The 57,671-nt window shown below is 63.9% G+C and carries 46 protein-coding genes and 1 riboswitch (2 of these 47 cut by a window edge); of the genes, 12 read left to right on the top strand and 34 right to left on the bottom strand.

Annotated elements, in window-relative coordinates; translation table 11 throughout:
- Positions 1 to 50, bottom strand: the start of a protein-coding gene (gene hemN / locus ACQ66J_RS09015) for an oxygen-independent coproporphyrinogen III oxidase (RefSeq protein WP_430431356.1). It extends 1,294 nt beyond the left edge of the window; 50 of the gene's 1,344 nt are visible here — the first part of the coding sequence; the start codon lies at positions 48 to 50; its stop codon lies beyond the left edge, outside the window.
- 98 nt (positions 51 to 148) lie between these two features.
- The gene (glpK, locus tag ACQ66J_RS09010) at positions 149 to 1,630 is read right to left on the bottom strand and encodes a glycerol kinase GlpK (RefSeq protein WP_430431355.1); all 1,482 of its coding nucleotides are present in this window, start codon (positions 1,628 to 1,630) and stop codon (positions 149 to 151) included.
- 70 nt (positions 1,631 to 1,700) lie between these two features.
- Between glpK and ACQ66J_RS09005 the strand changes: the two genes are divergently transcribed.
- Positions 1,701 to 2,636 carry an alpha/beta fold hydrolase gene (locus tag ACQ66J_RS09005; RefSeq protein WP_430431354.1) on the top strand — a complete coding sequence of 312 codons (936 nt, stop codon included), beginning with the start codon at positions 1,701 to 1,703 and terminating at the stop codon, positions 2,634 to 2,636.
- Here ACQ66J_RS09005 and ACQ66J_RS09000 read toward each other — a convergent pair.
- On the bottom strand, positions 2,633 to 3,778 hold the full coding sequence (locus tag ACQ66J_RS09000) for a pentapeptide repeat-containing protein (RefSeq protein WP_430431353.1): 1,146 nt from the start codon (positions 3,776 to 3,778) through the stop codon (positions 2,633 to 2,635). The two genes, ACQ66J_RS09005 and ACQ66J_RS09000, sit on opposite strands and share 4 nt — an antisense overlap.
- A 155-nt stretch (positions 3,779 to 3,933) precedes the next feature.
- Between ACQ66J_RS09000 and ACQ66J_RS08995 the strand changes: the two genes are divergently transcribed.
- Entirely contained in the window at positions 3,934 to 4,863 is a 930-nt protein-coding gene (locus ACQ66J_RS08995; protein WP_430431352.1) for an alpha/beta hydrolase, read from the top strand.
- Here ACQ66J_RS08995 and ACQ66J_RS08990 read toward each other — a convergent pair.
- From ACQ66J_RS08990 to ACQ66J_RS08955, 8 genes are read right to left on the bottom strand one after another with little or no spacing between them, the layout of a single operon-like run.
- Positions 4,860 to 6,347, bottom strand: coding sequence for a flavin-containing monooxygenase (locus ACQ66J_RS08990; RefSeq protein WP_430431351.1), 1,488 nt, complete (start codon positions 6,345 to 6,347; stop codon positions 4,860 to 4,862). The genes ACQ66J_RS08995 and ACQ66J_RS08990 overlap by 4 nt on opposite strands.
- On the bottom strand, positions 6,328 to 8,157 hold the full coding sequence (locus ACQ66J_RS08985) for an AMP-dependent synthetase/ligase (protein ID WP_430431350.1): 1,830 nt from the start codon (positions 8,155 to 8,157) through the stop codon (positions 6,328 to 6,330). Before ACQ66J_RS08985 ends, ACQ66J_RS08990 begins: the two co-directional genes overlap by 20 nt.
- A 23-nt stretch (positions 8,158 to 8,180) precedes the next feature.
- On the bottom strand, positions 8,181 to 9,059 hold the full coding sequence (locus ACQ66J_RS08980; protein ID WP_430431349.1) for a 3-keto-5-aminohexanoate cleavage protein: 879 nt from the start codon (positions 9,057 to 9,059) through the stop codon (positions 8,181 to 8,183).
- 4 nt (positions 9,060 to 9,063) lie between these two features.
- Complete coding sequence (locus tag ACQ66J_RS08975; RefSeq protein ID WP_430431348.1) at positions 9,064 to 11,037, bottom strand: biotin carboxylase N-terminal domain-containing protein; 1,974 nt, start codon at positions 11,035 to 11,037, stop codon at positions 9,064 to 9,066.
- Between the two features lie 3 nt (positions 11,038 to 11,040).
- Positions 11,041 to 11,841: an enoyl-CoA hydratase/isomerase family protein gene (locus ACQ66J_RS08970; RefSeq protein WP_430431347.1), complete on the bottom strand. Its 801-nt coding sequence runs from the start codon at positions 11,839 to 11,841 to the stop codon at positions 11,041 to 11,043.
- A 2-nt stretch (positions 11,842 to 11,843) separates the two neighbouring features.
- Positions 11,844 to 13,013, bottom strand: a complete 1,170-nt coding sequence (locus ACQ66J_RS08965) for an acyl-CoA dehydrogenase family protein (protein ID WP_430431346.1) — start codon at positions 13,011 to 13,013, stop codon at positions 11,844 to 11,846.
- Between the two features lie 32 nt (positions 13,014 to 13,045).
- Positions 13,046 to 14,656, bottom strand: a complete 1,611-nt coding sequence (locus ACQ66J_RS08960; RefSeq protein WP_430431345.1) for an acyl-CoA carboxylase subunit beta — start codon at positions 14,654 to 14,656, stop codon at positions 13,046 to 13,048.
- Entirely contained in the window at positions 14,656 to 15,552 is an 897-nt protein-coding gene (locus ACQ66J_RS08955) for an SDR family oxidoreductase (RefSeq protein ID WP_430431344.1), read from the bottom strand. The genes ACQ66J_RS08960 and ACQ66J_RS08955 overlap by 1 nt, the downstream gene beginning before the upstream one ends.
- A gap of 143 nt (positions 15,553 to 15,695) precedes the next feature.
- Here ACQ66J_RS08955 and ACQ66J_RS08950 point away from each other — a divergent pair, with 143 nt between their 5' ends.
- On the top strand, positions 15,696 to 16,115 hold the full coding sequence (locus ACQ66J_RS08950) for a MerR family transcriptional regulator (protein ID WP_430431343.1): 420 nt from the start codon (positions 15,696 to 15,698) through the stop codon (positions 16,113 to 16,115).
- A 5-nt stretch (positions 16,116 to 16,120) separates the two neighbouring features.
- On the opposite strand, the gene ACQ66J_RS08945 is transcribed toward ACQ66J_RS08950, so the two are convergent.
- From ACQ66J_RS08945 to ACQ66J_RS08915, 7 genes are all read right to left on the bottom strand, one after another.
- Positions 16,121 to 16,909, bottom strand: coding sequence for an SDR family NAD(P)-dependent oxidoreductase (locus ACQ66J_RS08945; protein WP_430431342.1), 789 nt, complete (start codon positions 16,907 to 16,909; stop codon positions 16,121 to 16,123).
- Positions 16,906 to 17,970: an SMP-30/gluconolactonase/LRE family protein gene (locus ACQ66J_RS08940; protein WP_430431341.1), complete on the bottom strand. Its 1,065-nt coding sequence runs from the start codon at positions 17,968 to 17,970 to the stop codon at positions 16,906 to 16,908. The genes ACQ66J_RS08945 and ACQ66J_RS08940 overlap by 4 nt, the downstream gene beginning before the upstream one ends.
- 62 nt (positions 17,971 to 18,032) lie before the next feature.
- Positions 18,033 to 19,244 (bottom strand): kynureninase, encoded by a 1,212-nt coding sequence (locus ACQ66J_RS08935; RefSeq protein WP_430431340.1) that lies wholly within the window; start codon positions 19,242 to 19,244, stop codon positions 18,033 to 18,035.
- A gap of 12 nt (positions 19,245 to 19,256) precedes the next feature.
- Positions 19,257 to 20,036, bottom strand: coding sequence for a glucose 1-dehydrogenase (locus ACQ66J_RS08930; RefSeq protein WP_430431339.1), 780 nt, complete (start codon positions 20,034 to 20,036; stop codon positions 19,257 to 19,259).
- 156 nt (positions 20,037 to 20,192) lie between these two features.
- Positions 20,193 to 22,238 (bottom strand): S9 family peptidase, encoded by a 2,046-nt coding sequence (locus tag ACQ66J_RS08925; protein ID WP_430431338.1) that lies wholly within the window; start codon positions 22,236 to 22,238, stop codon positions 20,193 to 20,195.
- 145 nt (positions 22,239 to 22,383) lie between these two features.
- Complete coding sequence (gene rsmI / locus ACQ66J_RS08920; protein ID WP_430431337.1) at positions 22,384 to 23,160, bottom strand: 16S rRNA (cytidine(1402)-2'-O)-methyltransferase; 777 nt, start codon at positions 23,158 to 23,160, stop codon at positions 22,384 to 22,386.
- A gap of 52 nt (positions 23,161 to 23,212) precedes the next feature.
- A complete protein-coding gene (locus ACQ66J_RS08915; protein WP_430431336.1) occupies positions 23,213 to 24,286 on the bottom strand; it encodes a lycopene cyclase family protein in 1,074 nt (357 codons plus the stop codon).
- 157 nt (positions 24,287 to 24,443) lie between these two features.
- On the opposite strand from ACQ66J_RS08915, the gene ACQ66J_RS08910 reads away from it, so the two are divergent.
- Positions 24,444 to 25,121 carry a TetR/AcrR family transcriptional regulator gene (locus ACQ66J_RS08910; RefSeq protein ID WP_430431335.1) on the top strand — a complete coding sequence of 226 codons (678 nt, stop codon included), beginning with the start codon at positions 24,444 to 24,446 and terminating at the stop codon, positions 25,119 to 25,121.
- A gap of 77 nt (positions 25,122 to 25,198) precedes the next feature.
- Here ACQ66J_RS08910 and ACQ66J_RS08905 read toward each other — a convergent pair whose 3' ends face one another.
- Positions 25,199 to 26,539, bottom strand: coding sequence for a DcaP family trimeric outer membrane transporter (locus tag ACQ66J_RS08905; protein ID WP_430431334.1), 1,341 nt, complete (start codon positions 26,537 to 26,539; stop codon positions 25,199 to 25,201).
- Between the two features lie 193 nt (positions 26,540 to 26,732).
- Between ACQ66J_RS08905 and ACQ66J_RS08900 the strand changes: the two genes are divergently transcribed.
- Positions 26,733 to 27,395, top strand: a complete 663-nt coding sequence (locus ACQ66J_RS08900) for a response regulator (protein WP_430431333.1) — start codon at positions 26,733 to 26,735, stop codon at positions 27,393 to 27,395.
- Here ACQ66J_RS08900 and ACQ66J_RS08895 read toward each other — a convergent pair.
- The 9 genes from ACQ66J_RS08895 to ACQ66J_RS08855 all read right to left on the bottom strand — a co-directional run bounded on the left by ACQ66J_RS08895 (position 27,392) and on the right by ACQ66J_RS08855 (position 39,961).
- The gene (locus ACQ66J_RS08895; protein ID WP_430431332.1) at positions 27,392 to 30,805 is read right to left on the bottom strand and encodes an ATP-binding protein; all 3,414 of its coding nucleotides are present in this window, start codon (positions 30,803 to 30,805) and stop codon (positions 27,392 to 27,394) included. The two genes, ACQ66J_RS08900 and ACQ66J_RS08895, sit on opposite strands and share 4 nt — an antisense overlap.
- A 153-nt stretch (positions 30,806 to 30,958) precedes the next feature.
- Complete coding sequence (locus ACQ66J_RS08890) at positions 30,959 to 32,902, bottom strand: sodium:solute symporter family protein (RefSeq protein ID WP_375550118.1); 1,944 nt, start codon at positions 32,900 to 32,902, stop codon at positions 30,959 to 30,961.
- 11 nt (positions 32,903 to 32,913) lie between these two features.
- Positions 32,914 to 33,177, bottom strand: coding sequence for a DUF4212 domain-containing protein (locus tag ACQ66J_RS08885; protein ID WP_375550171.1), 264 nt, complete (start codon positions 33,175 to 33,177; stop codon positions 32,914 to 32,916).
- A 262-nt stretch (positions 33,178 to 33,439) separates the two neighbouring features.
- The gene (locus tag ACQ66J_RS08880; protein ID WP_430431331.1) at positions 33,440 to 34,207 is read right to left on the bottom strand and encodes an ABC transporter ATP-binding protein; all 768 of its coding nucleotides are present in this window, start codon (positions 34,205 to 34,207) and stop codon (positions 33,440 to 33,442) included.
- The gene (locus tag ACQ66J_RS08875; protein WP_430431330.1) at positions 34,204 to 35,193 is read right to left on the bottom strand and encodes a FecCD family ABC transporter permease; all 990 of its coding nucleotides are present in this window, start codon (positions 35,191 to 35,193) and stop codon (positions 34,204 to 34,206) included. The genes ACQ66J_RS08880 and ACQ66J_RS08875 overlap by 4 nt, the downstream gene beginning before the upstream one ends.
- Positions 35,190 to 36,038: an ABC transporter substrate-binding protein gene (locus ACQ66J_RS08870; RefSeq protein ID WP_430431329.1), complete on the bottom strand. Its 849-nt coding sequence runs from the start codon at positions 36,036 to 36,038 to the stop codon at positions 35,190 to 35,192. Before ACQ66J_RS08870 ends, ACQ66J_RS08875 begins: the two co-directional genes overlap by 4 nt.
- Complete coding sequence (locus ACQ66J_RS08865) at positions 36,038 to 37,981, bottom strand: TonB-dependent receptor domain-containing protein (protein WP_430431328.1); 1,944 nt, start codon at positions 37,979 to 37,981, stop codon at positions 36,038 to 36,040. The genes ACQ66J_RS08870 and ACQ66J_RS08865 overlap by 1 nt, the downstream gene beginning before the upstream one ends.
- A gap of 155 nt (positions 37,982 to 38,136) precedes the next feature.
- Positions 38,137 to 38,336: riboswitch (cobalamin riboswitch) on the bottom strand.
- 33 nt (positions 38,337 to 38,369) lie between these two features.
- Positions 38,370 to 38,690, bottom strand: coding sequence for a 2Fe-2S iron-sulfur cluster-binding protein (locus ACQ66J_RS08860; RefSeq protein WP_375550123.1), 321 nt, complete (start codon positions 38,688 to 38,690; stop codon positions 38,370 to 38,372).
- Between the two features lie 53 nt (positions 38,691 to 38,743).
- Complete coding sequence (locus ACQ66J_RS08855; RefSeq protein ID WP_430431327.1) at positions 38,744 to 39,961, bottom strand: NAD(P)/FAD-dependent oxidoreductase; 1,218 nt, start codon at positions 39,959 to 39,961, stop codon at positions 38,744 to 38,746.
- A gap of 140 nt (positions 39,962 to 40,101) precedes the next feature.
- Between ACQ66J_RS08855 and tsaE the strand changes: the two genes are divergently transcribed.
- From tsaE to trxA, 6 genes are all read left to right on the top strand, one after another.
- Positions 40,102 to 40,563 (top strand): tRNA (adenosine(37)-N6)-threonylcarbamoyltransferase complex ATPase subunit type 1 TsaE, encoded by a 462-nt coding sequence (gene tsaE / locus ACQ66J_RS08850; RefSeq protein ID WP_430431326.1) that lies wholly within the window; start codon positions 40,102 to 40,104, stop codon positions 40,561 to 40,563.
- Complete coding sequence (locus ACQ66J_RS08845) at positions 40,544 to 41,650, top strand: aminoglycoside phosphotransferase family protein (RefSeq protein ID WP_430431325.1); 1,107 nt, start codon at positions 40,544 to 40,546, stop codon at positions 41,648 to 41,650. Before tsaE ends, ACQ66J_RS08845 begins: the two co-directional genes overlap by 20 nt.
- On the top strand, positions 41,647 to 42,363 hold the full coding sequence (locus ACQ66J_RS08840) for a nucleotidyltransferase family protein (RefSeq protein ID WP_430431324.1): 717 nt from the start codon (positions 41,647 to 41,649) through the stop codon (positions 42,361 to 42,363). The genes ACQ66J_RS08845 and ACQ66J_RS08840 overlap by 4 nt, the downstream gene beginning before the upstream one ends.
- Positions 42,360 to 45,413, top strand: a complete 3,054-nt coding sequence (gene addB, locus ACQ66J_RS08835; RefSeq protein ID WP_430431323.1) for a double-strand break repair protein AddB — start codon at positions 42,360 to 42,362, stop codon at positions 45,411 to 45,413. The genes ACQ66J_RS08840 and addB overlap by 4 nt, the downstream gene beginning before the upstream one ends.
- Positions 45,410 to 49,069, top strand: coding sequence for a double-strand break repair helicase AddA (gene addA / locus ACQ66J_RS08830; protein ID WP_430431322.1), 3,660 nt, complete (start codon positions 45,410 to 45,412; stop codon positions 49,067 to 49,069). Before addB ends, addA begins: the two co-directional genes overlap by 4 nt.
- 105 nt (positions 49,070 to 49,174) lie before the next feature.
- Complete coding sequence (gene trxA, locus ACQ66J_RS08825; RefSeq protein ID WP_375550130.1) at positions 49,175 to 49,495, top strand: thioredoxin TrxA; 321 nt, start codon at positions 49,175 to 49,177, stop codon at positions 49,493 to 49,495.
- A gap of 60 nt (positions 49,496 to 49,555) precedes the next feature.
- Here the strand turns inward: trxA and pyrF are convergent, their stop codons facing one another.
- The 4 genes from pyrF to ACQ66J_RS08805 all read right to left on the bottom strand — a co-directional run bounded on the left by pyrF (position 49,556) and on the right by ACQ66J_RS08805 (position 53,355).
- The gene (gene pyrF / locus ACQ66J_RS08820; protein WP_375550172.1) at positions 49,556 to 50,245 is read right to left on the bottom strand and encodes an orotidine-5'-phosphate decarboxylase; all 690 of its coding nucleotides are present in this window, start codon (positions 50,243 to 50,245) and stop codon (positions 49,556 to 49,558) included.
- Between the two features lie 59 nt (positions 50,246 to 50,304).
- Entirely contained in the window at positions 50,305 to 51,138 is an 834-nt protein-coding gene (locus tag ACQ66J_RS08815; protein ID WP_430431321.1) for an SDR family NAD(P)-dependent oxidoreductase, read from the bottom strand.
- A gap of 80 nt (positions 51,139 to 51,218) precedes the next feature.
- Positions 51,219 to 52,625 (bottom strand): alpha/beta hydrolase family protein, encoded by a 1,407-nt coding sequence (locus tag ACQ66J_RS08810; RefSeq protein ID WP_430431320.1) that lies wholly within the window; start codon positions 52,623 to 52,625, stop codon positions 51,219 to 51,221.
- A 205-nt stretch (positions 52,626 to 52,830) separates the two neighbouring features.
- Entirely contained in the window at positions 52,831 to 53,355 is a 525-nt protein-coding gene (locus ACQ66J_RS08805) for a GAF domain-containing protein (protein WP_375550133.1), read from the bottom strand.
- Between the two features lie 143 nt (positions 53,356 to 53,498).
- Here ACQ66J_RS08805 and ACQ66J_RS08800 point away from each other — a divergent pair, with 143 nt between their 5' ends.
- Positions 53,499 to 54,725: an argininosuccinate synthase gene (locus tag ACQ66J_RS08800; RefSeq protein WP_430431319.1), complete on the top strand. Its 1,227-nt coding sequence runs from the start codon at positions 53,499 to 53,501 to the stop codon at positions 54,723 to 54,725.
- 108 nt (positions 54,726 to 54,833) lie between these two features.
- Here ACQ66J_RS08800 and ACQ66J_RS08795 read toward each other — a convergent pair whose 3' ends face one another.
- On the bottom strand, positions 54,834 to 56,006 hold the full coding sequence (locus tag ACQ66J_RS08795) for a DUF418 domain-containing protein (RefSeq protein ID WP_430431318.1): 1,173 nt from the start codon (positions 56,004 to 56,006) through the stop codon (positions 54,834 to 54,836).
- A gap of 587 nt (positions 56,007 to 56,593) precedes the next feature.
- On the bottom strand, positions 56,594 to 57,671 hold the 3' portion of the coding sequence (locus ACQ66J_RS08790; RefSeq protein ID WP_430431317.1) for a hypothetical protein. 56 nt of this gene lie beyond the right edge of the window; the window shows 1,078 of its 1,134 coding nt (coding positions 57-1,134); its start codon lies beyond the right edge, outside the window; its stop codon occupies positions 56,594 to 56,596.

The raw sequence follows: 57,671 nt of genomic DNA, 5'->3' as shown, positions 1-57,671 counted from the left end.
GGGCTGCGCTGTTGGCCATAGCGCAGCAAGGTATTGATCCGGGACGCCATGACGGGCTCCAACTCTGTGCAAGATAGCCTCGCTTTAGCGTGCGAAGCCTGGACAGAGCAGAGGACCCGACGTCGCACGCGGCGACCGGTCGCAGGACCTAGCTGAGCGTGCGGCGCACCGCGTCATGCCAGCCCGCCATCTGGCGCTGGCGTACGGCGTCTTCCAGCTGCGGCGCGAACGCTCGCTCGGCCTGCCATAGCGTTGCAGCTTCAGACAGCTCCGAGAACATCCCGATCCCCAGCCCCGCCAGAAACGCCGCGCCCCAGGCGGTGGCCTCAGCGTTGACCGGGCGGACGGTCTCGACCGCGCAAATATCCGCCAGGCGTTGCATCAGCGCGTCATTGACGGCCATGCCGCCATCCACTTTCAAGGTGCGCACATCCACCCCATCACTGGCCACCGCGGTCAGAAGATCCTGGGTCTGGTAGACGGTGGAATCCAGCGCGGCGCGCGCAATCTCCGCCCGACCCGCCCCACGGCTCAGCCCGCATAACAAGCCGCGCGCATCAGGATCCCAATGCGGCGCCCCGAGCCCTGAAAAGGCGGGCACCAGATAGACGCCGCAGTCTGGGTCCGCGCTTTGCGCCAGCGCTTCGATTTCAGAGGATCGCGCGATCATCCCCAACCCGTCTCGCAGCCATTGCACGGTCGCGCCCGCCGACAGGATCGAGCCTTCCAATGCGAAGGCTGATTGGCCATTTAAGCGCCAAGCCGTGGTCGCCAAAAGCCGGTTTTCAGACCGGACCGGCGCATCGCCGGTGTTCACCAGCAAGAACGCGCCCGTGCCATATGTCGACTTCACCTCGCCGGGATGCAGGCAAGCCTGACCCAGCGCCGCCGCCTGCTGATCGCCCGCCGCTGCGCAAATGGGGATCGCCCGGCCCAGAATAGAGCTTTCGGTCTCGCCATACCGGCCCGCACTGTCCACGACGTCTGGCAAGACCGCGCGCGGCACATTGAACAGGCGCAGCAGCTCCTCATCCCAGTCCGCCGCCTCCAGCGCGTAAAGGCTGGTGCGGCTGGCGTTCGTGGCGTCGGTGATGTGAACGCGCCCGCCCGTCAGCCGCCAGATCAGAAAACTATCCACCGTGCCGAATGCCAGCTTGCCCGCTTCGGCCTTCGCCCGCGCGCCAGGAACGCTATCTAGAATATAGGCGAGTTTTGAGGCGGAGAAGTATGGATCGAGCACCAGGCCCGCCCGGTCGCGCACCAGCGCTTCGGCGCCCTCAGCGCGCAAATTGGCGCAGGTCTTCGCCGTGCGCCGATCCTGCCAGACAATGGCGTTATGGATCGGCTGGCCGGTTGTCCGGTCCCAGACCAAAGTCGTCTCGCGCTGGTTGGTGACGCCGATCGCCTGAACCGCCCAGCCTTGCGTCTCCGCGGCGCTCATGGCTTTGCGAGCGGTTGAGAGCACTGTCGCCCAGATCACTTCGGGATCATGCTCCACCCAGCCCGGCTGGGGATAGCCTTGGGCGAACTCTTCCTGGGCTGTGGCGATGACCCGCCCCGTCTCGTCAAAGACCAATGCGCGCGACGACGTCGTGCCCTGATCAAGAGCCAGCAATGCAGGACGGGACATGGTGAAACGCTCCGGGCAGTCTATGGTAGAGGTCAAGCTAAGCTGTTCTGACCGGATGGAGAATGCCCTCATGGCGTTTGTTGCGGAAACTTTTGAGAGCCCCAGCGGCGCGAGCCTGCACCTGCATGTGCAAGAAGCCGAAGCTCAGCCGCTGGGCGTGATCCAGATCCATCATGGCCTGGCCGAACATTCCGCGCGTTACGCCCGCTTCGCCGCCTATCTCGCGGGCCGCGGCTTTCATGTGGCCGCCCATGACCATCGCGGCCACGGGCAAACTACGGCCGAGGACGCGCCGCGCGGCGTGTTCGGCGCGCCCAAGGGCTGGACCAAGGTCATCAAGGACGCGTTGGCGGTGGAAGACCATCTCAAGGCGCGCTTCCCCGGCCAGCCCCATATCGTGTTCGGGCATTCCATGGGCGGCGTCGTCGCGATGAATCACGCCATGGAGCGCAAGGGCGAAATTTCAGGGCTTGCGGTCTGGAATTCCAATCTGGCGATTGGCGGCCGGGCAGGCCTGATGCGCGCCGTGCTCAATATCGAAAGCCTGTTCAAGAAACCCCAATCCGCCTCCACCTGGCTGGAAGGCCTGACCTTCAAGGCCTGGGGCAAGCAGGTCAAAGGGCGCCGCACCGATTTTGACTGGCTGTCGCGCATCCCAGAGGAAGTGGACGCCTATATCAATGATCCCGAGTGCGGCTGGCCGGCCTCGATCTCGCTCTGGCGTGATCTGATCGAGGGGACCGAGCTGGGGGAGAGCGAAAACCGGCTGCGCGCCATGCGCACAGACCTCGCCATCCATCTGGCGGCGGGCGGCGAAGACCCCGCGACCGACAAGGGCCAGGCCGCCAAAGTGCTCGCCTCACGGCTTTACAATGCGCGCTTCTCGGACGTGACCATGCGGCGCGATCCGCAAGCGCGGCACGAGACACTTAATGATCTCGGGTATGAAACGGCGCAATCGGACTTCGCTGACTGGGCGGAGCGCGTGGCTCGCCAGCAAGGCTAGGAGGCTTTGACCTCACCCGGCAGCGGCGCTTCTTCGGGCTTTGACGACGAGACGGAGACAGTGTCTTCGGCAGGCGTCAGTCCGAGCGCTTCGCGATCCATCATGGCGCCTTCAAAGCGCGCTGCATGAGTGGACGCGCCATCAAACGCCGGCAAGAAAGCGCGGCCAGTATTGCCGGTGAAAGCGCGCAAATCGGCAGATTTGAAGATGGCGTGGTTCAGATTGCAGTCCTTGAAATTCACGCCCTTCAGATTGGCGCCGGTGAAATTTGCGCCGCGCAGATCAGAGCCTGTGAAGACAGCGCCAATGAGCGAAGCGCCTGAAAAATCGAGTCCCACGCCGCAAACCCCGCGCAGATTGGCGCCGATCAGCCCTTTTTGGCGCAAAGCCTGACCAAGAACGCGCAGGTCTTCGCCTTCAAAATTGCCGCGCTGGCCCTGTTCGCCGCGTGAGCGTGTGTACAAATCGCTCTGCTCGAGCCTTTGTTGAAGCTCTTCAACCCGGGCCATCGCCTCAGCCGCCGGATCGCGCACGACCCGTTCCATGTTCGCGCCGTCAAGGCGCGTGCCGTTCAGGTCTGCGCCCGTCAGGACTGCGCCTTCGAAATTCGCATCGCGCAGATCGGCCTGATTGAGTTTGGCGCCGTCGAGCATGGCGCCAGAAAAGTCTGCGCCTTTAAGCTTGGCTGCGCTCAGTCGCGCGCCTCTTAGCGTGCAGTCGCGGAAATCCACGGCGCCATCACGGCCATCGCCCTCCGCATCAACAACCCAGTCGTTCTGTTTAAACTCGGCGTCGCGCTCATCCTTGTACAGCACCGCCTTGCGAAAATCCGCGCCGTCCAGATTGGCGCGATACAGATCCGCGCCGCGCAAGATCGCGCCCCGCAGATCCGCGCGAGACAAATCCGCGCCCCGCAGATCGGCGCGCTTCAGGCTTGAGCAGTAAAAGGAGGCCGTCACCAGCGAGGCCAAAGCAAAGTTTGATTCAGAGAGATCGCATCCAATGAACTCGATGCCGTCGAGCTTGCGCTTCATCAAGGACGCGCCCGCAAGATCCTGAAACCGGAAAAAGGCGCGGCAGCCGCCCGCCCGACCTGCGATGAACGACTCATGAGCCGCGATGACCGACAGGTCCAATGGCATTCCAGTCTCTCCCAAGCATTAGCCTTTAGTCTGCGTGGTTGAAATTAATGTTCCGTTCTACGCCTGATTGAGATCCGGGTGATACATCTATGAAGTGCTTGTCATATCGACAAAATACGGGAAGGCTATTTGTCAGGACATGGGAGGAGAGCAGCGTGATCGAACGGGTTTCCAAACAGGGCGCCGTCAGCCTCCGGCGACTTCTGGCGCGGCACATGGCGCGCACCGCCGGCAAGACGGTGATGTCGCCTGAAAACCCCAGGCAGATCGCCCGCAAGCGCATGGACGCGGGTGCGGACCGTTTGCCGACGCCGGATGACGTCAAGATTGAAAGCACGACACTCGCCGGTCTGAACGCGCTGAGCTTCACACCCGACGATCATCGACCCGGATTATTGCTGTTCCTGCATGGTGGCGGATACTGCCTGGGCTCGCCCAAAAGCCACCGCCCGCTGGTGACCCGTCTGGCCAAGGCTCTGAAGATCAAGGCTGTCTCCGTCGATTACCGCTTGGCGCCTGAACATGTGTTTCCCTGTGCTGTGGATGATGGCGCAGCCGCGCTGAACTGGGCGATGACGCATAGCGACGGCCCGGTCCTGATCGCGGGCGACAGTGCCGGCGGCGGTTTGGCGCTGGCCAGCATATTGCGACAGCGCGAGCATGGCCGCCCCCTGCCACAGGGCGTCTATCTGATTTCTCCGTGGACGGACATGACGGCCAGCGGCGAGAGCACGCATACGCGCGCCAAGTCCGATCCGATGCTCAAGCCGGACTGGCTGGCGGCCGGCGCGGCGCTCTATCTCGAAGACACGCCCGCCGACACCCCGGAAGCCTCGCCGCTCTTCGCCGACCTTTCAGGTTTTCCGCCGGTCTTCATTCAGACCGGAGATGCGGAAATCCTGCGCGATGACTCCATTCGATTCGCAGAAAAGCTCGAACAGGCGGGCGTTGCCGTCCAGTGCGAGATCTGGGACGCACTCTGGCATGACTTCCCGTTATTCGCGCCGCTATTGCCGGAAGCGGATATGGCGCTGGATCGCTTGACCCAATGGGCGGAACCGATCCTGACCCCGTCTTCGAACTAGGGCGCTTCGAGCGCAAACGCGTCGGTGTCCCGCCCCGATAAAGCCAGCGCATACCGGCTGGCGGGACCAGCCCAGTTGCTGACGATGATCCCGTCCGGGCTTTTGTACCAGGACGGGCATTCGCCCGCCCAGACGGTCTGGTCGAGACGTTTTTGAAGACGCGCGTTGAACGCCGATTGCGCCTCCGCTTTCACTTCAACGCTGATTGCATCCGCGGTCAGTAGCCGCATGATCTGACGACGGACAAACTCTGTCTGGCGTTCGATCATGAAGATGATCGAATTGTGTCCCAGATTGGTGTTTGGCCCGTACAGGGTGAAGAGGTTGGGGAACCCCGACAGGGCGACGCCTTTATACGCAGTGGGGCTATCGCCCCAGACGTCTTTCAGGCTCTGCCCGTCTCTGCCTATGACATCCAGATTGGGTAGAAACTCTGTCGCCTTGAACCCTGTGGCCAGGATCACAAGATCAGCGTCGATGGCCTCGCCGCTCGCCGTCATCACACCCGTCGGGGTGAAGCGCTGCACCCCATCAGTCACCAGACGCACGTGCGGCTGGTTCAGGGTTTCAAAAAAATCATTGGAGAGCAGGATGCGCTTACACCCCGGCGCATAATCGGGCAGCACTTGGTCAAGCACCGCTTCGTCATCGACCTGGGTTTTGATCCGGCGGGTCAGACGGCGGCGCGTATAGGCGGCCGCCAGACCGCCCGACCGAAAGGCTGGCCAGCGCAGCTCATGCAGCGCGAAACTGCCCATGCGATAGAGCCAATGATATCCGGGCAGATGGCGAAACAGCCATTTCTCCACGCCCGTAAAGGCCCGGTCAGGCTTGGGGATGATCCAGTTCGGCGTGCGCTGGAACACCGCCAGCTCTGACGCCGCCTTCGCCGCGTGCGGCAGGACTTGAATGGCGCTGGCGGCGCTGCCGATCATCACCACGCGCTGGCCCGTCATGTCGACGTCCGGCGTCCACTCAGCCGTGTGCACGATCTGGCCCTTGAACTGATCACGCCCTTCAAACTCTGGCGAAAACGGCTCTGACAATTGCCCTACGGCGCTGATGACAGCGCGCGCGATGAGCGTGCCGCCATCCTCAAACGCGACACGCCAGACGCCTTCAACCCCTTCATAAGTCAGTGCACGGACGCTTTTACCGTAGCGGATGTGCGGCTCCAGTCCGAACGCTGTGCTGGCGCGTTCGAAATAGGCCTTGATCTCGGCCTGCGGCGCGAATTTCCGGCTCCAGTCCGGATTGGGAAAGAACGAGTAGGAATACAAATGGCTCGGCACGTCGCACGCCGCGCCGGGATAGGCGTTGGCGCGCCACACCCCGCCCGGCCCGTCGGCGCGTTCCGCGATAAGGAAGTCTTGGACCCCGGCCCGTTTGAGCTGGCGCCCCATGGCGAGGCCAGACATGCCGGCCCCGATAATGAGAACGTCTGTGCGCTCGAGCGCGCCCGCCTCAGTCATGGGCTTCGGCATACATCGCGTCCACCAAGGCCTGATTGCGAGCGGTCACCACATTACGCCGGACTTTCAAGGTCGGCGTCAGCTCCCCTGTCTCAACGCTCAACGGCGCGTCGAGCACCCGGAATTTTCGGATATTCTCAACCCGGGCATAGCGCTCGTTCATCTCATCGACCGCCGCCTGCAAGTGCGCCTGCAGCGCCTCGCTCTGGCGCGCCTCTTTGACGCTTAAGGCCTGCTTGGAGGCGAAGTCCGCCAAAGCGTCCTCACTCAAGGTCAGCAATGCGCTGAGATAAGGACGCGCATCCCCGACCACGACGGCATGCTCCACCAGCGGCGCATTCATCAGATCGGTTTCAAGGTTGGCGGGCGTGATGTTCTTGCCGCCCGAGGTGATGATGATGTCCTTGATCCGGCCTGTGATGAAGACAAAGCCGTCCTCGTCAATGCGCACCACATCACCGGTCTTCATCCAGCCGTCGCGGGTGAAGGTGTTTTCGGTGGCCTCGTTATTGTTCATGTAGCCGGCGAAGACGTTTGGCCCGCGCACCTGAAGCTCGCCTTCTTCGGAAACTCGCGCGTCCATGCCGTCAATCATCTTGCCGACTGAACCGATCCGGACAGAGCCGGGCATGCTGAACGCCGTGGGGGCGCTGGTTTCTGACTGGCCGTAACCCTCACAGATCAGCAGATCGAGCCCGGTGAAAAAGCGCAGCACTTCGGGACTGATCGGCGCCGCGCCGGATATCAGCAACCGTGAGTCTTCAAGCCCCAGAGCCGCCTGCACCTTCTTGATCACCAACGCATTGGCCAGAGGTTTTTGCAAAGCGATTAAGGGAGAGGGTGAGCGGCCATCCAGCTCGGCGTCATGCCATTGCCGGTTTACGTCCATCGCCCATTTCGCCAGCGACGCCTTGACGCCTGTGGCCTCTGACAGGCGCGCGCGGATGGTTTCAGACATCTTCTCCCAGACCCGCGGCACACCGAAAAACACGTTCGGGCGGCACGCCTTCAGGTCGTCGGCCAAGGTCTCCATGGACTGGGCGAAATGCATAATCGCCCCGCTCATCACATGGTTGTGGACGCTCGATTGCTGCTCGGCCACATGGGCGATCGGCAGATAAGACAGGGTCCGGTCGCCGGGCTGGGCCTTGAACATCTCGCTGAGCTTTGCGGCGCTCCAGGAAATATTGCCATGGCTGAGCATCACCGCCTTGGGCGGTCCTGTGGTGCCGGAGGTATAGATCAGCGAGCCGACCCGGCTTTCGTTGATCGCCGCCATGCGGGCGCTGACCGCATCGTGGTGATCCTCCACGCCCAGCGCCATGAATTGCGCCCAGCTCAGCACATCCGCATGATCACCCGCTGCGCCATCCATGACGATGATGTGCTCAAGCGCCGGGCATTCCGCTTTCAGCTCAAGCGCCTGCTCCACATGCTCGGCGGTCTCAACCAGCAGCACGGGCGCCTGGGAGTGTTGCAGGATATAGGCGATTTCGGGCGGAGCGCTGGTCCAATACACCCCCGCCGGCCGACCGCCCGCCATCATCGCGGCGATGGCCATGATCGTCCATTCGGGGCGGTTATAGCCCAGAATGGCGACGGTCTCGTCTTCGCCCAGCCCCAACGCGACAAGCGCACGGGCGGCGGCCTGGACCTCACGGGCATAGTCCGACCACGTCGTATAGGCCCAGCCCTCGCCCTGCCGCACGGCATAGGCGGGGTCTGAGCCTCGCGTTTCAGCTTTTTCCAGCAATCGGGCCGGGGTGGACGGATACCAGTTGTCTGCCCCTATACGGGGCAAATCACTCGCGCGCGCCTCCATGCGTCTCCTCCCTAAAGAACATGTCAGGCATGAGCGGTCTCCGCCGCGTTCAGGCCCATAATTTCGCGCGCCTCAGCAGGCGACGCGACCTCACGCCCGGCGTTCCGGGCGCACTGCGCCAAAGCCTCGATCAAGGCTCCGTTGCCCGTGGCGCGTTCGCCATCAGGCAGATAGAAGGTATCCTCAAGTCCGGTGCGAAGCATACCGCCAAGATCGGCGGTCGCCTGGTGAACGGGCCAGATTTCCTGGCGTCCGATCAAGGTGGTCTGCCATGGATCGCCCTCGCGCTTGTAGTCGAGCAGCAATTTGAGAAGCCGCGCATCCACCGGCATGCCCGAGGCGACGCCCATCACGAAATTATAATGGGCGGACGGCGCCATGCCGTTCTCGATATACATGTTCACACAGCGCACGATGCCCACGTCAAAGCACTCAAACTCAGGGTGCGCGCCGACATCCGCCATGGCGTCGAGCATGGCCTGAACCTTCTCGACCGGATTGTCGAACATCATCGGCGGCCAGGCCCAGGACCCGTCGCGCTTGAGCTTGAGATAGTTGAGCGATCCGGCGTTGCACGCCGCGATTTCAGGTTTTACGCGCTTCACACAAGCGGCAGGACCGGACACGTCGGGGCCGACAATGCCGGTGGTGGAGTTGATGATCACGCCGGGACATGCGGCGCGGATCGCATCCACCATGCTGGCGGCCACGTCTGGATCCCAGCTGGGGAAATGGCCATGATCTTCGTCCTGCATGCGGTAATGGACATGCATGACACTAGCGCCGGCGTCATACGCTTCGCGCGCGCTGGCGGCCATCTGATCAGGGGTGACCGGAACGGGATGGGTCTTCGGGTTTGTCAGCACGCCGTTGAGCGCGCAGGTCAGCACGGCCTTATCCATCGGTCTACTCCTGCGTTTCTATATCAAGTTCAATTAAAACAGCGCCGTTCGCGGCCTGCCCGCCCTGTTGGGCGTTGACGGCGGCGACTTCGCCATCCGCTTGCGCGGTCAGGCGCATCTCCATCTTCATGGCTTCCATCACCATCAGAACGTCGCCCACCTTCACCTGGTCGCCGGGTTTGACGTTCACCGCCACCACGGCGCCGGAGACAGGGGCTGTGATCCTGGACGGGTCAGACGCCGCGTCCGCGCCCCAGGGCGAAGCCTCTTCCAGCACAAGGATCTGCGCACCCAAGGCGATATGAAGCGCGCCGTCACCTGAGCGCGCCACCTGGGCGCGGGCGTCCACGCCGTCCAGACGGAACGCGATCTCGCCGGGCGTGTCTTCGCCCAACAGCGTCACCAGGCTGGCGACATCCTCGCCCTCGAACCCGACATTGACCGCATCCGGGCCGGTCTGCTCGAGCCGCACGGTGATCAGCTCGCCATTGACCGTCAAAGGCAGATCAAACCGGCTGACGGAACCTGACCGGAGCACGCCCTGAGGGGCCGCGCCGAAGAGCGCCGCGCCGAGCGCAATAGCGCGGCGATCCGGGGCTGGCTTGGCGAAGGGACCAGCGCCCTCTTCCGCCCAAAGATCGAGATCAGCGGTGCAGATCTCACCCTGACGGAAAGGTTCGCCGTCCAGCAGAGCCAGCAGGAAATCACGATTGGTGGTCACACCAAGAAGCGGGTCATCCATCAAGGCCGCGCGCAAGGACGCGATGGCTTCCTTACGGCTGGCGCCCGTGCCGATGACTTTGGAGACCATCGGGTCGTAGTCGGTCCCGATCCGTCCGCCGGTTTCAACGCCCGCATCCACACGCCCGCCAGCGCTGGAGACATCCCCGTCATAAGACAGGATCAAGCCCGATTGCGGGGCAAAACCGTTATAGGGGTCTTCTGCGTAAAGCCGGGCTTCGATGGCCCAGCCGTCCAGCGAAACCTCATCCTGGCTCAGCGGCACCGGCGCGCCGGAGGCCACTTCAAACTGCCATTGAACGAGGTTGGTTCCGGTGACTTCCTCCGTGACCGGATGTTCCACCTGAAGCCGGGTGTTCATTTCGAGGAAATAATACCCGCCGCCCTCTTCCAGCAGGAACTCGACCGTGCCCGCGCCCACATATCCCACGGCTTTCGCCGCCGCGACGGCGTCCGCGCCCATCTGTGCGCGCAGATCCGGATCGACCGCCGGGGACGGCGCTTCCTCGATCACTTTCTGACGGCGCCGCTGGGCCGAGCAATCGCGCTCGCCCAGATGGATGGTGTTTCCAGCCTGATCCGCGAAGACCTGGATCTCCACATGGCGGCCACGCTCGACGAATTTCTCGATCAGGACGGCGTCATCGCCAAAGGCGGATTTCGCTTCGCGACGGGCAGACGTCAGAGCTTCATCAAACTCGGACGCTTTACGGACGATGCGCATGCCGCGACCGCCGCCACCCGCGACCGCCTTGATCAGGAGCGGATAGCCGATCCGGTCCGCCTCAGCCTTCAGATTGGCGTCCGATTGATCCGCGCCCTGCCAGCCCGGCAGGGTCGGCACGCCCGCCTTGATCATCAGCTCCTTGGCGCGCGCCTTGTCGCCCATGGCGTCAATCGCTTCGGGCGGCGGGCCGATCCAGACCAGCCCCGCCTCGATCACTGCGCGGGCGAAAGCGGCGTTTTCTGACAAGAACCCATAGCCAGGATGAATCGCCTCGGCGCCGGTTTTTCGGGCCGCATCCAGCACGACTTCGATATTGAGATAACTTTCGCTGGCAAGGGCCGGGCCGATGCAGACCGCCAGGTCCGCTTCGCGCACATGCAAGGCGCCAGCGTCCGCTTCGGAATAGACGGCGATGGCCGTTCGGCCACTATCGCGCGCTTCGTTCAGCACACGGACAGCAATCTCGCCACGATTAGCGACCAGCACGCTGTTGAAGGGCGTTTCAGCCATGATCTATCCCTCTTGAGCCCAGCGGGCGGGACGTTTTTCCAGAAAAGCGGTCATGCCTTCAGCGCCTTCGTCAGACCGCGCTGCCTTGGCGAACGCCGCGGCCGCGTCCTGAACCAGGCTGGCGGGCGCTTCCAGACGCGCGCGGCGCATCAACGCCTTGGTCGCGGCAATGGCGTTCGGCGCGCCCTTCCGGATTTGCGCAAGTTCGGCCTCCAAAGCCGCATCCAGATCGGCTGTGGGATGCACGGCGTGCACAAGCCCGACGTCCAGCGCTTTTGAAGCGTCGAGCTTGCCGCCCGTCACCGCCAGGCGCCGCGCTTCTGAATAGCCAAGGCGTTCCACCAGGAAGGGCGCGATCTGGGCCGGCACGATCCCGAGCCCTGTTTCAGGCAAGCGGAACAGGGCCGTTTCAGACGCCAGAACCACATCAGCCACGCAGGCGAGCCCGAAGCCGCCGCCCATCACCGCGCCTTCAACCACCGCCATGACCGGCAGGCCGGTGCTGGCGTAGGCCACACACAACTCGCCAAACCGGGCGTTGACGTTCGCGATGGGGTCGACGCCGTCAGAGACAGGCTGGCCTTGCGCCGCGCCCATATCCTTGATGTCGCCGCCCGAGCAGAAATGCCCCTCGGCGCCGCGCAGGACGATGGCGCGATCGCCAGCCTGTTCAGCATCGGCGAGCGCGTTGATGAGCTCGTCCACCATCTCAAGCGACATGGCGTTGCGCAGGGCGGGCCGGTTCAGCGTCACATGCAGAACCCGGGCGCGGCGTTCGACCAGAAGGGTGCGCGGCGCGGACATGGCTAGGTGTTGCCTTCAGGCTTGCGGCGCTTGGGCAGCGTGCCTTCGAGCTTGGCGATGATGCCGAGCATGATCTCGTCGGCGCCCCCGCCAATGGAGATCAGGCGGCCATCGCGGAAGGAGCGGCTGACAAGATTGTCCGCCGTGTAGCCCATGCCGCCCCAGAATTGCAGGCAGCTGTCAGAGACTTCACGCGCCAGACGGCCGCATTTGAGCTTGGCCATCGAGGCGAGCTTGGTGATGTCCTTGCCTTCGTTGAAATCATCCACGCAACGATATGTCAGGGAGCGGAGCATCTCGACTTCGGTGCGCAACTCGGCGAGACGGAAATGGATCGCCTGATTGTCCAGAAGCGGCTGGCCAAACGCGTGCCGGTCGCGCGTATACTCGATGGTCAGGTCGATCTGCTTGTCGAGATTTTTCAGAGACGACGCCGCGCCATAAATGCGCTCTTCCTGGAACTGCAGCATCTGGTAGATGAAGCCCGCGCCCTCATCGCCGATGCGATAGCGCTTGGGCACCCGCACATCATCAAAGAACAATTGCGCGGTGTCAGAGCTGTGCATGCCGATCTTGTGGATCTTCTGCTTTTCAATGCCCGGCAGATCCATCGGAACCATGATCAGCGACTTGCTTTCATGGGGCTTGCCGTCAGACGTATTCGCCAGCAGGCAACACCAGTCGGCCTTCAGGCCGTTGGTGATCCACATCTTGGTGCCGTTGATGATGTAGTCATCGCCGTCAGACTTCGCATTGGTTTTCACCGCCGCCACGTCAGAGCCGCCACCCGGCTCGGACACGCCCAGGCAGCCCACCATGTCGCCCGCAATCGCCGGGGCCAGGAATTGCTTGCGCAGATCATCCGAGCCGAAACGCGCCAGCGCCGGGGTGCACATATCGGTCTGCACGCCGATCGCCATCGGCACGCCGCCGCAATCAATCATCCCCAGCTCTTCGGCCAGGACGAGCGAATAGGTCATGTCGAGGCCGGCGCCGCCAAACTCCTCGGGATAGCGCAGGCCCAGAAGGCCCAGATCGCCCATCTTCTTGAAGACCTCATGAGAGGGAAACTGGTCAGCCGCCTCCCATTCATCCACATACGGATTGATCTCGTTGGCGACGAACTTGGCGACGGTGTCGCGAAGCTGTTCGTGTTGCTCGTTGAACTGCATGGCGTGTCCTCCCGGTGGTGGGCCGCGTCTTGTTAGAACCGCGCGACTCCGAACGTGTTGGGGTTCAGCTGACGGCGATCCGCTTCAGCACAAATATTCAGGCATTCGATCAGCACCGCGCGGGTGTCGCGCGGATCAATGATCCCGTCATCCCAGAGCCGGGCTGTGGCGAAGAGCGCCTGGCTCTGCTCATCAAGGCTCTGGGTGATCATGGCGCTCATCTGGGCGAGCGCCTCTTCATCGGTCTCCACGCCCGCGCGAGCGTTCTTGCCGCGGGTGACGATCTCCATCACTTTGGCCGCCTGTGCGCCGCCCATCACAGCGGTGCGGGCGGTGGGCCAGGCGAAGATGAAGCGCGGATCAAACCCGCGCCCGCACATGCCGTAATTGCCCGCGCCGAAACTGCCGCCCAGCACGATGGTGATCTTGGGCACGCGGGCATTGGCCACGGCCTGGATCATTTTCGAGCCATGCTTGACCGCGCCAGCGCGTTCCGCCGCCGACCCGACCATGTAGCCGGTGGTGTTTTGCAAGAACAGGATCGGGGTTTGCGACTGGTCGCACAGCTGAATGAACTGGCCCGCCTTGGTGGAGCCTTCCGGCTGGATCGGGCCGTTATTGCCGATAATTCCGACCGCCTGGCCACCAATGCGGGCATGCCCGCACACGGTTTCAGAGCCGTACCGCGCCTTGAACTCCAGAAAGTCCGAACCGTCCACGACGCGGGCGATCACATCGCGCACATCATAGGGCGTGCGGTCATCGCTCGGCACGATCCCCATCAGCTCTTCCGCGTCATAAAGCGGCGCATCACCGCCGCCCGGCGGGGTCGCTTCACTCCAGTTGAGCTTGTCCATAATGTCGCGCGCATAGGCGAGCGCCTGGGCGTCATCTTCAGCGACGTATTCGCCGAGCCCCGTCACTTCGCCATGAAGATCCGCGCCGCCCAGAGACTCATCATCGGCGTCTTCGCCGATCGCGGCTTTGACCAGCGGCGGCCCGGCGAGGAAGATTTTCGACTTCTCGCGCACCAGCACCACATAATCGCTCATCCCTGGCAGATAGGCGCCGCCAGCGGTGGAGCTGCCATGGACCACGGCGATCTGGGGAATGCCGGCTGCGCTCAGACGCGCCTGATTGGCGAAGCTGCGCCCGCCATCCACAAAAATTTCAGCCTGATAGAGAAGATTGGCGCCGCCGGACTCCACCAGATGGATCATCGGCAGCTTGTTTTGCAACGCGATCTCTTGCGCCCGCAGGGATTTGCGCAAACCCATGGGCGCGACCGTGCCGCCCTTGATGGCGCTGTCGGACGCCGCGATGACGCAGCGTTTGCCCGAGACGACGCCGATGCCGACCACGGCCCCGCCGCCAGACGCGCCGCGCCCGCCGTCATCATCATGCATTTTGAGACCGGCCAGCGGCGCGATTTCGAGAAAGGACGCATCGCGATCCACCAGCCGCGCCACGCGCTCGCGCGGCAGGAGCTGGCCGCGCTCGTCAAAGCGGGACTTCTTGGCGGCGGAGTTGGCGCGCACCTGCTCTTCCGCGCCGCGCGCTTCATCGAGCTTTTCAGCCATGTTCGCGCGCGCTGCGGCGAAGTCGTCAGAGCCCGGATTGATCCGGCTGTGCAGCACCGCCATTACTCTGCTCCCTCACCGCGCAACACCGCCGGATCCACCGCCCGGTGAAAGCCGTTAAAGACCTCGGATTTATCATGCGCAGTCAGCGGATAGTGCCGCTCGCCCAAGGGCGCGCCGCCATCCACCTGAAGCTGGACGCCGGTGATGAAAGCCGCGCCGGGCGACAACAGATAGGTCACCGCCGCTGACACTTCGGCCTCCGATCCCATGCGTTGCGCAGGCAAATTCTGCTTCAAGAGCGGGATCATGGCGCGGAAAGCGCCGCCATAGGTGTCCATGCCGGAGCTGGCGATCCAGCCCGGCGCCACGGCGTTCACTCGCACGCCCTTGGGCGCCCATTCAAACGCCAGGGTCTTGGTCAGATTTTCCATCCCCGCCCGCGCAGCGCCTGAATGCGCCATGCCCGGCATGCCGTGATGCATGTCGGCGGTGATGTTGACGATGGCGCCGCCCTGCTCAGCCATTGAGGCTTTGAACACTTCGCGGCTCATCAGGAAGCCGCCGGTCAGATTGGTCGCGATCACCGCGTCCCAACCCTTTTTGGAGATGTCTTCAGCATTGGCGGGAAACTGCCCGCCCGCATTGTTCACAAGGCCATGAATGCGGCCATGACGCGCGGCCATTTCGGCTATAGCAGCGGCCACCGCCTCTTCATCGCGAATGTCGAATGATGCGGTTTCGCACGCGCCGCCGTCATCGGCGATCTCTTGCGCGACGGCGTCGAGCTTGTCTTGCTTGCGCCCCACCAAAATGGCGTACGCGCCGAGCGCCGTCAGCTCATGGGCGATGCAGCGCCCGATCCCCGATCCGCCCCCGGTGACGATGATCACCTGCCCTTGAAACAGGTCAGGCCGAAATACGCTGTCATAGCGGGCGTGTGCGGCGTTATCGCTCATTGTGCGCCCGTCTCCTCCCTGACTGGTCCGGTCTGTGATCGCCGGTGTTGAGGAGAGCTTCGCAGGGCTTAACGTATACGTCAAGCACATCTTGTTTGCGGCAAGACTTCATCGTATGAAGGAGTTCGACAAGGACAGGCACCATGACTCACGCGCCCGATACGAAGACCCACGACACCCTGTTCGGCATCGCCGAGCTGGCCGATGCGTTTGGCATCACCACGCGGACCATCCGGTTTTATGAGGACAAGGGTTTGCTCAAACCTCAGCGCGTGGGCGGGCAACGGGTCTACACCGACGCCGACAAGAAACGCCTCGCCCTGATCCTGCGCGCCAAGACCATCGGCACCAAGCTGAGCGACATCAAAACCTTCCTCGAACTCTATGGCCAGGAAGGCGAAGGGCGCGTGCGGCAGCTGGAATTCGTGATCGAGATGACCGCCAAGGAAATCGAACGCCTTGAAGAGAAGAAAGCCGAGATCGAGACGACGCTGAATGAATTGCGCGTCATCCACAATGGCTCAAAAGCGCGCCTGGCCCAGCGTAAGGACACCACGGCATAGGGGCTTCAGATTCGCTGCGTTTCTCTCTGCGTCAGCCAGCGCACCAGAGGGGCGGGCGAGAACCGCATCAGCCACATCGCCCGGCGCATGGCCGCGCCGGTGATCACTTCGGACGCGCCGCGATCATAGCCTTTGAGAATATCAGACGCCACTTCGCCCGCCGTGGTGGCGCTGAAGCTTGAAAAGGTGCGCACATTATTGGCCGCCGCCCGCTCCTTGAAGGGCGTGTCCGACACGGCGGATGGACACACCGTCATGATGCGGACCGAACTGCCGCTCTGTTCCAGTTCTTGAGACAGCGCGTTTGAATAGTGCCGCACGAATGCCTTTGTCGCGGCATAGACCGCCAGCCCCGGCGTCGGCACGAAAGCGGAGTTGGACGCGATATTGATGATCGTTCCGCCGCCTGCCGCCTCCATCAGTGGCAGAAAGGCCCGCGTCATCGCGTGCAGGGCGCGCGCGTTTACGTCGATCATGGCCTGCTCAGCCTCGACCGCCAGCGAAACGGACGGGCCATAGACGCCAAAACCGGCATTATTGACCAGAAGGTCGAGCCCGCCCTCGCCCTGCGCCCATTGCACCAGCCGCGCAATTGATTGTGGATCGGCGAGGTCCATGGCTCGCCCCTCGATCGCGGCCCTAGGATGACGCTCCAAAAGCGATTGGCGCGCGCGGGCGATTTCATCCGCGTCCAGCGACACCCAGAGCAAGCGAAAGCCACGCTGAAGCAGGCGATCGGACAGAGCGAGGCCTATCCCGCTGGATCCGCCCGAGATCAAGGCTGTCTGTGTCACTGGATCGCCTCGGGCACGGCGTAGGCGTCCACCCCGTCTCGCTCCAGCCCCGCCACCCAGATCTGACCGCGCCACGGGGTCACCGTGGTGACGCCGAACGGGGCATCGTCCGGCCCGTAAAGCGCATGAACCGGCTCGCCTTCGGCGTTGAGCGCCATGCCCATCACCGGGCGTGGAGGAAAGGGCGGCAGTCCAGCGATCTGAATCCACCGCCAGGCCAGACGCTTCAAAAACGGATTAGGATGCAGACTCTCGATCTGGGGCGAGCGTTGCGAGGGCAAGGCGATCCAGATCAGACCTGTCTCCTCGTCAAAGGCGAGATTGTCTGGATAGCCCGGCAATCCATCGATCAGCACGGCGTAATCGCCAGTTCCAGGATCAAGACTGATCACCCGCCCCGCCCAGGTCTCGTTGACAAACACCCGGCCGGTGCTGGGATCATGATCGACGCCGTTGATGAAACCAAAGCCGTCTGCCAGCACTTCGTACTGGTCCGGGCCCGTCACCTTGTAGATGACCCCCGTCTGCTCGCCTTCCAGCAAAGAGGTCATGTACTCGCCATAACCATAGCGGCGCGAGGCGTCAGTGAGGATGACCGCGCCATCGCTCAAGACCGTCAAATCGTCGGTGAAGACCAGCGGCCCGCCTTCGCTCTCATCAGCCAGCCAGACGTCAAACGCGCCATCGTCCTCCAGCCGCAGCAAGCCTTTCAGCGCATCGGCGACAAACAAGGCGCCATCCGGCGCAAAGGCCAGGCCCAGCGGGCGTCCATTGGTGTTCGCAAACTCAGACCAGCCGCCGTCAATCTCCCGCGCCATGATGCGGCCATCGGCCAGGCTGGCGTAAAGCCGGCCATCCGGTCCGGGTTCGAGGTCTTCAGCCCCGTGCAGGTTTGGCACTTCACGAAGCACAGGCTCAGCAACCGTCTCATAAAGCGCCATTAGCGCTGGATCCGGTGCTGTGGGTTCAAATTTATAGGCTCTAAGCGCCCCAGGACCGTGCGCGGCGATCAGTATAATCACGACAAGAGCGGCGAGGCCGCCCAAAATCCAGCGCAGCATCGCGCCCTCCCCTTTTGTTTTTCATTTACTCTGGGGGAGAAGCGCGAAACGGGCAAGCGTGATCAGGTCACCGCTTTTTGGGCGAGGAATTTAGGATCATCCCAGGCGCGGCTCTGGACCACGTCCGCCAGCGCCTGCGCCGCATCAAAGACTTCTACGTAGGAATTATAGAGCGGGTTGAAGCCGAACCGCATCAGGTCCGGCGCGCGGAAATCGCCAATAATCCCGCGGTCGATCAGGGCCTGAACAATGGCGTATCCGTGCTCATGACGCAGCACCACATGACCGCCGCGCCGCTCGCCCGGACCAGGGCAGGCATGATCAAGGCCCAGCGCTTCAGCCTGCTGCAGCATGATATCGCCCAGCGCAATCGCCTTGGCCTCTACCTGCGCCATGTCCACGCCGTCATAAACACTGACCGCGCCGTCCAGCGCTGACAGAGCGAGGATGGAGGGCGAGCTGGTGCGCCAGCGCACGATGGTGTCATCGGGCTCATAGGCGTCTTCAAACCCGAAGGGGCGTTTATGACCCAGCCAGCCCGAAACCGGGTGCTCCAGCGTCTGGATCTGATCTTCGGCGCAATAGAGGAAGGCCGGCGCGCCGGGGCCGCCGGAGAGGAATTTATAGCCGCAGCCCACGGCGTATTTCGCGCCCCATTGCGCAAGCTTGAGATCAACCAGACCCGTGGCATGGCTCAAGTCCCAGATGATGCTCAGCCCGCGCGCCGCCGCTTCGCGCTCATAGCCATCAAAGTCAGCGATCTGAGCGGATTTATAATGCACCGCCGATTTGATCAGCACGGTCACGCCGTCTGGCAGGTCTTTCGGACGCGTATTGGGCGCGACCCGGTGCATCGGCGCGCCAGTGATGCGGGAGATCCCCTCCATCACATGGTTGTCGGTGGGGAACTCGCCCGCTTCCGCCGCAATGCCGCCGCCATCGCGCTCCAGCAGTGCGGTCGCCAGCTTAAACAAATTGATGGTGACGGTGTCGACCGCGATCACTTCGGAGGCTTTGACGCCCATCAGCCGGGCGAGTTTGGCCCCAAGCGTCAGCGGCAAGTCCATCCAGCCCGCGTCGTTCCACGAGCGGATCAGGCCCACCGCCCATTCGTTTTCAGCCGCTTCACGCAAACGCGCGAGCGCCGCCTTGGGCGGCACGCCCAGCGAATTGCCGTCCAGATAGATCACGCCCTCAGGCAGAGCGAACAGGTCGCGTGCGTCTTTCAGCGGGTCTTTCTGGTCCAGCGCCTCGCAGGCCTCGCGCGTCAGCATGAAGTTTTCCCCTTACAGCGGACCACGCTGGGTGATGCCGCCATCCACAACAAATTCCTGGCCCGTCATATAGCTTGATGCGTCACTGGCGAGGAAGTGGATTGCAGCGGCCATGTCTTCAGGCTGGCCGACGCGCTTGATGGAGAAATTGCGGTTCATCATGTCTTCAAGGTTCGGATCTGAGGTCAAAGCCGAAGCAAGCTTGGTTTCCGTCAGGCCCGGGCACAGCGCATTCACCCGCACGCCCAGATGACCGCATTCCTGGGCCAGAACCTGGGTGAGAGAGATGACGGCGGCTTTCGAGATCGAATACACGCCCTGGAAATAGCCCGGACGAATGCCGTTGATCGAGGCGACATTGATGATCGAGCCCTTGCCCTGATCCTTCATGAAGGTGTTGATCGCCAGGCTCGACAGGAAGAACGGGCCTTTGACGTTCACTTCAAACGTCTTGTCCCAGGCGTCTTCGGGCGTGTCCTTGGCTTCGCCGAAATAGGGGCTGGTCGCGCCATTATTGACCAGCACGTCGAGACGGCCTTCGGTCTCCTTGATGTTGGCGATCGCGGCTTCGCGATGATCGGCTTCGCCCAGGTGCAGCACGATGGCGCGCGCCTTGCCGCCCTCGGCCTTGATCTCTTCGGCGACACGTTCGCAATCAGCGATCTTGCGGCTGGAGCAGATCACCATGGCGCCATTGCGCGCCATGCGCTTGGCGGCGGCTTCGCCAATACCGCGGCTTGCGCCAGCGACCAGAACCACACGGCCGTCCAGCGACAGATCTTTCTCGGACATGATTTTCCTCCCGTTCACGTCACTTAATGCATTAAGCGCCACGTTAGCGGCGGAATGGAGCCATGGCGAGGGGGCGCGCTTGCGGATTTCACATCTCGCCGTACCAGTCGTCCGAAAAGACAAAGGGAGGCGTTTCCGCCTCCCTTTTCCAGCGCCTTATTCGGCGTCTTCAAGCCCCAACCGCTCGGCCAGGTCCAGCTCCGGCGCGGGCGGCTCGCCGCCTTCGCCCTGCAAATAGTGCTGCATCCAGCGCAGGACCCGCAGACCGTAATCATACTGGGCGGCGGCGCGGCGATTGCCATGGCCTTCGCCCGGATAGGTGACAAGCCGCACCGGCGCGTCAGAGGTCTGCTTCAAGATACGATAGAGGATGAAGGACTGACTGGTGTCCACCCGCGTATCCGCTTCGCCATGCAGGATCAGCGTCGGCGTGGTCGAGCCCGGCGCATGATAGGTCGGGCTGTGCTCCAGATAGCTCATCCAGTCTTCCCAGGGCGGCTGCATGAAGTGCACATCCACCATCTCGATCGGGATTTCAGTGGTGCCGTAAAAGCTGATCAGATCGGTCAGCGCCACGAACGGCGCGGACGCGGCGAAATGCTCGCTGGCGATGGTCGCACCCCAGGACGAGGCGAACCCGCCATAAGACCCGCCAGTGATGCCCACGCGTTCAGCGTCAACAATGCCGGCGTCAGACAGGGCGCCGATGGCGTCCACCAGATCCCAGAATTCCTCGCCCGGCGCATCCAGATGGTCGAGCTTGGCGAAGCGTTCACCGCGGCCCGTCGAGCCGCGATAATTGGGATAGAACACCGCAAACCCCTCGCCTGCGCCGATATGGCCCAGATTGGAGTAGCCGTTCAGCCAGCCATTGCTGTCATGGGCTTCCGGGCCGCCATGCACGGTCATGATCATCGGCCAGCCGCCCTCGGGCGCGTCGCCCTGCGGAGTGACGAGAACGCCCTCGATCCGTTCACCGTCTCGCGCTTCGAACTCAAACACCCGCTGCTCGCCCCAGGCGATGCTCTCAAGCTGGGGGTTGTGATCGGTCCACTGGCGCAGATTGCGGCGGTCGCCCACAAACAGCTCACGCGGATGGGTCGCCGCATGCAGTGTCGCCGCCAGAACCCGGTCATCGCGATCATAATCCATGGACGAGATCACGCCTGCCTCGGTCGGCGTGCGACGCTCTTCACGGCCATTGATGTTGTATTCCACAAGCGCCGTGCCCGTCCCCACGCTGGCCAGAGCCAACACGGAATTGCGGTCGATCCAGGCGAGCTGGTTCACATGCTGCTCGGCGTCGCGGGCGATGGCCATGTATTCGCCTGTCTGCGCATCCGCGATGTGCAGCGTGCCGGCGGTGGGGTCGGCGCGATCCGCGCCCGCGATGAAGGCGAGGCGGGAAGCGTCGGGTGAAAACGCCGCCATGCCGATCTTGCCGGGCGTCTCAACCGTCGAGATCAACGCGCCGTCTGTAGCATTCACCACATGCCACTGACGCTCCATCAGCGAGTCGTCCACCAAAGTGGTCGGCGCCAGCGCCACGGCGAGGCGGGAGCCGTCTTCGCTCATGCTCAGAGACGACGCATGACCCGGCAGGTCAAACCGCACCGGCTCCGCGTCGGGATCGGTCAGATCGGCGCGCCAGACATAGGAAAAGATATCGCTCTCTTCATAGACATTGGCCCTGAACCCGCGATCGCGCAGCGTCTGCTGCATCGGGTCGGCCTTCTCACGCGCAATATAATAAAGGCTCTCGCCATCGGGCGCGATCACATAGGACTGGATCGAGGTGTCATGGCTGTAGATCCGCTGAGCCTCACCGCCATCCGCTGCAATCTCATACAGCGCTGATCCGCTGTCGCCGTCACGGCGAGCGAGGAACGTCAGAGCGTCGCCATCCGGCGTCCATTCCACACCGCCGGCGCCGCCCTCGGTGATGAAGGGGCGCGCAGCATCCGGGCCGGATGCGATGAACAGCGCCGATTGCGGCGTGCCGTCGTCTTCGCCCGCGACAACATTGCGCGGCGTGGACACGGTGAAGGCGACATGATCGCCATTTGGCGAGATGTCGATCCCGGACACCTGGCGGATTTCGAACAGGTCTTCGAGCGTCAAAGGTTCTTGCGCCTGCGCCTGCGCGCCTAGCGCACACGCTGCAGCAAAACCCAGAACGCCGGTGAACAGTGGACGGTTCATGGCGATAACTCCTTGGTCAACAGAAGGCGCAACCTAGCGAAGGCGAGGTCAGCGCGTCGAGGCCCGGCGCCCATCACGCAGATGCAAACGCCGATCGCAATGCTGCAGGGTGTAGATCCCACATATTGCAAATCCTAATGAAATCTTAATCGCGTTTGGGGGCTTTGGAAAATGCGGCGTATTTGTTCTTTTTCTCGCGCACCTCGTCAGCGCCCGCGATCACGATCACCGCTTCGCCCTTGGGCGGGTCGGCGAGCCGGGCTTCGAGTTCTGACAAGGTTCCGCGCCAGACCCGCTCGAACCGCTTGGTCAGCTCCAGGCTCAGCGCGGCGCGGCGATCGCCCAGCACCGCGCGGGCGTCCGCCAGGCATTCCGCCAGGCGCTGCGGGCTCTCCATCACAACCAGGCTGGCAGGCAGCTCGCCATACAGTTCAAACAACGCCTGGCGCTTGCCCGATTTGCGCGGCGGGAAGCCCAGAAAGCTGAAGCGATCCGTCGGCAGGCCCGAGATCGACAGCGCCATGATCACCGAAGACACCCCCGGCGCCGCGCTGACGGTCAATCCCGCCTTAAGCGCCGCCTGAACCACGCGATAGCCCGGGTCAGAGATCGCCGGCGTGCCCGCATCGCTGACCAGAGCCACCGTCGCGCCGTCCTCGATCAGCTTGACGATGCCGGCCGCGCTCGCCGTCTCGTTATGGTCGTGGCAGGCGATCAGGCGCTTGTCGGTGACGCCGCCCTGTTCGAGCAAGCGGCGCGTCGTGCGCGTGTCTTCACAGGCGATGGCGTCCGCTTCGCGCAGCACTTCCCAGGCGCGCGGCGTCATATCGCCCAGATTGCCGATCGGCGTGGTCACCAGCACCAGGCGCGGCCCGCTTTCAGGCGGTGCGTCGAGATCGGCGGAGATCGCGGAATCACTCATGTCTGCACCCTAATCGAGACGAGCCCCGAATGCAGCGCCAGCGGCTGCGCCTCTACCATGCCCCCGACCGCCAGGCGCGAGCGAGATCATCCCAGCGGGCGGCGCCGGACAAGGTGCGCATCACGCCATCAGCCGGCGCTTCATAGAGCAAGGCCCGCAAGCCCGCCGCCGCCTGGCGCGGGTCGCGCCGGATCATCATCTCGATGCGCGCTGTCGACAGCCGTGTCGACACGGGCGGCGGCGGCGGAGCGCACAGGCTGAGCCCATAATTCAACCGCCGCGCCTGTGCTTGCGCCCAATCATGCAAGCGCAGCGCCGCCATGCCTGGGGCGAAGCGCAAGCCATAGGCGTCCGCCGGCGCCAGGACCACGCGCCCGCCCTGACGGTTCAAGGCGCGATAGCTTAAAGGCCAGACGCCCTGAGAATGACGCACGGCGTCGAGGCGCCCGCCCCATTGCAGCACTGTGTCTGCGTGTGGTTGCGGCGGTAGGTCTGGCGGAGGCGCCAGCACAAAGCGCGCCTGCTCATGCACCACACGGTCACGACCAAGGCTTAATTGCTCAAGGCCTGGAGCCTCAGACCCCATGAGCTTGAGACAGAGCCGTTCTTCATGCCCGCCTTCACTGGGAGCGGTCATCAGGCGAGACAGCTGCACCACCCGGCCCGCCGGCATGCCCACATCCTCAAGCGGCCGTGTGTCGACCAGCCAGCTGGCTCGAACCTGGCCCTCGCTTGTCTCCAGCGCCACGTGAGCGCGACCGGCCTGGACCTGATCGACGTTCGCCCCCTCCTCCAGCACCATACGCGGTTCGGCGGCGACAGCGTCCAGCGCCGCATCCTGCACCGCCTGTGCGCAAACCCGCGCCAGGATCATCCGGTTCAAAGGTCGATGCAGCACGGCGCCGGTCGGGCTCTCCACTTCGAACCCGGTCAAGCGGCCGCTCTCGTATCGACGCAGACCATGCTCGGGCGCGGCTGGAAACATCCAGTGCCGCGGGTTCGGCGCAAGACGTCTGGGCTCGATGATCAAAGTTCGCAGGCGTCGGCCGCTCCGGGCCACAGCGCCCGCCAACGCCAGCCCGGACAGCCCGGCTCCCAGTATGACAAGGTCAAAGCGTTCAGACATGACGTCCTTGATAGACAAGCCGGTGCGCGTCACAGGCGAGCGCAAAAGGCTATTCCACAACATGTGCTTGGCGCGATCACATTAACAGGCTTTAATGTAAGAACGCATATCCAGAGACGACATCCCCATCAGACCGGGACGGAAGACAGGCGAACGAATGAACCTGCCAACGACAAAACGTGCGCGCCAGAAAGCAGCGACCCGAATCGCGGTCTTGCGTGCAGCGCGGGAGGAGTTTCACCGGCAAGGCTATGATCGCGCGAAAATCGTCGACATCGCCTGCGCCGCCAACGTCTCTCCGGGAACCGTGCTCAATGCGGCGCCCACCAAGATCGCCCTGTTGTGTGAAGTGATGGTGGATGATTTCGAACGCTTGCGTGTTGAAAGCGCTGAACTGGCGAGGCGCTGTGACGGCGATGTGGTCACCTGCGTCACAGCCGTGCTGGACTATCATCTGGATCGCCATGTCAACGACCTGGAGCTTTTCCGCGCCGCGATCGGACATAACTGGCTGACCAATGAAGCCGATTTCAAAGCCCTTCATATCGGCCTGGAATCCGCCTGGTCGCCCGTTCGAGACGTATTGACCCGCGCCGCTGAAGACCCTTCAGTCGACCTGCATGAATGCCCGGACCTGCTGACGGAAAGTCTGCTTGATCTTTATCTGGGCGTTCTGCGGCGCTGCGTGATCTACAAGTTGAGCCCGCAAGAGGCCCGCAGTCAGATGCATCGCCGGTTGAGCGTCGTCTTCCACTCCGACACCATGTCCAGGCGTGCGCCAAAAAAATACGGCCGACACGAGGGGGCGTCGGCCGTACAAGGACGCGCTGGTTAATGTCTGACGCCAGCGCAGGGGAGCCCTTCCGAACGGGCAACGCCCGACCTGTCAGCTGACAGGTCAGGCTAGCCGCATCAGAAAGGGTATTTCGTTGAGAGCGTGGCGCGCGTGATCGTCCCGCTCTGGCCGTTTTCCAGTTCGCGTTCGCCGAACAGGATTTCCGCCCCCAGGGTCACAGGACCCACGGGGAAGAAGTATGCGCCAAACGCCGACCAGGTGCTCTTGGTCACGCCCGTTCCGGTCAGCGTGATGTCATTATCCGCTTCCAGCATGGAATAGCCGACCGACAGCCGGCGGCCCTGACCCAATTGCTGACGCCAGGCCACGAGCCCGCCATAGACCGGAATCGCTTCCAGATCGCCCGACGCCGTCACCACCGCGCCATTCACGGCGTTCAGGCCGATATAGCGGCCGATGCCTTCACCGCCGGTCAGCGAGAAGCGCAGGTCCGAGCCCTCGCCCACAGTCACGCGGCCCGACCAGTTGACGCCCCAGCCGAACGCTTCGCCGTCCACGCCGCCGCCTTCATAAGCGAGGTTGCGGCCCAGCGCCGAGACGGTCATGGCGCCAAAATCACCGCTCCAGTTATAGCGAGCCACCACGTCTGGAAGCGCGCCGTCGCCACTATCGATCCGGCCGCCGCCGCCAAACGGGGTGACCGTCGTATCGGGGTTCTCGAGCGCGAACTGGAACCCGCCATTGGTGTAGCGAATTTGGGCCTGGCGTCCGAACAGCATGCCGTCAGAGCCCACAAGGAAGCTGGCGCTTTCAGGGATCACGGCGGTGTTGGTGAAGGTCGACCAGTCCTGACCCACGCGCCAATTGCCGATCTGGGCCCAAGCGACGCGCATGCGCGGATTGTAGGAGTTTGATACGCGCTCATTGCCGCCCGGCGACCCCAGAAAGTCAAATTCGATCCGACCGGTCACGGCGCCGATATCGGATTCGGTTGAGGTGGCGAAGAAGAAGCGGCTCGCCTTGGCGGTGAAATCAAAATCGGTTTCACCGTCGCCCGCGCCGCCGACCGGCGTCGCGCCGGAGATATAGAAATCACGCGCAATCGAGGTCGCTCCGATATCACCGTCGCTGAGGTCTGTGACATGGGCGTCCAGATCCACGAACCCGCCATAGGTCACTTGGGTATTGCCCATGGTGAAGCCGTGATCAGAAGACGCGGCGGCGGCCGGAGCCGCCGGCGCCGACGCAGTGCGCTGTTCGATTTCAATCACCCGGTCAGTCGCAGCATCCGCTTGGGCGCGCGCGTCCTCCAGCTCATTGCGCAAATCCGCCACCATGGCTTCCAACGCCGCGAGTCGGTCTTCAAGGGCGGTGACGTCCTGCGCCTCTGACGCCGCCGTTAGAACAAGCGCTGAGGCGGTCGCCGCCAGAACGCTTCGAATACCTAGCCTAGTCATAGAGATGTCCCTCCCAAGGGTAGCCATGAGGCCCGTGCCGATTTTTCGGCTTATTCTGAAAGTATCGTTGTACAGAGGGCCCGGCGGTATGGGACGTTCGTCGAAATTTAGGACTTCACATGTGCTACTTTTTGCTCAGACGACGACCCTGGACGAAGCCCTTTAGACTACACCTTCAGATGAGGAGGCGTGTGTGACCCCAGACTCTGCGCAAAGCCGGGTCATTCTGGCCGATGACCATCCGCTGTTCCGGGGCGCGCTCTGCGCTGCGGTGAGCAAAGCTGCGCCAGGACGCACCCTTGTGGAGACCAGTACGCTGGCTGAAACCCTAAGCGCTCTGAAAGACGGTCAGACGGATCTGGTGTGCCTGGATCTGCACATGGCCGACAGCTCCGGCTTCATTGGCCTCGCGGAGCTGCGCAAAAGTCACCCCAGCGCGCCAGTGGTGGTCATCTCCGCCAGCCAGTCGCCTGGCGTGGCGGCGCGGGCGCTGGAGTTTGGCGCATCAGGCTTCATCCCCAAGACCGCCAGCATGGCTCAGCTGGTGGAGGCCCTGACGGCGGTTTTGAACGGGGATGTCTGGGCGCCCGATGAAAGCGGCGACCCTCAGGCGCAGGAAGCGGCGGAAGCGGCGGCGAAACTCGCCCAGCTCACCCCGGCGCAAATGCGTGTGCTGCATGGCCTCGCCGCCGGACGCCTGAACAAGCAGATCGCCTATGATATGGGGATTTCAGAAGCGACCGTGAAAGCGCATGTGACGGCGATCTTCAGAAAGCTCGACGTGATCAACCGCACCCAGGCGGTGCTGGTGGCTCAGGCGCTCAACGTCGAACCGCCCGCCGAGCAGTCTGTCTAACCCGCCTCTATTTTTCGTTTGAGCGAAGCGAGACTGGCGCGCAAAACGGCCGGCGACGCGGGCTTTCGCACCAGATCCAGCCCGGCCGCCCGCGCCTCATCCCCGGCGGCGTCGCTGCGTTCTGCGGTGACCAGAAGCCCCGGCGGACGTCGCCCCCAATGCGCACACAGCGACTCATAGAGCTCTGGCCCGGTCATCTCTTCATTCAGCTGATAGTCAAAAATCACCAGGTCTGGCGCTTGGTCTGAGACAGCGGCGATCGCCGAGGCGGCGTCCCGGGCGCCCCGGACATCACATCCCCAACGCTCCAGCAGCGTGCTCAACGCCCGCAACACGCCCGGATCATCATCCACGCACAGAACGGTCAGTCCCGCCAAATCACCCGGGCGACGCCGCGCCTGAACCACGGTCTGGCGGTCCCGCGAGGCGGCGCGCGGCAGGATGACTTCAAAGGTCGCGCCCTCTTCCAAATCGCTTTTCAGGACCAGCTTGTGGCCCAGAGACGCGCATATCCGGTCCACCACCGCCAGGCCCAGCCCCAGGCCCTGATCTTCCCCGGCGTCCACCACGCCGCGATGAAACTCCCGGAAGATCGCCTGCTGGCGATCCGGCTCGATGCCCGGCCCGGTGTCGATCACCTGCAGGCGCACCTGATCGCCCTGACGCCTTACCCCCACCAGCACCTTGCCGCTGGGCGTGTAGCGGACGGCGTTGGAAATCAGGTTTTGCACCACGCTGGTCATCAGGCCCCGATCTGACAAAACCGCCAGTCGGCTGGGGACCACCCGCAGCTTCAAGCCCTTGGCCAGAGCGCGCGACTGGAACTGGGCGGCGGTCTCTTCGATCAGCTCGTCGATGGCGAACACGCTGGGACGCGGCGCCACGCCGCCCGCATCCAGACGTGAAATATCCAGAAGCGCGCGCAACAACCGGTCCGCATGATCGATGGCGCGTTCGATCTGATGAGCGAGATTGCGATTGCCTTCAGACCCGCTTTCGCCCAGCGCCCCTTCCAGAGCGCCAGCATAGAGCCGGGCGGCGGACAAGGGCTGCAGCAAATCATGACTGGCGGCGGCCAGAAAGCGGGTCTTGGACTGGGTGGCGGCCTCCGCTTCGCGCCGGGCCGCTTCTAGGTCCTGAGCCAGCTGCAGCCGCGCCTCGCTTTCCGCCTTCAGCGCCGCGGTGCGTTCCTCCACCCGCGATTCCAGCATGTCGTAAGCGCGCTTGAGCCCTTCTTCAGCTTCACGCCGAGCCGTGTTGTCCTGATAGACGCCGAAATAGCCCACCACTTCACCGTTCTCGGTGCGGGGCTGGTAGACCACCTGCCAGGAGCGGGCGCGCCCGCCGCCCTTGCGGCGGGAAATGTCAAACACCTGGCGCTCGCCATTGAGCGCCGCCTCCATATAAGGCCGCCGCAAGGCGTATTCGTCCTCGCTCATAAGCTCGGCCAGCGGCCGGCCAATCACGGACGCATCCAGATCAAAGAAATCCAGATAGCCCTTATTGGCGAAGCGCAGACAATAGTCGCGGTCGGCGTAGCTGAGCAGGACCGGCAGATTGTCGGTGTAAAACCGGATCGAGCGTTCGCTTTCCTTCAGCCGGTCTTCGGAGGAGCGCAATTGCTCGGCGGTTTCGTCAATCAGCTTGACCACGTCGCCGGGACTGACGCGAGCGCCGCGCAAGACGCGCGTCATCAGGATCCGGGCGGAGGCCGCGCCCACAGCCCGCGCCAGACGCGCTTCGGCCAAGCCGGCCACCGCAGAGGTCAGAACATCCCCTGACCGCAAGGGTCTGGCGACCGCCCGAGACAGGTCTGATAACGCCATCTCCGCCTGATCGGCGCCCAGAACCCGCTCCAGCACGATTTCAAGATCTGAAATGCGCGAGCCCATGGCGGGCGCGGTCTCCAGCGGACGCACGCCTGTAAAGGCGTCCGCCTGCAACTCATCCACCAGCCCCGAAGACGAAAACGCCACTGCGACGATGAAGGCGATGATGTTCGCGGCGAGGCAGATGAGGGCCGCGAAGGCGAAGGGGTCCACGCCCTCAGGCGCGGGCGGCGGCGCCCCGGCATAGCTGGGGATCAAGACCAACGCGACCCAGAGCCCGATGCCGGCGCCCATGCCCGCCAGCGCGCCGGCGCGGTTCGCCTTGCGCCAGTAAAGCCCGAACAACAAGGCCGGCGCGAGCTGGGCGACCCCGGCGAACGCCACCAGGCCGATCCCGGCCAGCGCCGCCTGTTGATCCAGCCCCAGATGAAACAAATAGGCGAGCCCGACCAGTCCCAGCACCATGGCGCGCCGCCAGTTCAGGAACCGTTTGGCCAGCCCGCCGCGCTGCGCCTCGGCCAGAAACAACGGTCCCACCAGATTGTTCACCAGCATGGTGGACATGGCGAGCGCCGTCACGGTCACCATGCCGGCGGCGGCGGAAAATCCGCCCAAAAACACCAATACCGCCAAGCCCTGCGCATCGAGCTCCAGCGGCAAGGCCAGCACATAAGCGTCGGGATTGGGCCCGTTCAGCAGCGTGCCGCCCGCCCAGGCGATCGGCGGAACCAATATGGCGACCAGAGCCAGATAGGCCGGGAAGGCCCAGCGCGACAGGTTGGCGTCGCCGGGTTTGGAGGCCTCCACCACCATCATGTGAAACTGACGCGGCAGGCACAGCGCCGCGAACGCGCCCAGAACGGTCAACACGACAAACCGGAAGTCCACGCCTGGCGTCGTCAGAGGCGATTGCGCCAGCGCGTCCAGACGCATTTGCGGCGAGGCGTTCACCCACACCTCGACCGCGAGCCAGCCCACCGCCAGCATCGCCGCGAGTTTCACGAGGGATTCAAACCCGACCGCCAGCACCAGACCCCGGTGACTGGCGGCGGTGTCGGTGTGACGCTGCCCGAACACCATGGCGAAGGCCGCCAGGCTGACCGCGACCGGCAAGCCCCAGCCGCGCCCCAGCGGATCGCCGGTCAGAAGATCAAGCGAGGCGGCCGCACTTTTGAGCTGAAGCGCGATATAGGGAATGAGCGCCAGCAGCAGCGCCAGGGTCGCCAGCGCGCCCACCGCCGCAGATTTGCCATAGCGTAGGGACAAGAAGTCTGCGATCGAGCTGGTGTCGTGTTCCCGCCCCAGCGCCACAAGGCGGCGGATGATCGGAAAGCCCAGCAAGAACACCAGCGCCGGCCCCAGATAGATGGGCAGATAATCCCAGCCGGCGCGGGCGGCTTCGCCCACCGCGCCATAGAACGTCCAGCTGGTGCAATACACAGCCAGCGCCAGCGTATACAGGATGGCTCGGCGCCTGGCGGAGCGGTCAAAGCGCGCCGCATGCGCGTCTCCCCAGGCGGCCAGCACAAACAGCAAGGCCACATAGGCGCCAAGCACCACTAGCGCGAGACTGAGCGGCAAAAGCTCTCCTCCCTGCCCGTCTGGAAACCCTGAGCGTTCAGACGGTTTGAACGTTAGCCGGTTTTATAAAGCACTGACCAGCCAGCACACAGATTGAACGCAAACGCGGCGGCTCACAGAGCCGCCGCGTCCAATTTCAGGCGATAGCGCGGCCTATTCAGCCGGGCCCGCCGCCTTGGTGTGGGTGACATGGGTCACGGAAGACGGCATGCGAATATCCTCCACCAGGTTCTGGATCTCCGCTGGCGGCGCCTTGGTCGCCAGAGCCACGACAGTCGCCGTGATAAAGGAGATCACCATGCCGACCGAGCCGAACCCTTCCGGCGAGACGCCCAGGAACCATTGATCGGTGGTCCCTTGGGGAATGTTTGGCAAGATGCCGAACAGGCCGCCCAGGAAGATCAATCCGAACACGATCGAGCCGATCAGCATGGGCCGGGTGTCCCCTTCTTCCTTGAGACCAAAGTACATGATCAACAAGATGGCGCTGATGATCAGGGCCACCACGCCGAGCACGATCGGGCTGAAGCCGATCTTGAAGTGCACGATATAAGCCGCCGTGATCGACAGACCGACCACCATGCCGGCGATGGCGCCTTCCTTATTCATGCGCTTCCAGAAAATCCCCAGGAAGATCACCGGGAAGAAGCTCGCGGCGCCCAGGCCGAAGGCGAAAGCCACGACCGCAGCGACGAAGCCGGGCGGATTGATGCCCGCATAGATCGCTATAACCACCGCACCCACAGCCGCAATCCGGGCGACCAGAAGTTCCTGGGTGTCAGACATGTTCTTGATCAGCACCTTGCGGCACAGATCGTGTGACACCGCCGAACTGATCACCATCAGCAAGCCTGCCGCGGTCGACAGCGCCGCCGCGAGGCCGCCGGAGACCACCAGACCGATCACCCATCCGGGCAGGCCGCCGATCTCGGGATTGGCCAGAACGAAGATGTCACGGTCGAGGGTGGTCACCTCGTTCACTTCCGGGTCGGCGCGATACTGGATCTGGCCGTCGCCATTTTTGTCGGTGAAACCCAGAAGACCGGTGCGCTCCCAGTTATAGAACCATTGCGGCGTTGCGCCCTCGCCCATATCAGACGCACGCGCCTGCTGTGTCGCGACCTCAGTGGAGTAGGTGCTCTCATTGATCGTTTCGATGAAGTTCGTCCGGGCGAACACCGCCACGGCCGGCGCCGTGGTGTAGAGCGCGGCGATGAAGATCAGCGCCCAGCCGGCAGATTTGCGAGCATCAGACGCGCGCGGCACGGTGAAAAAGCGGATGATCACGTGCGGCAGACCCGCCGTTCCCACCATGAGGGCCGCAGTGATGGCCACCACGTCGATCATGGCCTTCTCACCTTGCAAATACGAGGTGAAACCCAGATCGGTCAGCGTCCGGTCCAGACTCAGCAGCAAGGGCGTCCCGTCCGCCGTATTCCCGATGAAGCCCAGCTGGGGGATCGGCGTGCCGGTGATCTGCAAGCTCAGGAACACCGCCGGAACGGTGAAGGCGAAAATCAGCACGCAATACTGCGCCACCTGCGTATAGGTGACGCCCTTCATGCCGCCGAGCCCTGCATAGAACAGCACGATGATCGCGCCGATGATGACGCCCATCTCGATCGGCACGCCCAGGAAGTTGGAGAAGGCGATGCCGGTGCCGCGCATCTGGCCGGCGATATAGGTGAAGGAGATGAACAAGGCGCAGATCACCGCCATAATGCGGGCGGCCTGGCTGTAATACCGGTCGCCGACAAAGTCGGGCACGGTGAATTTGCCGAACTTGCGCAGATAGGGCGCCAAGAGCAGCGCCAGCAGCACATACCCGCCGGTCCATCCCATCAAGAAGACCGAGCCGTCATAGCCCATGAAGGCGATCAGCCCCGCCATGGACAGGAATGAGGCGGCGCTCATCCAGTCAGCGGCGGTGGCCATGCCGTTGAAGATCGGATGCACGTCATGACCGGCCACATAAAAGTCTTCCGTGGTCGAGGCGCGCGCCCAGATGGCGATGCCGATATAGAGGCCGAAGGTTCCGATCACGAAAAACGCGGTCCAGAACAAGGTGGTGTCGAGACCCAGAATGGTCGATTCCATATCCGCCTCCCTTACCCGTGCTCATTGTCGACGTCATACTTGCGCTCGATGCGATGCATCAAAGCGGAGTAGACGAAGATCAGAATGACGAAGACATAGATCGCGCCCTGCTGCGCGAACCAGAATCCCAAGGGCGCGCCGCCGATGGAGAAATTGTCCAGAACGTCACGGAACAAGATCCCGAAGCCGTAGGACACGGTGAACCAGATCGCGAGCAGGATCCCCATCAGGTTGAGGTTTTCCTGCCAGTAGCGCCGATACTTGTCCTCGGAAATGTTGTGATCGCCGGGCGCCCGCTGTGGCGGCTCGCCCGTGGTCGGATGGTCTGAGTCGGCCATCATGCTCCTCCCTATTCATCGGGGTTTTCCCCGTATGACCGGAAGGGTGTCAGTCCTGACGAAGGCCGGGCAGCCCGACATTGGTCGAAGCTGGATTGATCAACAGTGGGAGGCTAAAGGCGCTCAAACATCGAGCCCGGATTTGACCAAGATAAAAGTATTATTGATTTCAGGTTGTTATGTAGAAGCAGCCGAGGGCCTATAGCATTTCAAAGCCTTCGGACCGGGTCCGCCGCACGCCAAACACGTCAGCCAGAATCTGGTCATTGAGCGCCTGATCGGGGGCGGCGGCGATGCGCAGGCGCCCGCGATCAAGAACGGCGATCTGATCGGCGTGGCGGCGGGCGAGCTCGAGATCATGCAGCGCACAGATCACCGTCGCACCCTGATCCGCCTGGCGGCGCAGCACCGCCATGGCCTCCAGCTGATGGCGCGGATCTAGCGCCGAAATGGGCTCGTCCGCCAACAGGACCGGGGCATTGGACGCCAGAGCGCGCGCCAGATGAAGGCGCGCCTGTTCACCCCCTGACAGATCATGGACCAGCCGGTTCTTGAGATGGCTGGCGCTGGCGTGTTCAAGCGCTATGTCGACCTGTCTGCGGTCAGCCGGAGGCAGGCGATCATAGGCGGCGGCGCCCCAGGCGAAGCGCCCCAATGCCGCGAGATCGCCTCCGGTCATGGACCAGGCGAGGCTTCGATCTTGCGGCAGATAGGCCATGGCGCGGGCGCGCGCCTTCGGCGACAGCATCTGAACGGGCGCGCCATCCACCCATACCGCGCCGCTCTCAGCTTTCAGCAATCCCAGAACCGTCTTGATCAAAGAGGACTTGCCGGCTCCGTTGGGTCCGACCAGGGCGGTCAACTGCCCGCGCGTCGCAACAAGGCTGACATCATCAAGCACGCAAGCGCCGCCACGTGACACGCGGACATGGTCCAGAACGATCCGGGTGGTTCCAGTCTGGCTCATCGTCCCATCCCCCGGCTGCGCGCGGCGATCAGGATGAAGACCGGCGCGCCGATCAAGGACACCACGACGCCCAGGCGCAATTCCTGATCCAGCGGAGCCAGTCGCAACACCAGATCCGCCAAGGTGATCAGGACCCCGCCCAGAAGCGCGCTGGGCCAGATCAGATCAGACGGGTCATGACGCACAAAGGGGCGCACGATATGCGGCGCGACAATGCCGACAAAGCCGATCACCCCTGAAATCGCGACTGCGGCGCCGGTCAACAACGCTGCGGCGCCGATCACCCCTGTCCGGGTGCGGCCCAGATCAACGCCCAGGGTCTGCGCCGTCTCTTCGCCCAGCGCCAGAGCGCGCAAATGCGGCGCTGTGAGCACGGCGAGTATGGCGCCCCCCCCCCAGAACGGAGCAATCACAATCAGATCATCCATTGAGCGGTTTGTGACCGAACCCAACATCCAGGTCACCATGTCCGCCAGTGCGAACCGGTTTGGCGCCAGGTTCATCGCCAAAGCGCCCAGCGCGCCGGCGAAACTCGACAAGCCGACCCCCGCCAGAATCAACTGCACAGCGCTGATCCGCACGCTGGCCAGAAGGCTCAAAACCCCCGTCGCCGCCAAGGCGCCCAAAATTGCGAAAGCCGGCACGGTGAAAGCGCCCAGCGCGCTGATCCCGAAATAGAGCGCGATGATCGCGCCTAGCGAAGCGGACGCCGACACGCCCAGAACCCCCGGCTCCGCCAGCGGATTGCGCAATAAACCCTGCATCAGCGCCCCCGACGCCCCCAGCGCCATGCCGACGCCCAAAGCCGCCAGCGCCCGCGGCAGACGGATCTCCCAGACGATGATGCGGGCGGTTTCATCGCCGCCGCCCCAAAGCGCCGCAAACGCCTGCGGCCAGGACAGCTCTGAACTCCCCAACAGCGCCGAAGCGAGAAGCACCACAAGAGCCAACGCCCCCAAGGCGGCGGACAGGGTCAGTCGCGTCATGTTTCAGCCCCGCCCAGATCCAGAACCAGCGCATTGGCGGCCTGCCGCGCCCGAAGCGCCTCATCCGCCATGAACCAGGCCCCACACGACAACGCCGCGGCATCCAGTTCAATAACGGGTGTGGTCTGCATCATTCTCCGGAACACCGAGTGCCGGCTGGCCGACCAGCTGTCGATGGGCGCGGTCTCGCCGTCAAAGAACGCGGCGAGAATGACGTCCGGCGCCTGCATATGCAGCTGTTCGAGCGGCACGCTCACCCAGCCGGTCATGCCTTGCTCGGCGATGACATTGTCAAAGCCCGCCGCCGTCATAAAGGCGTGCATCAAGGTGCCCGACCCGGTGGTGAGGCCCGAAGGCGTCATGTAGAGCGCCCGCAGTCTCGGCCCGTCGGCCGCGCGCGCCAGCTGGCTGCGCATGTGAGCGATGCGCGCCTCGCCGCGTTCGCCCTGGCCGAGGGCCAGGGCGGTGCGACGGATCATGGCTTCCACGTCGTCAAAATCAGACGCAAAGCCCAGCTCAAAAGTCTCAAGGCCCAAACGCTGGTAATAGACGCTGGCGCGACCCCCGGCGTCATAGCCGCGTACGATCAGATCGGGCGCCAGCGCCAGAACGTCTTCGGCGTCGTCTCTGAGCTGGGGCAGCCCCTGCGCCTGAGCGCGCAGATAGGAATGACGGTCATCGGCATGGGTGGACACCGCCGCGATCGCCTCCCGGTCCGCCAGTCCCAGCACATACTGATCCGCGCAATAGTCCAGCGAGACCACGCGCGGGGAGAGCGCCGCCGCCGAACCGGCGACGGCGCCCCCAACCATCAGGGCGACGACAAAGACCGCCGCCTGGACCATTACGGACGCACCCGCAGGCCAAGCGTCACCGCACGCGGCGCGCCGGCGAATCCGGCGACGGGCTCATAGGTCTCATCAAAAAGATTGCGGACGCCCAGAACCAGCTGCAGCCTGTCACGCACATCCAGAACGCCGGTCAGGTCAACCGTTTCAAAGGACGGCACGGCGCCGGACCCTCTGACATAGAAGCCCGCATCATCATAAGTGACGTCCGTGCGCGCGCCGACTGAGCGCCAGGTCGCGCTCAGCGAGGCGATTTCGATGGGCCGCCAGGTCCCGGTCACCGCCCAGCTGTCTTCAGGACGACGCAGCAATGGCGCGCCTGTGCTGGCGTTGGTCGCATCGGTGTGGGTGTAGTCCACCCGCAGGGAGGCCTGGTCGATCGGGGTCCATTCGGCGAAGGCTTCATAACCTTGAAGGTCCGCTTCGCCCACATTGCGATTCTGACCGATAAACAGCGCGCCGTCATAGACATACTCGATCAGATCCTCGATCGCGCTGTCATACCAGACCGCGCCAAAGCGCAAGGCGTCTTCACGGCCTGCCCAATCAAGGGCGCTGTCAAAGCCGATCTCGAACGTCTCACCCTCTTCCGGCTGAAGATCGGGATTGGCGGCGACGAAGGCGGAACTGGAAAACCGTTCAGACAAGCTGGGCGCCTTGAACGACGTGCCATAGCTGGCGCGCAGGCGGGTGTTCAGCGCGTCCAGACGATAGACCGCACCCAGATTGTAGGTGGTCTGGTCGCCAAACGCTTCATAATCGTCCAGACGGATCGAGCCGGTGACGTCAAAGCGCGCGGTCAAGCCCGCCTGTACGGCTGCGTAGGCGGACCAGAGATCCTCGCTGACCGACAAAGGCGCGTTGAACGCGGTGTCTGATTGCGCCTCTTCATCCTGAAAATCGACGCCAAAGCTGATGACGGGGTCGATCAGGGCGGGCCGGCTGTCCGGCGTCCAGACATTGGACCATTGGACGAAATCGCGCGCGCCGTCATAGGCATCCGTCGCTGCGCCGTCATTGAAGCTGTCGAGCGACATCTCCACGCGTCCTGCGCGCAGGCGGCTCTCAAAGTTCTGGGCCGGGCGGGCATAGACCAGCCCGAGGCTCCACAGCGTCTGGGAGTCTTCACTGCGCAAATCCGGGTCGTCGGCGCGCTGGAACCCTGTGGGGCCGCCCGAGAAGGTGTCGAAATCCACCTCGGACTCACGATGCCGGATCAGAGCTTCAAGACTGAGCACGTCATTGAAAGCAAACCCGCCATTGGCCGAAAGCACCGTGAATTGCGACGGATCCGGATCGCCCGTTCGGGTCGAGATCCGGTCCGGCGTCACGTCATAGCCGTCGCTTTCCTGATATTCCGCGGTGGCGGCAAGGTTGAACCGCCCCTTGCGCACGCCGCCGCCGATCAGGGCGCGATAGGTGTTGAAGGCGCCCACGGACGCTTCGCCGTGAAACTCGGAACCAGTCTCCGGCGCCCGGCGCGGCAGGATGTTGATCACCCCGCCCACCGCGTCCGAGCCATAAAGCGAAGACAGCGGACCGCGCACCAGCTCGATGCGTCCTGCGTCGCCCACAAGATCAGAGCCGAAATTGAACGCGCCGTTGGAGGCCGACACGTCATTGAGACGGATGCCGTCATAAAGCGCGAGGATATGTTTGGAGTTCGACCCGCGCACAAAAACGCTGGCGGTTGATCCCGCCGGGCCGGACTGAACCACGGCGAGCCCGGGCGTCGCCGAGAGTGCTTCAACGAGGGTGTTGTGGTTTTTCAGATCGAGCGCGGCGCGATCAATGACGTCCAGCGTGGCGGGCAAGCGCTCCAACAGGCTGGGCGCGCGCACGCCGGTGACGATGACGGTGTCCTCGGACTGATCCTCAGCGAAAGAGGGGGCGGCGGACAGTGCGACGGCGAGCGCCGCGAGAGAGATTTGGGCTTTCATGATGAAGCCTCCGTTGGCGCCGGGAGCGTGAGCGGCTCTCGACGGACAGCGATGCAACGGCGCTTCGTCCCGACATTGTCAGGACGACGCTCGACGCGCCGGTCGTCGCTGCAAACGGAAGGCGTCCGCGTTCTCCTGGTGTGTTCCCGCACCCAGAACGAGCGACCGCGATGGCAGGTCTCCTGGCTTGCGGGTCAATGCGATGCGCCGCCTTCCCAGATCTGACGATCCAGTGGCATGAGGCGCATCCCTCGCCGCTCACAGTTGCGGGTACAGCCCCGGACCAGACGCTTGCGCGTCGCACCGGTGTTCCCTCTTCGCTCCCTCGCGGGAGAACCGTCGCGTAGTCAGGCTGTTTAAGCGGGCCGCAGCCCCGCGGTCAAGCGCGCTAGCCCTGCTCTTCGGGCAGACGCACGATCAGGCCGTCGAGCGCCGCGCCCACCTTAATCTGACAGGACAGGCGTGAGGTCTCTTGAACGTCGCTGGCGAAATCAAGCATGGAGTCTTCCATGGAGGACCGCTCGCCCGTCTTGTCCGTCCAGGCCGGGTCCACATAGACGTGGCAGGTGGCGCAAGCGCAGGCGCCGCCGCAATCGGCGTCGATGCCGGGGACCATATTGCGGATCGCGCCTTCCATCACGGTCAGCCCGTCCTGAACCTCGACCTGATGCTCGGTTCCGTCATGCTCGATATAGGTGATCTTGGCCATGTAGAGGTCTTCCAGACTGTGTGAGGCAGGCGCAGCCCGCATTTGGTCGCTATTTAGGACAGGAAGTCGCGCATCGCCACTCCGGGATCGCGCAAGCGGTCCGGATCAGGCGTGGCGTTCGCAGCGATCATGCGCTGAGCGGCCATGTATTCCGGCGCGCAATTGACCGCCTCGCAGGCGATCAGACGCCCGCCCATCAAATGAAACAGCGCGAACTTGCCCTCTTCGGGATCGCCGCGACGGATCATCTGGTCCGCGCCTTCGATCAGGCCCGCGATCTGCAGCTTCATGTCGTACTGGTCTGACCAGAACCAGGGCACGGGATCGTAATCGACCTCCATGCCGCATATCGCCTGAGCCGCCGCCTTGCCCTGATCAATGGCGTTCTGAACCGATTCCAGCCGGATCGAGCGCCCATAACGTTTGGAGTGAAAACGCGCGACATCGCCAATGGCGTAAATCCGGTCATCGCCGGTGCGGGCGGTCTCATCCACTAAGATGCCGTTCTCGCACTCAAGCCCGGCGGCGCGCGCCAGCGGGTCGTTCACCGTCAGCCCTGCGGCCACCAGAACCGTATCGGCGTTCACAATCTCGCCATCGGTCAGTTCAACGCCTGTGACCTTGCCGCCCTCGCCCGCGATCGCCTTGACCGGCGCATGAACGCGCAGATCAACGCCATAGCCGCGATGAATCGCGCCGAACCAGCCGCCCAGAAGCGCGCTCGCCGTGCGCGCCATGGGGCGCTCAGCTGCTTCGAGCACTGTCACGTCCAGTCCGCGCTTGCGGGCGGACGCGGCGACCTCCAGCCCGATATAGCCCGCGCCGATAATGGCGATGGAGCGCGCATCCTGAAAAGAGGCGGCGAGGTCTTCGGTTTCTGACAGCGTGCGCAGCACATGGACGCCATCCAGGTCTGCGCCCGGAATTGGCAGGCGCCGCGCCTCTCCGCCTGTGGCCAGGATCAAGCGGTCATAGGCGATGCGGTCGCCGGTATCGGTGATGACGTCGCAGGCGCTGCGGTCGATGGCGGTGACGTGCACGCCGGTCCGCAGATCAATTTCCGCCTTGTCATACCATTCAGCGGGTTTGAGCCAGAGCCGATCCACCGGCAGCTCGCCCGCCAGATACGCCTTGGACAGAGGCGGACGCTGATAGGGCGCGGCGGCTTCGCCCGCCAGAATGAGGATCGGCTGATCATATTTGCGCTTGCGCAATTCAGCCGCTGCGGACAGGGCGGCCTGGCCGCCTCCGATAATGACCGTTCCGGACACTGCGATCCGCGCTCCCTGTCTGTCTCGTTTCTTATGGGTCCATGGCGCCGCGCCACAAGGCCCAAGTCAAGCGCCGCGCTGCGCAAACGAGGCTGCGCCAAGTCTTGCCGCCATGCGCGAGCCGTCCTATCAGCCTCTTCATGACCGTGCTGACCCTGACCCTGCCAGACCCTGAAGCCAATGCACGATTGGGCGCGCGCCTGGCGCGTCTGCTCCAGCCCGGCGACGCCGTCTTGCTCGAAGGCGGGCTCGGTGCGGGTAAAACCACGCTGGCGCGCGGCGTCATTGAAGCGCTGACTGGCGAAAAAGATGCGCCCAGCCCCACTTACACGCTCGTTCAGCCCTATGAGACCGATCAGGGGCTCGGGCTGCTGCACGCCGACCTTTACCGGCTTGAAGATCCCGAGGAGCTTGATGAGCTGGGGTTGGACGAGGCGCTGGATCATGGCGCGGCCCTGATCGAATGGCCCGACCGCATGGGACGCTGGCGTCCGGCGGACCGGCTTGAGATAGTCTTGAATGAAACCGAGGCCGGCGGGCGCACCGCGCGCCTTGAAGCTTTTGGAAGCTGGGAGACTCGCCTTGGCGGACTTGCAGACTGATCCGCGCGCTGAGGCGCGCGCCGCGTTCATCAAAGCGGTGGGCTGGGGCGATGCAGATGTGCGCGCCTTCCCCGGCGACGCCTCCAGCCGTTCGTATTTCAGACTGAATCGCGGCGATGACACCGCCATACTGATGGACGCGCCTGGCGGCTCCGAAGCTCCCGCCTGTCCTGTAGACGCCAGCGAAGAAGACCGGCAAGCGCTGGGCTATAACGCCGTCGCACGTTTGGCCGGCAACAACACCGCCGCCTTCGCCGCCATCGGTAGCGCCCTGACAGCGCGCGGGTTTTCCGCGCCGCGCATTTCTGAAGCGGACATTGATCAGGGTTTCCTGATTATCGAGGATCTGACTGACGCCCTGTTCGCGCGCCTTATTCCAAGCGTCGCGCATGAAGGCGCGCTATACGCCACCGCGGTCGAGGCGCTGGCGGCGATCTATCGGTCTTCGTTTGAACGCCATCCGACCGCCTTTGGTCATAGCTGGACCCTTCAGGACTATGACACGCTGGCGCTGAGCGCGGAGACCGAGCTGTTCACCGACTGGTACGCCCCCCATAAGGGCCAGACCCCGACCGACGCCGACACAGCCGACTGGCGCAAAGCCTGGGCGGACGTTCTGCCCGCCCTCAATGCGCATGCGCCGGGCCTGGTGCTGCGCGATTACCATGCCGAGAACCTGATCTGGCTGCCTCAGCGAGAGCATGAGGCCAAGGTTGGACTTTTGGACTTCCAGGACGCCCTGTTCGGTCATCCCGCCTATGATCTGGTCTCCTTGATCGAGGACGCCCGACGCGATGTGGCGCCCGATCTGGCGACGCCCTTGACGGACCGCTTCTTCAACGCGGCGGGCCTCAGCGATCGCGACGCGTTCGACGCCGCCGCCGCGGTTCTGGCCGCCCAACGCAACGCCAAGATCCTGGGCATTTTCGTGCGCCTCGCCCAGCGCGACGGCAAGCCGCGCTATCTCGATCTTCTGCCGCGGGTGGAGCGCCACTTCGTGCGTGACCTCGCCCATCCAGCGCTCGCCCCGGTCCGCGCGGTCGCCAAAGCCCTGACCCCGGCCCTGTTTAAGGACGCCGGGTCATGACGCCGACCACAGCCATGGTCATGGCCGCAGGCCTGGGCACCCGCATGCGCCCACTGACGAATGATCGCTGCAAGGCTCTGGTGGAGCTCCATGGCAAACCACTGATCGATTGGACGCTCGACAAGCTCGCTCAGGCCGGCGTTGAAACCGCTGTGGTCAATGTCCATCATTTCGCCGACCGGCTGGAGGCGCACCTCGCCGTCCGCACCTCGCCCAGGATCCTCATTTCTGACGAGCGCGAGCAATTGCTGGAAACGGGCGGCGGCCTCGCCAAGGCGGCGCCCCTTCTGGGCGAAGCGCCGATCTTTGTGGCCAATATCGATTCCGTCTGGGTTGAGGACGACGCGGAGAGCGAACTGCGCAAACTCGCAGCCGCCTTTGATCCAGATCGCATGGACGCCCTGCTCTTGATCACACCGACCGAGAACACGCTGGGTTTTGACGGTCCGGGGGATTTCTTCATGGACGAGGACGGGCGGCTGACTCGCCGCGGCGAACGAGCGAGCGCCCCTTACGCCTATACCGGCGTTCAGATTTTGCACCCGCGGGTGCTCAAGGGCCTGCCCGTCGAGCCCTTCTCGACCAACCTCATCTGGAACGCCGCGCTCAAGGCCGGGCGCGTCTATGGCTGCGTCATGGATGCGTTCTGGATGCATGTGGGCGATCCTGAAGCGCGTGAAGCGGCCGAGAATCGGCTACGCTCACTCGCATGAGCGCTGATCATCTGTTTTCATACCCTTCGCCGCGGGTTTTCACCCTGCCGCCCGCCGCACCGTTCCTGACAGAACTGGCGCGCGGACTGCAACAGGCCTTCCCGGACCCGGACGCGCTCAGCCGGGTGACGGTGCTGATCCCCACCCGCCGGGCCGGGCGCGAACTGGCCGAAGCCTTCACCCGATTGTCGCCGGGCGCGGCGCTGTTGCCGATGATCCGTCCCATCGGGGATGTGGACGCGGACGAGCCGCCCTTTGAACCCGGCGAGCTGGCCGACATCGCCCCCGAAGCCGTCTCGCCCGCCCGCCGCCGGTTCGAGCTCGCCAGCCTGATCTTGCAAAAGGAGCAGGCCGTAGGGCGGTCCATGGGCGCGGGCGGCGCGCTGGCGCTGGCGGATGATCTGGCGCGCCTTCTGGATGATCTCGCCACCGAGGATGTGGATGATCTGGGCGCGCTGACCGAAGAGATTCGCGCCAACCTGCCTGCGCACATGCAGGAAGCGGCGCTGTTCCTCGACATCGTGCTGGAGGCCTGGCCCGCGCGTCTGAAAGAAATGCAGCGCGTGGACCCGGCCCGGCGGCGCTCGCTGCTACTCAAGGCGCTGGCGGCGCGCTGGCGTGACAATCCGCCCGCCGATCCTGTGATCGCGGCGGGGTCGACCGGCTCCATCCCCGCCGCAGCCGAGCTGTTGAGCGCGGTCGCGAGCCTGCCGCAGGGCTGTGTGGTGCTGCCGGGGTTCGCGCGCGATATGGATGAGGACGCCTGGGCGGCCATTGATGACGGCCATCCCCAGCGCGCCATGAAAACCCTGATCGAGCTGATCGGCCTTGATCGCGATCAGGTCTGCTTCTGGCCGGGCGCCGAAGAAGGCCGCCAGGACGCCCCCCGCGCGCGCGTGATCGCTGAAGCCCTGCGCCCTGCTGAAGCCACGGCTGACTGGCTGCGCCGGGTGGAGGATTTGAAAGAAGCCTGGGGCGAGGACGTGTTCGAGGCCGCGCTGGACGGGCTGAGCGTGATTGATGCGCCTGCGCCCGCAGAGGAAGCGCGCGCCATCGCGCTGATGCTGCGTGAAACGCTGGAGACGCCGGGCGCACGCGGCATTCTCGTAACGCCTGACCGGAACCTCTCGCGCCGGGTGATTACCGAAATGGCGCGCTTTGGGGTCACGGTGGACGATTCCGCTGGTCAGCCTTTGTCAGACACCCCGTCCGGGGCCTTCCTGATCCGTGTCTTGCAAGCTGCGCTCGATCCTGGGTCTGCGCTCGCCTTCTCCGCGCTTGCGACATCACCGCTGTTTGCACTCGGCGAAGAGCGCGCACCTCTACGTGCTGTTCTGGGGGCTATGGAGCGCCGCGCCCTGCGCGGTCGCCGTCCTGGCTATAGCTGGATGGCGCTGGCCGGGCATGTGCGCGACGCCGCCGGTGATGACGAAGACCGGCGCGACCGCTGGGGCGGGATCATCGATACGCTGGCACAGGCGCTATCGCCGCTGAGCGCGCTTGAGGGCGCCCACACCATGCGCGCCTGGACAAAAGCGCTGGTTGAAAGCGCCGAAGCGCTGGCGCGCACGGATGAAATGGCGGGCGCAGACCGCCTCTGGGCGACCGATGCCGGTGAGAACGCCGCGCTTTTGATGCGTGAGTTCATGGAAGAGGCCGAGGCGCTGCCCCCGCTGAGCCTTCATGACTTCGCCCGCGCTGTACTGGAAACAGCCCGCGCCCGTCTGGTCCGGCCCCGCTATGGCGCGCACCCGCGCCTGCAGATTCTCGGCCCGCTCGAAGCGCGTCTGGCGGAAGCGGATAAAGTCATTCTGGCCGGTCTCAATGAAGGCGTCTGGCCCGCCGCGCCCAAATCCGATCCCTTCCTCAGCCGCGGCATGCGGATGGCGGCGGGACTGTCCGCGCCCGAAGAACGCTTTGGCCTCGCCGCCCATGACTTTGCTCAACTCGCCTGCGCCCGCGATGTCACCCTGACCCGGTCCGCCAAGCTGGATGGCGCGCCCACCGTCGCCTCGCGCTGGCTGTGGCGCTTGAAAACCCTGGCGCGCGGCGCATTGGGTGAGGCTTCAGAGCAGGCGATGGCGCCGCAATATGATTACCTGGCGGTGGCTGACGCGCTGGACGCTACGACGGCTCACACATTCATCAAACCACCCGAACCCGCCCCGCCGGTCGAGGCGCGCCCCCGAAAATTGAGCGTCACCCAGATCGAGACCTGGGTGCGCGATCCCTATTCGATCTTTGCGCGCAAAATCCTGCGGCTCGACAAGCTTGATCCGCTGGACCGCCCCCCCGGACCGCCCGAACGCGGCACGGCCTATCACGCCGCACTGGAAAGCTGGGTGCGCAGCCTGGGCGACGCCGACACAATGCCGCGCGATGCGCTGGAGCGATTGCTGAAAGACGGCGAAAGCGCGCTGATCCAGGCCGGGTTCAGCGACAATGCGCTGGGCGTCGAGATGAAGCGCTTTGAGCGGGTGGCGCAATACATGATCGTGTTTGAAGAAGAGCGGCGCGATTACGGCTTCCTGCCGACCGCCCTGGAAGCGCTGGGCGATATCACGTTCGAGGCGCCCGGCGGGCTGTTCACCCTGACCGCACGCGCCGACCGGATTGACCTTCGCCCCTCGGGCGCGCTCGATATCATCGACTATAAGACCGGGCAGCCGCCTTCAGCCAAGGAAGTCGCCGCTGGCTTCGCCCCGCAATTGTCGCTGGAGGCTGCGATGGCCGCGCGCGGCGCCTTTGAAGATGCGCCCAGCCATGAGCCGGGCGACCTCATTTATGTACGTCTGTCCGGCGGACGCGTGCCGGGCGAGCCTAAATCCATGGTGAGAAATCCCGATGGCGACGATGCCGGCATTCTGGCCGAGCAGGCTTTGGAACGGCTGGTGAAATGGGTGGCGAATTTTGACGATCCACGGCGCACCTATCCCAGTCAGCCGCGGGTGAAATTCGTCAACAAATGGGGCGATTACGACCATCTGGCCCGCCGGAAGGAATGGGCGAGCGCGCCCGGCGACGAGAACGGAGAGGGAGGCGCATCATGAGCCAGCCCGGATTTGATCCCGCCATCGTCTCTAGCGCCAGCTCGGCGCAATCGCTCGCAGCGGACCCGTCCGCCAGCGTCTTTGTGGAAGCCAATGCCGGCTCGGGCAAGACCCGCGTTCTGGTGGATCGGGTGGCGCGCCTGCTGCTCGCGGGCGCCAAACCCGACCGCATCTTGTGCGTGACCTTCACCAAGGCCGCGGCAGGCGAAATGCAGACGCGCCTGTTTCGCAAGCTGGGCGATTGGTCGACCCTGCCCGATGATGCGCTGACCGCGGAACTGGACGCGCTGGTCACTGAAGGCCAGCGCCCCGAGCTGGCTGAAGCGCGGCGTTTGTTCGCCCGCGCGCTTGAAACCCCCGGCGGATTGAAGATCCAGACCCTGCACGCGTTTTGCGAACGCCTGTTGCGGCGCTTTCCGCTGGAAGCGGGCCTGCCGCCCGGTTTTGACGTGCAGGATGATGCATCAGGTCAGGCGCTGCAGGCCGAGGCGCTGGATGCATTGTCGGGACTGGCGCACCAAGACCCTGAAGGTGAAATCGCCCAGGCGATCGCCGCGCTGATTGACAATGCCGGGGCGGACGCCCTGCCCAGGCTCGCCAGCTTCGCCATGTCCAAACGCCATGAAATCAATCAGGCGCTGGCGCAGGCCGGATCGCTGGACGCTTTGCTGGAACAGGCGAGCGCGCTCCTGGGCGTGGACCCCGAGCTTGATGTGGATCAGGTGCTGGCCGAAGCCTGGGCGGATACCGATGTGGGCGCGCTGGAAGCGGCCTTGAGCGGGCTGCAGACCGGTGGGACGAAAACCGATCAGGCGAGCGCGCAAGCGTTGCTGGAAGTGCTCGACGTGGCGGAGGAAGACGCCGCCGAGGCCTTTGATTATTACATCGAGTTTCTGACCACCAAGACCGGCGCGCTGAAAAAGCCCAAATCCATCTTCTCCAAGAAGACCGGCGAAAATTACCGCATCCTGGTGACCCTGTTTGGCGATGAAGGCGCGGAAATCCACCGGGTGGGCGATGAAATCCTGCCCAAGCTGGCCGCCGCCGCCGCCAACCGGATGACCCGCGCCGCCTTGCGTCTGGCTGAGCGCTTGCTGAGCGATTACCAGGCCCGCCTCAATCGTCTGCGCCGGGTGGATTTCTCTGACCTTGTGGAACGCGCGCGCCTGCTGCTGACCGATTCTGAAGCGCGCGGCTGGGCGCTCTACAAGCTCGACCAGGGCCTGGATCATGTACTGGTGGACGAAGCCCAGGACACAGCGCCTGAACAATGGTCAGTGATCAATGCGCTGACCGAAGAATTCTTCGCCGGTGAAAGCGCCCATGCCGATCAGCATCCCGGCGCGCTTCAGCGCACGGTGTTCTGCGTCGGCGACGAGAAACAATCGATCTATTCGTTCCAGAACGCCGATCCGCGCGAGTTTCTGGCCCAACGCCAACGCCTTCAAACCGAAGCCCGGCTGGCGCGCCTGCGGTTTGAGAGTCCGCCGCTCAATGTCTCCTTCCGCTCCAGCCCCGAAGTGCTGGCGGCGGTCGACGCCTGTTTCGCCGCTGAAGCGGCCGCCCTCAGCCCTGAGCGCAAGGATGTGGTGGAAGGCCTCGAAACCAAGCTGTTGATGAGCGATCCCGAAACGCTGGAGCGGCGTGATCCGCTGGCGTTTCATCGCTATGACGGCCACCTCGCCGCCCGCGCCCATGCGCCGGGCTGTGTGGAGATCTGGCCGGCGGTCCCCAAGCCCGAAGGCGGGCAGGAAGACGAACTAGACCTCAGACCCGTGGACGCCGAGCGCAAGGATTCCGCGCGCAATCAGCTGGCGGAAGCCGTGGCCGCTGAGATCGCCGACATTCTCAAACGCGGCGATGGCGTGTGGGAAGAGGGCAAGCCCTGGCGGCTGCGCCCGGCCCATGCCGGCGACATCATCGTGCTGGTGCGCCGCCGCGGCGGCCTGTTTGAAGAAATCATCCGGCGGCTGAAGCTGAAAAACGTGGCTGTAGCGGGCGCGGACAGGATGACCCTGCCCGACCAATTGGTGGTGGAGGATTTACTCTCCCTCGCCCGCTTCGCGCTGCTGCCCGAAGACGATCTGTCGCTGGCCGAAGTGCTCAAAAGCCCGTTCTTCCATCCCGTGGACACGCCCGCCCCGCCCATTGACGACGACGCCTTGTTTGACCTCAGCCGCCAGCCTGGCGCGCGTCTTTGGGACAAGCTGCGCCACAGTGACGATCCGCGCTTCGCCGAAGCTCGGGCCGTGCTCGACAGAGCCCGAGCGCGGGTGGAGACCGACGCCCCCTACGCCTTCTTCGCGCGCTTTCTGACCGAAGCCAGCCCCAGCGGCGAAAGCCGTCTGGCGCGGCTTTATGCGCGGCTGGGCGAAGAAGCGCGCGACCCGGCGGAAGAGTTCCTCAACCGTGCGCTCGCCCATGAAGTGGAAGGCGCGCCGTCACTGTCGCGTTTTGTCGCCGAGCTGCAGGCCGATAACGCCCAGATCAAACGCGAGATGGAAGCGGGTCGCGGCGAGGTGCGGGTGATGACCGTTCACGGCGCGAAAGGCCTTGAAGCGCCGATCGTCTTCTTGCCCGACACCACCCAAATGCCCAAGGACCGCTCGGGCGGTCTGTTCGCCCATGAAGAGGCGGGGCTGCTCTGGGCGCCGGACATGAAAACGCCGCCGCCGTTGATGGCGTCCATGGCCGAGCGCAAGGAGCTGGACGCCGATGGCGAATATCAGCGCCTTTTGTATGTGGCGATGACCCGCGCCCGCGATCGCCTGATCGTCTGCGGGCATACCCATGGCGTTGCGGGCAAAGTGGATGCGGGCAGCTGGTATGACCGCTGTCAGCGCAGCTGGACGGGCGAAGACTGGCGCCCGGTGCGCACGACGCTGGACGCCGTGGCCGAAGAAAACGGCTGGACCGCCAGCGAGGGCTTGCGCTTCGGCATGGACCCCAAACCGCTGGTGGCCAGCTCGGCGCCGCCGCCCGCCCCTGTGACCCTGCCCGATTGGGCGACGCTGCCGCCGCCGGTGGATCCGGCGCCGGTGCGCTCCGTTGCGCCCTCCCACCTTCTGGGCGAGGAAGAGGACGGGTTTGAGCCCGCCTCCCTGTCTCCTCTGGCCGCGGGCGGGCAATCGCGCTTCCGCCGCGGCGAGCTGATCCACAAGCTGCTTCAGACCCTGCCTGATATCGAGCTTGAGCGCCGCGAAGCGTCCGCCTTGCGATACCTGGAAAACCAGACTGATCTCAGCGAGACCCAGCGCCGGGAGATCGCGTTGGAAACCCTGCGGGTGATTTCAGACCCGGCCTTCTCGGCCCTCTTCCAGCCCGGCTCGCGCGCCGAGGCGGCGGTGGCGGGCCAGGCGGCGGGTCTGCCGGGCGGCATGGTGATCAATGGCCAGATCGACCGGCTTGTGGTCACCGATCACGAAGTCCTGATCGTCGATTACAAGACCAATCGTCCGCCGCCTTTGACGGTGGAAGACACACCCCGCGCCTATCTGGCGCAAATGGCGGCCTATCGCGCGCTATTGCAGGGACTTCACCCCGACAAACCGGTGCGTTGCGCCCTACTTTGGACAGATGCGCCGCGTTTGATGGAACTGCCCGGAGACCGGCTGGATGCGGTGCTCAGCCGCGCCGGGCGCCCAGCGGATGCTTGACCGATGCGCTGGGGCTTCCTAGGTCTCCGGTCAACTTCAAACCCGCAGCCGCGCCGATTCCGGGCGGAGACGGACATTTTGGATTTTTGTTAAGGAGCAAGGCTCATGGCGACCCAAGCGGTGACCGACGACACGTTTGAATCTGATGTTCTGAAAGCCGACGGCCCGGTGCTGGTCGATTTCTGGGCGGAATGGTGCGGCCCCTGCAAGCAGATCGGCCCGGCGCTCGAAGAGATCGCCGCCGACAAGGCGGGCGCGCTGACCATCGCCAAGGTCAATATCGACGAAAATCCGATGGCCCCCAGCAAGTACGGCGTGCGCGGCATCCCGACCCTGCTGATCTTCAAGAACGGCGAAGAAGTCAGCCGCAAGGTCGGCGCCATGGCCAAGTCCAAGATCGAGGAATGGATCAACGAAGCCGTCTAGGCTCTGAGCCATCTTCAAGAACAGAAAACCCCGGAAGCGTGCTTCCGGGGTTTTTCTTGTTCAGGCTTTCGCCATTTCATCGGCGATCGCTTGCGCCGCCGCAAACGGATCATCGGCCTGGCTGATGGGGCGTCCGATCACCAGATGCGAGGCGCCGGCTTTCAAAGCGGCCTCAGGCGTCGCCACGCGCACCTGATCGCCCAGCGCTGCGCCCGCCGGTCGCACGCCCGGCGTGACGATCAGGAAATCTTCGGGCACGCGGGCGCGAATGGCCTCAGCCTCCTGCGGCGAGGCGACGACCCCATCCAGTCCGCAATCAAGCGCCTGGTCTACCCGGCGCATCACCAGATCACGCGCGCCATAGGCATAGCCCATCTGGGTCAGCATCGGATCGTCATAGGCCGTCAGGACCGTCACGCCGAGGATTTTGAGATCAGAGCCCTCACGCCCCTCCACCGCCGCGCGCATGACCGGCGGTTCGGCATGCACCGTCAGAAGATCCGCGCCCGCTTGCGTGATCGAGCGCGTGGCTTTTTCGACGGTGGCGGGGATGTCATGGAGTTTGAAATCCAGAAACACATCATGACCGCGCGCCTTCAGGGATCGCGCCAGATCCATGCCCCCAATCGGCAGAAGCTGGAGCCCGATCTTGTAGTGCGCGCAGGCTTCGCCCAGCGTCTCCACCAGCGCCTCGGCGTCTGAAATGGCTGGCAGGTCGAGCGCAGTGATCAGGCGGCGGTCGGTCATTATCATCCCCGATTAGTAAAAGCAGCCAGCGACCTAGACCGCTGCGCGACCGTGATCAAGCGTCAGGATGCGGCGTTGGCCTGGGCCTTCGCAACCATGCGCTTTTCCTGCAAGCGCATGATCGCCTGCCCCACCGGATCAGGCAGCACGCGCGACACCGCGACGAGGAATTTGTACCAGGCGCCGGGCACGCGCAGGGGCACGCCGCGCTCCACCGCGTCATAACCCGACACGGCCACCTCTTCCGCCGTCAGCATCCAGAAGGAGGGCAGGTTTGAGACGGTGCCGCGGGCGCCGTTCACATCGTGAAATTCCGACCAGGTATAGCCCGGCGCCACGGCGGTGACGTGCACATTGCGGTCCTTGAGCTCCAGCCCCAAGGCCTCTGACACCTTGATCAGAAGGCTTTTCGCGCCCGGATAGAGCGTGCCGGAATAGCGGGTGTGGGCGTTGGCGGCGGGCAGCAACGCGGACACCGAAGCGATATTGATGATGCGCCCGAAACCGCGCTCGGCCATGGGCTTGGCGACCAGATGCATCAGCTTGAGATAGCTGGTGACCATCAGCTCCGTGAACTGGGCCTGATCCTCCCAGCTCAGCTCCACGAACGCCCCCGGACGTCCCACGCCCGCATTGTTGACCAGGGCGTCGATCTGGCGACCTGCGTCTGACACCGCCTTGACGATCGTTTCTGGCGCGTCTGGCTTGGAGAGGTCGGCAGCGATCACCAAGCTGTCCACTCCGAACTGGGCTTTGAGCTCCTCGGCCATATCCTTCAGCCGGTCTTCGCGACGCGCGACCAGCGCCAGATCCCAGCCCCGGCGCGCAAATTCACGCGCAAACGCTGCGCCAATACCGGAAGACGCACCTGTCACAAGAGCGAGACGACGGGCCATGAAATCTCCAATCCGCAGATAATTTTCAGATCAAGAAGGTGACCGTTCCGCCCTGCTCTGTCCAGAACCAAGCGCGAGGCTCAGTCCGTACACGCCTGATCAATGAGGGTCCGGGTTTCCTCGATAAGGATCGCGCGGGCCGTGGGTGAAAGCGCATGCCCCGCCGCGCCATACTCGGCTGGCGAACCGGTCTCGCTGTCTTCAAAGATATGGTCCACACCCGGTACGATCACGGTGCGGGTCGGCTTGTCGCCGCGCGCGTCTAGCAGAGCGGCCTGAGCGGCTTCGGGCAGGACCTGAAGATCACGCTCTGCGAACACCGCCAGCACGGGACCTTCAAACGCGGCGGCCGCGGCCGCCGGGTCACCCTCAAACATCGCCACAGCATAGGGTTGGCCCCACATCGCACCTTGTTGACGCGCCGCCGCTTCAGGCAGTCCCAGCTCTATCAAGACCGCTTCGATGGCGGCGGGCGCTTCGCCCGGCCCGGCTTGGTCGATGGCTTGAAACACGCGGGTTTGAAGCTCGCGGTTCGCCTCCACGGCGTCTTCCCCCTGCCCGGACGCCCGGATCAGGGCTTCGGACTGGTCATAAAGCAGCGTCTCCATGTCCTGATGCTGACCGGCGAGCGTGATCATGAAGTCGGCCTCCGATTCATTGGCCGCCAGCAGCCCCAGAAACCCGCCCTCGGAATGACCCAGATAGCCGACGCAAGAGAGCCCGGTTTCTGCCTGTAGCACCTCCAGCGCGCGCACTGCGTCATCAGCCAGATCAGACGGGGTCAGAGGCGGTGGCGCGTCCGAACCGCCTACGCCGCGGTCATCATACCGCAGGCTGGCGACCCCGGCCTCAGCCATGGCGTCTGCGATCGCGGCATAGACCGGGTGACCGGCGATGTTGCCATCGCGATCTTGCGGGCCGGAGCCGCTAATCAGAACCAGACCGGCGCGAGGCGCAGTCGGGCCTGTGAGCACGCCTTCCAGCACGCCGTCTTCCAGAGCCACTTCGACGACAACGCCCTCGCCATAGACCGGGGCGGTCTCGGCGGACGGCTCATCACGCGTCTGATCTTCGTGGGGCTCAAAGACCAGAGTCGTGCTCAGGCCGCCTTGATTAAACGTGCCGGTGATCACGCCGCCTTCCAGCACGCCGTCATATTGCAAAGCCAAACCCGGTGTTGAGAAATGCAACTCGGCGCCGTCAAACCGGACGATGGACATCGGCACGCGCGCGCCGCCTTGATCGACCGAGATCAGGATCAAGGACGGTTCATCGCCAGACAGGTCGATCTCCAGCTCCAGGCGCAATTGCTCAGCGCCAGCGTCCAGCACACCCGCCCAACGCCCGTCAAACGCCGGGTCCGCAGGCGACAGCGCCTGCACGCGCTCGGTCTCTGACAAGGCGTCCGAGCCAGATTGCTCCGGCGGGGAGCCGCAAGCGACGGCCAATATGGCGATTGGCAACAAGGTGGTCAGCGTGCGGATCATCAGGGCTCTCCATATCTTGACGCCACTGTCTTAGCATCAACGCGAATTCGCGTTCAGGCCAAACAGGTCATATGTGAGATGTTGTTTCCGCCTTCGTCCATTCCGGACGTCATGAGGCGAGGCGCCTGTTGCGCGATTGCCAGATCACGACGGGCGACCTCGCACTGTCTGACTGGGTCTGGAAAACCGACCCGGACCGAGAGGTCTATTCCGCCGCTTCGGACTGAGTGAGGCCGCGCAGATCGTTGAAAATGAGGCTTTGAGCCATTTCGGTCGCCGCCTTCAAAGCCTCGTGTTCCTCAGTTGAGAACCGGAAGAACGGCGCCGTATCGACCACCGCGACCGCTCCCAGAGGCGTTCCGTCGGGTGATCGCAGCGGATGACCACAATAAGCGCGGACATAGGGGGGGCCGACACAGACCGGGTGCTGGGATAGAACAGGGTCAACCAGCAGGTTCAGAACTTCAATCGGCTTGTTTGAGGCCACAACATTCGTGCAAATGGCGTCCTTGCAATCCGCTTCCGTTGCCGTCAGCCCGTATCTGCCGATGAAACGAACGCGCTGGTCACCAACCAAAGAGATCACACAAATCGATGCCTTAAAAGCAAACCCCGTCAAATGCGCCAGCCTGTCCAGCGCGTTCAGCGTTTCCGGATGCAATCCGTCCAGCTCGGCGACGGCCTTCAGACGATCAGTGTTGGTCAGGTCTGACGGATCAGGCAATGACATTGGATAGGGCCCATGGCCGTTTCTGCTTGACTGAAACCATAAGGACGAAGCCTTGTGAGTCAGTTAAGCGACTGACGCTTTCGCTGCACCGTCGCAGGGTCTAGATTGCCGCCCGTTTGAAACCTCGCACTCCGGGACGCGCCATGAGCCAGAACATCAAGAAAATCGTGCTCGCCTATTCAGGCGGGCTGGACACTTCGGTCATTCTCAAATGGCTGCAGGACGCCTATCAGGCGGAAGTGGTGACCTTCACTGCTGATCTGGGCCAGGGCGAAGAGCTGGAGCCGGCGCGACGAAAAGCCGAAAAGGCTGGCATCAAGGACATCTTCATTGATGACCTGCGCGAGGAATTCGTGCGCGATTATGTCTACCCCATGGTGCGCGCCAACGCCGTCTATGAAGGCCAGTATCTGCTGGGCACGTCCATCGCACGCCCCCTGATCTCCAAACGTCTGGTGGAAATCGCCCATGAAACCGGCGCTGACGCCGTCGCCCATGGCGCCACCGGCAAGGGCAATGACCAGGTCCGGTTCGAGCTGGGCGTGGCGGCGCTCGACCCTGCGCTGAAAGTGATCGCGCCCTGGCGCGAATGGGATCTCAACTCACGCACCAAGCTGATCGCCTACGCCGAAGAGAACGGCATTGAAGTGCCGTCTGACAAGCGCGGCGAAGCGCCGTTCTCCGTCGACGCCAATCTCTGGCACACCTCTTCTGAAGGCAAAATGCTCGAGGACCCCGCCGAAGAGGCGTTTAACGAGGTCTGCCTGCGCACCCGCCATCCCGAAGACGCGCCGGACCAGCCTGAATACGTCACCATCGGCTTTGAACGCGGCGATGCGGTCAGCATCAACGGTCAGGCGATGAGCCCGGCGACCATCCTGACCCAGCTCAACGATTTGGGCGCCACGCACGGGATTGGCCGTCTGGATCTGGTGGAGAACCGGTTTGTCGGCATGAAATCGCGCGGCATTTATGAGACGCCGGGCGGGACCATTCTGATGACCGCCCATCGCGGCATCGAACAGCTGACGCTCGACGGCGGCGCCATGCACCTCAAGGACGAGCTGATGCCGAAATACGCCAAGCTCGTGTACAACGGCTTCTGGTTCAGCCCGGAACGCGAAATGCTTCAGGCCGCCATCGACCATTCCCAGCGCCATGTGACCGGCGAGGTCCGTCTGAAGCTCTATAAGGGCAATGTGTTGGTGGTCGGCCGGTCGTCGCCCAGCTCGCTCTACTCGCTCGAGCACGTCACCTTTGAAGAAGATGATGTGTATGACCAGAAGGACGCAGAAGGGTTTATCCGCCTCAACGCCTTGCGTCTGAAGCTTCTGGCCCAGCGCAAGCATCGCTTGGGCGAGAACGACTAATCCGCCTGGCCAGAATCGATGCGTCCCCGGCTCCCAGAAACCGGGGACGCACGCGCCAGCGGGCTACAGACGATGCGGTGGAGCGCCCCTCAACGCTCCGCCAGGCATCTACTCCGCCGGCAGGGTCTTGGCGCGGGGCCGCAGCACCGGCGCAATCAGCCCCGTCCCTTGATCCACAAAGACGCGCAGCGCTTTCTCCATCGGTCCTTGCTTGAACCGGGAGAGCCAAAGATTGCACGCCACGATGATAAAGCCGCCCGCCGGGATCATCAGCCCCCACAGGGCGACGCGATCAAAGCGGCCATAAAGCTCCAGCCCGAATCCGGTAAACAGCCACAGCATCATCAGCGAGCTGCCCATATAGGCGGTCAGCGCCATCTTGCCGACCGGCTCGAAGATCACTTTGCTGACATGGGCGAACAGCTCAGACCGCATGGCCAGCACGAAACCCGCCAGCATGGCGATGACGATGAAGGGTTTGGAAAAGCGCATCACCGGGTGAAGGCTGGCGTCAAAGACAAAGCCCGAGAGCGCCGCATGGATCGCCGTGCCTGCGGCCAGCGCCACGCCCACAGCGCCTGCGATCGAGACGACGCGCACCAGCGTTTGCGCAGAGAGATTGAGCGCGCCCGAGCGCATCAACCCCAGACCGAGCAGCATGTAGCCGCCCGCTTCCGCGATCCGGCCCAGCACCGAGGCGTTGGTCATCATCATGATCCAGGTCTCAACCGAGGCCTGCACATGGGGCCAATAGCCCTCAGCATGGGCGGCCTGAACCGCCATCATCTCGGCATAGGTCGGGGTTTCGGTGGCGATGTCGCGATAACCCGCATAGGCCACGACCACCGCCCAGCCCAGGGCCGCGAAGGCGAACAGATAGCGCGGCGGCAGCCAGGACAGCACCAGCACGCCCATGCCCGCGACCGCATAGATCGCCAGAATGTCAGACGACCACGCCAGAAGGCTCATATGCACCACGCCCAGCACCAGAAGACCGATACAGCGCACCAGAAAGCCCGCCCGGCGGGTCAGCATATCGCCAGAGCCTGACAGGATGATCGCCATGGAGGCGCCGAACAGGCTGGCGAACACGCCGCGCATCACCGCGTCGATAAAGACCGCTTGCGTCCCCCACAGCCCCATCTCCCACGGCGTCCAGCCCAGAAGGCGCGGATCGGAAAACGCGAAATTCGTGCCGCCGGTGGACGGGAAATGCGCGATCAGCAAACCCAGCACGGCAAAGCCGCGCAGCGCGTCCAGAACCCGAATTCGATCTCGCATTGGCACACCTCCATAAACGCGTTCACGTTTCATCAAGGTCTTTGCAAGCGATGGGCCAGCGGGAGCAAACCGAGCGGGAATAGAAAGAGACACGCCCAAACGCCTCGCGCCCATTGGGCCGAGGGGCGAACGCAGGAAGACCGGTCCGGCTTGAGGTTTGGGGTAGTCTTGCGAAAGCGCCGATCCGGCCTTCCCTGCGCCTGGCCTCACCCTGTCACACGCAAGGCTCAGCCGACAGCTTGCGCCGCCTCTCCTCGCCCCACCCGACGGTCGCGATCCGCCCTCTCACAAGCGAGGAGAGGATCAGGATAGAGGAGGGTGGGAGGGGGGCGGATAAACTGGGATGCGTCTCTCATGACTCTCTTTCCCGGCGCAGGCCGGGAAAGGGACGCTTGGAGTCTTCTCCTCTCCCCTCAAAGATGGGAGAGGGACGCGCACCCGCGCCTACGGGTCAATCCTGCCGCTCAGACTGTCATTCGCCGGTTTATCCGGCGAATCCAAGCCGTGATCTATGATCAGACCCACCGGAATGGATCCCCCGGACAGGCCGGGGGATGACAAGGAGTGGGGTTTGAAGAAAGGAGCGCCTAAGCCACGCCGCGCGAATGATAGAGCGGCATGTCGTCATCGAGATCGCGGGCGATGTCGCCGGCGAGATCGGGCAGCAGGGTCGTCGCCATTTCATGGCGGATCACGCCCTCGCCGCGCTGACGGCGCCAGTAATTCCAATAGGTGGTGAGGTGGGTCAGCGCCGCCACATCATCGCCGATCCGGCTGAACAGGTTCGGCGCTTTCAACAGCAGCATACGCATGGCGATGGGGTCGCCGTCATCGAGGAAAGCGGAGACCACGCGGTAATAGTTTTCCCGCCCCGCCTTGAGGTCTTCCCAGCGCAACCGGATCGAGCGGCGAATGCGGCTGATGGGCGCCGCCAGCGGACGGAAGGGCGCTGAGCCGTCTTCCTTTTCCAGTCGCGCCAGATCGCGCAGGAAGCTCGCCAGCTCTTCGGTGATGATATTCATACGCCACAGATAATACAAAAGCCCCTTCCACCCGAAGACGCCGACGGTGAAGTCTTCGGGGTCCATGCGCAGGGCGTTGCGCAAATCCTCACGCTGGGCGTGGCTCTTGGCGTTGAACAATACCGCGGCGAGGCGTTCGGGACGTTTGCGCGTGGTGGACTCGCCCAGCGCCTTGGCGGAGATGTCGGCCATATGCCGGGCTGCGAACATCTTGAACTCGGCCTCGTCGGCCTTGGCCATGGTGAAATAGCGCGGGTCGAGGTCGCGCTCCGGGAACAGGGCTTCCAGCAAGAAGGGATCAAAGGCCGGCGCTGATTTCAGCCGCGACAGCGTGCGCACGTCCTCGGTGAATTCTTCTTCATAGAGGTTGCGGTCACGCCCCAGCGCCTCTTCCAGCCAGGCTTCGAGGTTTGGCGCTTCGATGAAGGTCCAGAATGCGCCGGCGCCCGGATCCTTGGGATCAATGGGCATGACCAGCTTGGTCACGATATTACGGCCCGACCGCACCAGAGAGCGCTCATTGCGGCGCAGATTGTGCTTGATCAGAAAGCAGCGGTTCAGGCCGCGATGGCGAAAGAGCGGATTGGGGGTTTGGGCCAGATCCGGGAAACGCTTGTGCAGGCCGCACAGGTCGAGCACGCGC

This window comes from Oceanicaulis sp. (assembly GCF_965284345.1).
Lineage (GTDB): Bacteria > Pseudomonadota > Alphaproteobacteria > Caulobacterales > Maricaulaceae > Oceanicaulis > Oceanicaulis alexandrii_A.
Note: the sequence above shows the minus strand (reverse complement) of the source record. Positions and strands in the feature narration are given on the sequence as shown.

Bases quoted from the DNA above. Each gene is read 5' to 3' on its own strand.
- glpK (WP_430431355.1), bottom strand. From the start codon at position 1,630: ATGTCCCGTCCTGCATTGCTGGCTCTTGATCAGGGCACGACGTCGTCG.
- ACQ66J_RS09005 (WP_430431354.1), top strand. From the start codon at position 1,701: ATGGCGTTTGTTGCGGAAACTTTTGAGAGCCCCAGCGGCGCGAGCCTG.
- ACQ66J_RS09000 (WP_430431353.1), bottom strand. From the start codon at position 3,778: ATGCCATTGGACCTGTCGGTCATCGCGGCTCATGAGTCGTTCATCGCA.
- ACQ66J_RS08990 (WP_430431351.1), bottom strand. From the start codon at position 6,347: ATGCCGAAGCCCATGACTGAGGCGGGCGCGCTCGAGCGCACAGACGTT.
- ACQ66J_RS08985 (WP_430431350.1), bottom strand. From the start codon at position 8,157: ATGGAGGCGCGCGCGAGTGATTTGCCCCGTATAGGGGCAGACAACTGG.
- ACQ66J_RS08980 (WP_430431349.1), bottom strand. From the start codon at position 9,059: ATGGATAAGGCCGTGCTGACCTGCGCGCTCAACGGCGTGCTGACAAAC.
- ACQ66J_RS08975 (WP_430431348.1), bottom strand. From the start codon at position 11,037: ATGGCTGAAACGCCCTTCAACAGCGTGCTGGTCGCTAATCGTGGCGAG.
- ACQ66J_RS08970 (WP_430431347.1), bottom strand. From the start codon at position 11,841: ATGTCCGCGCCGCGCACCCTTCTGGTCGAACGCCGCGCCCGGGTTCTG.
- ACQ66J_RS08965 (WP_430431346.1), bottom strand. From the start codon at position 13,013: ATGCAGTTCAACGAGCAACACGAACAGCTTCGCGACACCGTCGCCAAG.
- ACQ66J_RS08960 (WP_430431345.1), bottom strand. From the start codon at position 14,656: ATGGCGGTGCTGCACAGCCGGATCAATCCGGGCTCTGACGACTTCGCC.
- ACQ66J_RS08955 (WP_430431344.1), bottom strand. From the start codon at position 15,552: ATGAGCGATAACGCCGCACACGCCCGCTATGACAGCGTATTTCGGCCT.
- ACQ66J_RS08950 (WP_430431343.1), top strand. From the start codon at position 15,696: ATGACTCACGCGCCCGATACGAAGACCCACGACACCCTGTTCGGCATC.
- ACQ66J_RS08940 (WP_430431341.1), bottom strand. From the start codon at position 17,970: ATGCTGCGCTGGATTTTGGGCGGCCTCGCCGCTCTTGTCGTGATTATA.
- ACQ66J_RS08935 (WP_430431340.1), bottom strand. From the start codon at position 19,244: ATGCTGACGCGCGAGGCCTGCGAGGCGCTGGACCAGAAAGACCCGCTG.
- ACQ66J_RS08930 (WP_430431339.1), bottom strand. From the start codon at position 20,036: ATGTCCGAGAAAGATCTGTCGCTGGACGGCCGTGTGGTTCTGGTCGCT.
- ACQ66J_RS08925 (WP_430431338.1), bottom strand. From the start codon at position 22,238: ATGAACCGTCCACTGTTCACCGGCGTTCTGGGTTTTGCTGCAGCGTGT.
- rsmI (WP_430431337.1), bottom strand. From the start codon at position 23,160: ATGAGTGATTCCGCGATCTCCGCCGATCTCGACGCACCGCCTGAAAGC.
- ACQ66J_RS08915 (WP_430431336.1), bottom strand. From the start codon at position 24,286: ATGTCTGAACGCTTTGACCTTGTCATACTGGGAGCCGGGCTGTCCGGG.
- ACQ66J_RS08910 (WP_430431335.1), top strand. From the start codon at position 24,444: ATGAACCTGCCAACGACAAAACGTGCGCGCCAGAAAGCAGCGACCCGA.
- ACQ66J_RS08905 (WP_430431334.1), bottom strand. From the start codon at position 26,539: ATGACTAGGCTAGGTATTCGAAGCGTTCTGGCGGCGACCGCCTCAGCG.
- ACQ66J_RS08890 (WP_375550118.1), bottom strand. From the start codon at position 32,902: ATGGAATCGACCATTCTGGGTCTCGACACCACCTTGTTCTGGACCGCG.
- ACQ66J_RS08880 (WP_430431331.1), bottom strand. From the start codon at position 34,207: ATGAGCCAGACTGGAACCACCCGGATCGTTCTGGACCATGTCCGCGTG.
- ACQ66J_RS08875 (WP_430431330.1), bottom strand. From the start codon at position 35,193: ATGACGCGACTGACCCTGTCCGCCGCCTTGGGGGCGTTGGCTCTTGTG.
- ACQ66J_RS08870 (WP_430431329.1), bottom strand. From the start codon at position 36,038: ATGGTCCAGGCGGCGGTCTTTGTCGTCGCCCTGATGGTTGGGGGCGCC.
- ACQ66J_RS08865 (WP_430431328.1), bottom strand. From the start codon at position 37,981: ATGAAAGCCCAAATCTCTCTCGCGGCGCTCGCCGTCGCACTGTCCGCC.
- ACQ66J_RS08860 (WP_375550123.1), bottom strand. From the start codon at position 38,690: ATGGCCAAGATCACCTATATCGAGCATGACGGAACCGAGCATCAGGTC.
- tsaE (WP_430431326.1), top strand. From the start codon at position 40,102: ATGACCGTGCTGACCCTGACCCTGCCAGACCCTGAAGCCAATGCACGA.
- ACQ66J_RS08840 (WP_430431324.1), top strand. From the start codon at position 41,647: ATGACGCCGACCACAGCCATGGTCATGGCCGCAGGCCTGGGCACCCGC.
- addB (WP_430431323.1), top strand. From the start codon at position 42,360: ATGAGCGCTGATCATCTGTTTTCATACCCTTCGCCGCGGGTTTTCACC.
- addA (WP_430431322.1), top strand. From the start codon at position 45,410: ATGAGCCAGCCCGGATTTGATCCCGCCATCGTCTCTAGCGCCAGCTCG.
- trxA (WP_375550130.1), top strand. From the start codon at position 49,175: ATGGCGACCCAAGCGGTGACCGACGACACGTTTGAATCTGATGTTCTG.
- ACQ66J_RS08815 (WP_430431321.1), bottom strand. From the start codon at position 51,138: ATGGCCCGTCGTCTCGCTCTTGTGACAGGTGCGTCTTCCGGTATTGGC.
- ACQ66J_RS08810 (WP_430431320.1), bottom strand. From the start codon at position 52,625: ATGATCCGCACGCTGACCACCTTGTTGCCAATCGCCATATTGGCCGTC.
- ACQ66J_RS08805 (WP_375550133.1), bottom strand. From the start codon at position 53,355: ATGTCATTGCCTGATCCGTCAGACCTGACCAACACTGATCGTCTGAAG.
- ACQ66J_RS08800 (WP_430431319.1), top strand. From the start codon at position 53,499: ATGAGCCAGAACATCAAGAAAATCGTGCTCGCCTATTCAGGCGGGCTG.
- ACQ66J_RS08795 (WP_430431318.1), bottom strand. From the start codon at position 56,006: ATGCGAGATCGAATTCGGGTTCTGGACGCGCTGCGCGGCTTTGCCGTG.